Raw genomic sequence first — 57,671 nt, 5'->3', positions numbered from 1 at the left:
GATGATCTCTTCGACGAACCGTTCGCCGTCGGGCGCCCGGCGACAGTGCACGACGAGGTCAACACCCGTCGCGATCGCGGGCTGGACGAACGCGGCATCGATGTTGCGCCCGGCCAGCAGGGGCAGCGTCGCCAGGCGTGCGAGGGCGTCGGCCGCCGAGTTGGCGTGGATCGTCGCGGCTCCGGGCACGCCCGTGTGCAGGGCGAGCAGGAGATCGAGGGCTTCGGCATCGCGGACCTCGCCGACGATGAGGCGATCGGGGCGCATGCGCAGCGCCTCCTTGACCAGCCGCCGCAGGCTCACGGAGCCGGTGCCCTCCAGACTCGGCTGGCGCCCCTGCAACGCGACGATGTCGGGAGCCGTCACGGCGAGCTCGAAGGTCTCCTCCACGGTGATGATCCGCTGCTCAGGCGCGCACGCGCCGATGAGCGCGGCGAGTAGCGTCGTCTTTCCTGCGTGCGTGGCACCGGAGACGAGCACGTTGCGACCGCCGGTCATCGCGTCGCGCAACAGGTCGGCTACGTCGAGCGGAAGCGATCCGGCGCGGACGAGATCGTCGAGGGAGCGCCGAGCCGGCAGGAATTTGCGGATGTTCACGGCGAAATGCGCGCGTGTGATATCCGGAATCACGACGTGCAGTCGACTCCCGTCCGGGAGCGAGGCGTCGACGAACGGCTGGCTGAGATCGACTCGGCGCCCGGTGGCGTGCAGCATCTTCTCGACCACATCGCGCACCGCCTCGTCGGTCAGTCGCATCGCCACGCGCTCGCTTCGCCCCGCTCGGGCCGCGAAGACGGCGCCCGGGCCGTTGATCCAGATCTCCTCGACCTGCGGATCATCCAGGAGCACCTGCAATGGACCGTAGCCGGTGACGCGCGCGAGCACCTCGCGCACCGCCGCGTCCTCGTCGTCGACGAACTCCAGTCCCCGTGCGAGGGCGTAGTCATTGTGGTGTCTCACCTCCGCGGTCGCCAGCTGCGCGGCGCGATCGGGATGCCGCAGCGGGTCGGCCTGCTCATCGCGCAGGCGGTCGCGCACCCGGTCGGCGATCGCGCGCAGCACCATCGTCGACGCCGCCGAGATCGTTCCCTCCGGCGCGACGGACGTGGGGGCGGATGCGGAGGGGGTCATGGCGGCATCCTCACATCGACGAGGGCCGGCGCGCCGAGACTATCCACAGCGCTCCCGCGCCGTCGCGCGGAATGCCGAGGACGGGCGGCAAGAGAAAAGAAACCCCGCCCTTTACCGTTGCAGCAGAAAAGAAACAACCCTGTCGAAAAACAGGAAAAGGTGCGGTAATCTCTCGGCCATGGCACGCAGAGAAATCAAGACGTATATCGTGGTCGACGATCTCACCGGCGAGGAGATTCCCGAAGAGGACTCCGTCAGCATTCAATTCAGCTACGGCGGGCAGGCGTACGAAATCGATCTGTCGAGGCAGAATGCGACGAAGCTGGATGACTTCCTCGCCCCCTACATCGACAAGGCCCGACGGGTGCGCTCGTTCGGCGCGGCGCCGGCGCGGCGTGCCGCTCCCGCAGCGCACACGCGCGATCTGGAGGCCGTCCGCGCCTGGGCGCGCTCCAACGGCCACACCGTGAGCACGCGCGGACGAGTGGCGAAGTCCCTCCTCGAGGCGTACGACGCCGCGCACTGATTCCTCCGCCGGCGGGCGGGCGGATCCTCCGGCGCGGCGCCCTGCTTGTGTTGTGGTCTGACCACAGAGTACGATTTCTTCGTGCTCACGATTCCCGAGACCCTTCAGGCGCAGGCCGACGCGGCCGTCCATAAGGCGGACGGCGTCCTCTCCCCCGGGCGTTTCGCCGTTTCCGGCATGCTGGCCGGCGCCTACATCGGAATCGGCGTCGTCCTCATGGTCGCCACCGCCGGACCCCTCCTGGCAGCGGGCGATGGCCTCGCCAAGCTGGTCGCCGGCGTCGTGTTCGGCGTCGCCCTGACCCTCGTGGTCTTCGCCGGGGCCGACCTGCTCACGAGCGCGATGATGATCCTCCCCCAGGGCGCCCTCATGGGAGCCGTCGGATGGTGGCGTGCGATCGGCACCATGGCGGCCACCTTCCTCGCCAACCTCGTCGGCGCCCTCCTCTTCGCCGCGCTCATCGTCGCCTCGGGCGTGCTGCACGCCAACGCGCCCGCCGGCAAGATGATCGCCGACATGCTCGCCGCCAAGGCGGAGGAAGGCCCCCTGCAGCTGTTCGTCCGCGGCATCCTCTGCAACGTGCTCGTGTGCCTTGCGATCTGGATGTGTGCACGCGTGCGCTCCGACGTCGCAAAGATCCTCCTGATCTTCGCCGCGATCCTCGCTTTCATCAGCTCGGGTTTCGAGCACGTCGTCGCGAACATGACCACGTACGGCATCGGCCTGTTCAGCGGCGACCCGCACTTCACGTGGGGCCTCTTCGCCAACAACATGCTCTGGGTGGGCCTGGGCAACCTCGTCGGCGGCGGGATCGTCGTCGGTCTGGGTTACTGGATCATCGGCGGCCGTCCCCGTCTGGCAGCCGCGTCGACGGTATCCGCTCCGGAGTCGGTCGAGACCACTGGATAGACTGGTCGCCGCGCGGGAGTGGTGAAATCGGCAGACACGCAGGATTTAGGTTCCTGTGCCTTCGGGCGTGTGGGTTCAAGTCCCACCTTCCGCACGGACGACGTCGCCGCAGAGCGGCCGGTGTGATCAGCCGATTCACCGCAATCACTCGGGAACCGCGCCGGTAGACTGACCGCGACCGCTCCCCTGAGCGACCTTCCACCGCCGATCTACCGACGGGAACCCTGTGCACGCTCTCGCCCTCATCCCCTGGCTCGATCCTGCGGCCATCATCCAGAACGCGGGCCCGTGGGCCCTGCTGGTGGTCTGCTTCATCGTCTTCGCCGAGACGGGTCTGCTCGTCGGCTTCCTACTCCCCGGCGACACGCTGCTGGTGATCTCGGGCCTGCTGTCGCACTCCACGCCGACGCTGCCGCACGGGATCTTCGGCATCAGCGTCTGGTGGGTGGCGCTGCTGATCGGCCTCGCGGCCTTCGTCGGCGGCGAGCTCGGCTATTACATCGGGCACAAGGGCGGACCCGCCGTGTTCGAACGCAAGGACTCCGGCCTCTTCAGCCGCAAGAACGTCGAGCGCACCAACGCGTTCTTCGAGCGCTACGGCGGCCTCACCGTCATCCTCGCCCGCTTCGTGCCGATCGTGCGGACGTTCGCCCCGGTGGCGGCGGGCGTCGGCCACATGCCATGGCGCAAGTACTCGCTCTACAACCTCATCGGTGCGGTCCTCTGGGGCTTCGGCCTCACGATGTTCGGCTACCTCATCGGCTTCATCCCGCCGGTGGCCACGTTCGTCGAGAACTACATCGACCTCATCCTGCTCGCCGCCGTCGGCGGCACGGCCCTGGTGACCGTGTGGCACTACTTCTCCGAGCGTCGCAAGGTCAAGAAGGAGCAGGCCGCCGGCCTCGCGCCCGAGACCGTCGAGCCTCTCGAGGACGGCACGCCCGCAGCCTGAGTCACGACGCCTTGGTGGCCTTGCCCTTCTTGGGCGGGGCCACCTTCTCGTTCTCCGCACGGGCGGCCCGGCTGCGCTCCACACTGGCCTTCAGCGCCGCCATCAGGTCGATGACCTCGCCCCCGGCATCCTTTTCGGCCTTCTCGCCGAACGTCTCGGACGTATCGAGCGCGTCGCCCTTCTCGAGCTTGGCGTCGATCAGGGTCCGCAGCTCCTGCTGGTACTCGTCGACGAACTGCGCGGGGTCGAAGTCCGACGAGAAGCTCTCCACGAGGGATGCCGACAGCTCGAGCTCCTTGTCGGAGATCTTGACCGGCTCATCCAGCGCCGGGAACGAGGCTTCCCGCACCTCGTCGGCCCACAGCAGCGTCTGCAGCACGAGGACCTCTCCCCGCACCCGGAGCGCGGCGAGACGCGTCTTCTGGCGCAGGGAGAAGCGCACCACCGCCGTGCGATCGGTCTGCTCGAGGGTCTTGCGCAGGAGCACGTAGGCCTTCGGCGAGGCGGAGTCGGGCTCCAGGTAATAGGGCCGATCGAGCGTGAGCAGATCGATCTGGTCGCTGGGGACGAACTCGACGACCTCGATCTCGCGACTGCGCTCCGCCGGGAGCGAGGCGAGGTCTTCGGCGGTCAGCACCACGGTGCGGTCGCCGTCGTCGTACGCCTTGTCGATGTCGGCGTAGGGCACCACCTCGCCGTCGAGCTCGCAGATGCGCTGATACCGGATGCGTCCGCCGTCGGCCGCGTGCACCTGATGCAGCGGCACGTCGTGGTCTTCGATGGCCGAGTACACCTTCACCGGCACGTTGACGAGCCCGAAGGTGAGCGCGCCCTTCCAGATCGATCTCATGGGCCCATCAAACCGGCTCCTGCACCGGTTCGCCAGGGGCTGGCCGCTACCCTGGCGCCATGGCACAGGCAGCACAGGTCGTCGAGGTCGGCGGACGACGCCTCCGGCTGAGCAACCTCGACAAGGTGCTGTACCCCGCGACCGGCACCACCAAGGCCGAGGTCATCGACTACTACTCGCGTATCGCTCCGCTCCTGCTCCCCCATCTCGCGGGCCGACCCGTCACGCGGCTGCGGTGGCCCGACGGCACCGGCGAGCCCCCCTTCTTCGCGAAAGACCTGGAGGCCGGCGCACCCGACTGGCTCCGGCGCCGCGCGATCGATCACTCCGGCGGAGCCAAGGACTACCCGCTGATCGACGACGTCGCGGGCCTGGTGTACCTCGCGCAGGTCGCGAGCCTCGAGCTGCACACGCCGCAATGGCGCTTCGACGGCGGCGGCCGCGGATCGCCCGACCGGCTCGTGCTCGACCTCGACCCCGGCCCCGGCGTCGGGCTCCCGGAGTGCGCCGAGGTGGCCCGCCGGGCCCGCGGCATCCTGGCGGACATGGGCATGGACCCGCTGCCGGTGACCAGCGGGTCGAAGGGCATCCACCTGTACGCACCCCTGGACGCGACGCGCACGAGCGACGAGATCTCGGCGTTCGCGCGCGAGCTGGCACGCGCGTTGGAAGCCGACGATCCCGATCTCGTCGTGAGCGCGATGAGCAAGAATGCGCGCCCCGGCAAGGTGTTCGTCGACTGGAGCCAGAACAACGCCGCCAAGACCACGATCGCGCCCTACTCGCTCCGCGGACGCGCGGAGCCGACGGTCGCCGCCCCCCGCACCTGGGCCGAGCTCGACGATCCCGACCTGCGGCACCTGCTGTTCGACGAGGTGCTCGCCCGCGCCGCCTCCGACGGCGACCTGCTCGCGCCCCTGGCGCCCGTCGCGCCCGATCCCCTCTCCTCCTACTTCGCGAAGCGCACCCCCTCCGCCACGCCCGAACCCTTTCCCACGCCCGCGAACCGACACGCCCTGGCCGAGCCGCCACACCCCGGCCCGGCGGGGCATAGCGGCTCGCACGAGTCGTGGCGGTTCGTGATCCAGGAGCATCACGCGTCACGTCTGCACTTCGACCTCCGGTTGGAGCACGACGGGGTGCTCGTCAGCTGGGCCGTGCCGCGCGGCATCCCGGCGACCCCCGATCGCAACCACCTCGCGGTCATGACCGAGCCGCACCCCCTCGAGTACCTCACCTTCGCCGGCGAGATCCCCGCCGGCGAGTACGGCGCGGGAACGATGACCGTCTGGGACTCCGGCACGTTCACGGTGGAGAAGTGGCGCGACGACGAGGTGATCGCGACCCTCTCCGGCCGGCCGGACGGCCCGCTCGGACGTGTGCGGATCGCCCTGATCCGCACCGCCGGCTCGGGTGAGAAGTCCCAGTGGCTCCTGCACCGCACGAAGGATGCCGCGACGCCGCCGGTCCGCGCCGCGCGCGCCGGGCATCGTGCGCCCGCGCGAACGGCGAGCGGGCCCGACGCCCCGATGCTCGCGGTGTCGACGACGCCGGCGCTCGCCGCGGCGGCCGCGCGAAGGTGGGGCGACCTCCCCTGGGTCGAGTTCAAGTGGGACGGCATCCGCGCCGTCGGCACGTGGGACGGCAGCCGCCTGCGGTTGCGAGCACGCAGCGGCGCCGACATCACCGACCGCTACCCCGAACTCACCTCCGGAGACGTCGGCTTCGGCCCCCGCCCGGCGGTCGTCGACGGCGAGATCGTCGCCCGGGATGCTGCGGGCCGCCCGAGCTTCACGCGGCTGCAGTCGCGCATGCACGTGACCTCGGCGCCGGAGATCGCGCGGGAGGCGCAGCGCATCCCCGTCGACTACTTCCTCTTCGACGTGCTGCGCGTCGGCGACGAGGACGTCACCGGGCGTCCCCTGCGCGAACGCCGCGAGATCCTCGAGACGATCGCGGCCGACGCCATCGCCGCCGTCGCCGTGCCGCCGGTCGCGGACGACGTGTCCGATGCGCTGACGGCCGCCGCGGAGCTGCACCTGGAGGGTGTGGTCGTCAAGGATCCTCGGTCTCCCTACCGTCGCGGAGCCCGATCCGAGGAGTGGCTCAAGGTCAAGCTGACGGCCATGCAGGAGGTCGTGATCGGCGGCATCCGCCCCGGGAAAGGGGGACGGCGCGGCAGTATCGGATCGCTGCTGCTCGGCATCCCCGACGAGGACGGCCTGCACTACGTCGGACGCGTCGGCACCGGATTCGGCGACCGCGAGCTGAGCCGGCTCGCGGCACTGCTCGAGCCGCTGCGCACCGACTCCTCGCCCCTGCTCGGCGTGCCGGTCGCGGACGCCTCCGATGCGCTGTGGGTGCGGCCGGAGCTCGTCGGCGAAGTGGAGTACGCGGAGTTCACGCCGAGCGGCACCCTGCGCCACGCCCGGTGGCGCGGTCTGCGTCCGGATGTGGATCCCGCAGACGTGCGCCGGGACGACTGAGCTCAGGCCGGCGCGGCGGTCGGACCTTGCGGGTCGGCCGCGAAGACGGCGACGGCGTTCCCGTCCCACACGAACTGCAGCGCGGTACCCACCGGGAAGGCGGCGCGCAGCTCCTCGGGGCTGTCATCGGCGACGAGCAGCGCGACGGTTGGGTGGAACGGCCCCGCGCCGCAGCCGCTGGTCCCGAACCGCGATCCGTCGGCGGCCGGGACCCGCGGCGTCACGATCAGACACTCGCCCGAGGAGTCCAGCACGTCACGCGCGACGGCGACCACCACGAGCCCGGAGAACGCGTAGGCGGAGCTCTCCTCGGATTCGCCGAACCACGGCATCGCCGCCGGCGGACTGGTCAACGGCTCGTCCAGGCTCGCGACCTGCCGCGCTCCCGTGACCGGTGACACCGGACGGAGCGAGGCCAGACCGAAGACGAGCGCACCCACCACGACGGCCACCACCGCGATCGACGCCGCCCATCCGATCGCCAGCGCACGTCCGATGCGGGGCGGCATCGCCGCGGGCGCTTCCGTCGGGCGTGGAGACGGCGCGCCGCCGTCCTCCGGGGCGGTCTCGACGGCCGCACCCGCCGCGGGCGCGGGCCTGGCCGCGGGCGTCACCGCGGCCTGCGTGCGGCGCCGTTCCTCCAGCGCCCGCAGGCGGGCCAGCGCGTCCGGATCGCGCTCGATGTCGGCATCCGGTCCGTACGCGCGCGTGCGCAGCAGGGAGAGTTCGCGGAGATCGGCGTCGTCCATGCCCTGCATCGTCGCACAGTCGCCGGGCGGTCTTCGTCGCTACACGTGCGCGTCGTGCTCGCGGTGCCCGGCCGGCTCGAGCTGGAACGTGGAGTGCTCGACATCGAAGTGACGCGACAGGCAGCTCTGCAGACGCGACAGCAGCGCCCCCGCACCACCGGAGTCACCGGCGAGCACGTCGTCCGCGACGACGACGTGCGCGGTGAAGACGGGGGCGCCGCGCGTCAGCTGCCACACGTGCACGTCGTGCACGTCGACGACGCCCGGCTCGCCGAGGATGTGGTCGCGGATGTCCGCTACGGCGGTGCCGTGCGGCGCCCGCTCGCCGAGCACGGAGAACACCTCGCGCAGGAGTCCGACGGCCCGCGGCAGGATCATCACCGCGATGAGCAGCGAGGCGAGGGCATCGGCCGGCATCCAGCCCGTCGTCCAGATGACGACGGCCGCGACGATCACGAGCGCCGAACCGATGAGGTCACCGAGCACCTCGATGTAGGCGCCGCGCACGTTGATGCTGCGCTTCTGCGCCGCGCTGAGCAGGTACATCGACACGGCGTTGGCGACGAGACCCACCGCGGCCACGAGGAGCATCAGCCCTCCCGCGACCTCGACCTCGGTAGGTCCGATGAGACGCTGGACCGCTTCGACGGCGATCCACACCATGAGGGCGATGAGGATCAGCGCGTTCACGAGGGCGCCGAAGACCTCGGCGCGCTGATAGCCGTAGGTGTTGCGATCGTCGGCCGGTCGCCCGGCGACCGCCGAGGCGATGAGGGCGATCACCAGCGCCGACGAGTCGGTGAACATGTGTGCCGCGTCGGCCAGAAGGGCGAGCGATCCGGTCAGCAGGGCGCCGACGATCTGGACGAGCATCACTCCGGCCGTCAGACACAGCGAGATCGTCAGCAGTCGCCGATTGCTCGAGTCCCGGATGCCGGAGGGTGCGTGATCGTGCATAGAACGAGGCTAAGCCGCGGCGCCGCCCGCGCACCCGCTCGCGCACTAGTCGGGAATGAAAGCGGTTATCGCTCCAGCGCGCTCAGCAGCGGCGCGAGCGCGACGAACGCGCGGGCGCGGTGGGAGGCCGCGTTCTTCTCCTCCGCCGACAGGTCGGCGGCCGTCCGCCCCTGCTGGTCGTCGGGCAGGAAGATCGGGTCGTAGCCGAACCCGCCGTCGCCGGAAGGCGCCGTCGCGAGCCGGCCCGGCCAGACGCCCTCGACCGTCTCCTCGTGCACGATGCGGCCGTCGGGCCCGGGCACCACGAGGGCGATGGTCGAAACGAACTGGGCCGTCCGGTGCGGGTCGGCGATGTCGGAGAGCTGGTCCAGCAGCAGCTCGAGGTTGGCGCGGGCATCCTTGCGGTGCCCGGCCCAGTACGCGGAGAAGACGCCGGGGGCGCCGCCGAGCACGTCGACGCAGACGCCGGAATCGTCGGCCAGCGCGGGAAGCCCGGTGTGGGCCGCGGCGGCTCGCGCCTTGATGAGCGCGTTCGCGGCGAAGGTGACGCCGTCTTCGATGGGTTCCGGGCCGTCGTAGCCGATGACCTCCAGATCTGGGCGCACGCGCGCGACGATCGCGCCGAACTCCTCCACCTTGTGCGGGTTGTGGGTCGCCAAGACGATACGGCGGGGTCCGGCGTCCGCCGTGGAGGAGTTCGGGACGCCGGTCACGAGGCGAGCACCTCGGTCTGGGCGTCGCGGAGGTCGGCGCAGCCGGCGACGCCGAGCTCGAGCAGGGCGTCGAGCTCGCGCTTGTCGAACGGGGCCCCCTCGGCGGTGCCCTGCACCTCGACGAACAGACCGCGGCCGGTGACGACGACGTTCATGTCGGTCTCGGCGCGGACGTCCTCGACGTAGGCCAGGTCGAGCATCGGCTCGCCGTCGATGATGCCCACCGACACGGCGGCGACGGAGTCGAGCAGCACCTTCGCGTTCTTGCCGACGAGACCCTTCGCGCGGCCCCACTCGATCGCATCGGCCAGGGCGACGTAGGCACCGGTGATCGCGGCGGTGCGCGTGCCGCCGTCGGCCTGCAGCACGTCGCAGTCGATGACGATGGTGTTCTCACCGAGCGCCTTGGTGTCGACGACGGCGCGGAGCGCACGACCGATCAGACGCGAGATCTCGTGGGTGCGCCCGCCGATCTTGCCCTTGACGGCCTCCCGGTCGTTGCGCGAGTTGGTGGCGCGCGGCAGCATCGCGTACTCCGCCGTCACCCACCCCTTGCCCTTGCCGGTCAGCCAGCGGGGCACGCCCCCCGTGAAGGATGCCGTGCACAGCACCTTCGTGCCGCCGAACGAGATCAGGGCGGACCCCTCGGCGTGCGCGCTCCAGCCCCGCTCGATCGTGACGGGTCGGAGCTGGTCGGGCGTGCGGCCGTCGGCGCGGGTGGTGGTCTCGGTCATGGGGTTCCCTTCAGGGGGTCCGGCAGGTCGATGGCGCCCGTCTGCACGAGGCGCACGCTGGAGACGCCGCGGCCCATGAGCCGGTCGGCGAGGCGGAGGAAGTCGTCGGCGGAGTCGCCGGTCGCTTCGTAGGTGTGGGTGGCGACCGCATCTGGACCGGCGAGGAGGTCGCGCGAGACGAGCTGCCGGTAGACGTCCTTCGCGGTCTCGGTGTCGCTCGAGACGAGCGACACCTCGGGCCCCATCACATAGCTGATGGCCCCCTCGAGGAACGGGTAGTGGGTGCAGCCGAGCACGAGTGTGTCGACGCCCGCGTGCCGAAGCGGCGCGAGGTAGTCCTCCGCCACCCGCAGCACCTCGGCCGATCCCGTGACACCGGCCTCGACGAACTCGACGAAACGCGGGCAGGCCTGCGTGAACACCGCCAGCTGCTCGTTGACCCCCAGCATGTCCTGGTACACGCCCGAACCGATGGTGCCGACCGTCCCGATGACGCCGATGCGCCGGTTGCGCGTGGTCGAGATCGCCGTGCGCACCGCCGGGCCGATGACCTCGACGACCGGCACGTCGTAACGCTCCCGCGCGTCGCGCAGAACGGCGGCGGATGCCGTGTTGCAGGCGATCACGAGCATCTTGACGCCCTGCTCCACCAACGTGTCGAGGACGTCGAGGCTGTATCGGCGGACGTCCGCGATGGGCTTGGGACCGTACGGCGAGTGCGCCGTGTCGCCCAGGTAGAGCACGGATTCGCGCGGAAGGAGCTGCGAGACCGCCCGGGCCACGGTGAGCCCGCCCACCCCGGAGTCGAAGATCCCGATCGGCGCGTCATTCACGATCCTCCACCCTACCCGCCGGTCCCGGGAGGATCTCCGCACGCGGACCCGGCCCGGCGCCCGACGGCCTCGACGGCGTCGCTAGAGTGACGGAATGACCCGCGCCGATGCCCCGTCGTCCGCCCTGCTGACCGACCGGTACGAGCTCACGATGATCGACGCCGCCCTCCGCGACGGGACCGCGTCGCGACCCTGTGTGTTCGAGTTGTTCGGCAGGCGCCTGCCGGGTGCGCGCCGCTTCGGCGTGGTGGCGGGCACCGGGCGGCTGCTGCAGCAGCTGCGCGCGTTCCGCTTCGGCGACGACGAGCTGCGCTACCTGCGCGACCACCGCGTCGTCGGCACGCAGACGCTGCGCTTCCTGGAGGATTACCGCTTCACGGGCACCATCCGCGGATACCGCGAGGGCGAGCTCTACTTCCCCGGATCGCCCATCCTCACCGTGGAGGGCTCGTTCGCGGAGGCCGTGGTGCTCGAGACGCTGGCCCTCAGCATCCTGAACCACGACTCCGCCGTCGCGAACGCCGCCGCCCGCATGAGCATCGCCGCCGGCGACCGCCCCCTGGCCGAGATGGGGTCGCGTCGGGCCGCCGAGCGATCGGCCGTCGCCGCCGCGCGCGCGGCCTACATCGCGGGCTTCGGCGCCACGAGCAATCTCGAAGCCGGTCGCGAATGGGGCATCCCCACGATGGGGACGGCCGCGCACGCGTGGACCCTCCTGCACGACACCGAGGAGGAGGCCTTCCGCAGCCAGATCGATGCGCTCGGCATCGACACCACGCTGCTCATCGACACCTACGACATCCGCGCCGGCGTCGAGACCGCGGTGCGCGTCGCCGGAACGGGGCTCGGCGGGGTGCGGATCGACTCCGGCGACCTGCCCACCGTCGCCGCGGAGGTGCGCGCGCAGCTGGACGAGCTCGGCGCGACGTCGACGCGGATCACGGTCACGAGCGACCTCGACGAGTTCGCGATCGCGGCACTGGCGGCATCCCCCGTCGACGCCTACGGGGTGGGCACGTCGGTCGTCACCGGATCGGGCGCTCCGACGGCCGGAATGGTCTACAAGCTGGTCGCACGCCAGGATGCGGCGGGCAGCTGGGTCGCCGTGGCGAAGGCGTCCACTGACAAGGGCTCGCGGGGCGGACGCAAGGCCGCGTTCCGCACCCTGTCGCACGGGACGGCCACCAGCGAGCTCATCGCGGTGTCGGACGGGTTCGACGCCGTGCAGACCTCCGACGACCATCCCGACGCCCGGGCGCTGCAGGTGACGCTCGTGGACCACGGTGAGCCGAATGCCGCGTACGAGGGCTCCGGCGGTGTCGCGCAGGCCCGCGCGCACCACGCCCTGGTGCGCGAAGAGCTGCCGGTGACGGCACTCGCGCTGAGCCGGTCCGACCCGGCGCTGCCCACGGTCTACATCGACGCGTGACAGGAGGCCCGGACCGACGGCGAACGGGTCAGCTCATGAGCGACTCGTAGATCTCCTTGCACGTCGGGCACACCGGGAACTTCTCCGGGTCGCGGCCGGGCGTCCACTTCTTGCCGCAGAGGGCGCGCACCGGCTTTCCCGTCAGGGCCGACTCGAGGATCTTGTCCTTCTTGACGTAGTGGGAGAAGCGCTCGTGGTCGCCGGGCTCGATGTTCTCCTCGCGCAGGAGCTCCTCGAGCTCCCGGTCGAGGGTGGCGACGCCGCCGTCGCCGGGGCCGTCGGGGCTGTCGAGAGGGCTGCTCATGGTGTCCGATTCTATCCGCGCGGCGACCCGCCCGGCCGAGTTCGTCCACAGCGGATCAGGTCGACTCCGCGAACTCCATCAACCGCTCGCCCGTGCGATCGAACACGGCGCCGCCGCCGAGGATGCCGGCGAGCAGCACCACCGCGCCGATGCCGATGCCGCCCCACAACGCGGTCCACGACCACTGTTCGTCCACCGTCAGGGCGAGCCAGGCCCACCACAGCGCCGGAGCCCCGCACGCCAGCGCTCCCAGCATCACGACGCCCTGCGAGAGACCGCCGCCGGTGCGCTGCGGCTGCTGGAACGGACTGTCCCCGGGCCGGGAGACGGCGTAGGGGGCGATGACCGAGGCCAGGGAGGACAGGCCGAGTCCGCTGAGGAAGAGGCCGGCGCACACGCCGATCATCGCCGGGAGCATCGCCCACCGGCCGTGTATGGAGACGGTGACGGGGATCGCGACCGCCAGTACCACGACGCCCACGAGGGAGATCGGGGCGAGCCGCCCGGCCCGGTCGGCCGCACCGCGCACCGCCCCGGCGATGTGCATCCACAGCGCCGTCGAGTCGTACGCGAGGTCGTTGTGCGGCAGCCATCCGAGGAAGAGGGCGATGAGGGGCGCGGGGATGAGCACCGCCATCGACAGCGGCACCCCGACGAGCACGAGCGGCACGATCGTCACGGCCGCGGCCACGGGCACGATGATCATGTTCACCAGGTAGCGCGGGTCGCGGAACCAGTAGATAAGACTCCGTGCGGCGACACCGCCCGCCGGCGTGCCTCCGGTCAGGTCGAACCATCCCAGACCGCGCCGCTCGCGCGTCGAGCCCGGGCGCTCCGTCGTCGTCATCAGGCGCCCGACGACCCAGAACCAGCAGACCGCGAGAAGTACGACCGTGAGGGCCGCCACGATCGCGGGCCCGAGCAGTCCGCCGTGGACGGCTCGGTGCGGGAGCGCCCAGGCCGCCCCGAACGGCGTCAGCGCCAGGACGTCGACGGCTTCGGTGAGGGCCGACGGGACGCCCTCGGCCCACTGCAGCGACGCGAGGAACACGACGACGGGCACCACCACCGCGATCACGGCGATGAGGAAGACACCCGTGAGCTCCCGCGACCGTCGCTCATGCAGGAGCCCTCCGATCGCGAGGGCGATCTTGGACAGGAGCAGGCAGGTGAGCACCCCGGCGATCGACGACAGCACGACGACAGCCGCGGGCGCTCCGCGCTCAGACCAGAGGGTGGCCATCGCGATCGCGATCGCGATGAGCGCGATCATCGGCACGCTGATCACGCTCGCCAGCAGCGTCGCGGCGGCCGTCGCACGCGGCGAGGCGCCGAGGACCGAGAACCGGCGCGGATCGAGCTGATCGTCCACGCCGCCGATGAGCGCCGTCACCAGGAAGCCGACGGTCAGAGCGGATGCCGCCACCATCGTGACGGCGAAGGCGGCCTCGTCCGACGACGAGCGCAGCCGCAGGGCGCCCGCCCACACGGCGCCGACGGCCAGCGCCACGAGCACGAACCCCACGACCGTTCGCACCGCCTGTCGGCGCTCGCCCCGCAGCGCACCGATCAGCAGATCGAGCCTCAGTCGGAGAACGTGTGCAACCACTCGAGCCCCTCCGCGTCGCTGATGCCGCCCGAGAGCTCGATGAAACGCTCCTCGAGGGTGAGGTCGCCGCGGACCTCGTCCACCGTCCCCTCGGCCAGGACCCGGCCTCCGACGATGACGGCCAGGCCGGAGCACACCCGCTCCACGAGCTCCATCCCGTGGCTGGAGAGCACGACCGTCCCCCCGTGGGCCACGTACGCGGAGAGGATGTCGAGGACGACCGCGGAGGACACCGGATCGACCGACTCGAACGGCTCGTCGAGCACCAGCACCCGCGGCGAGTGGATCATCGCGCCGGCGAGCATGATCTTCTTCGTCATTCCCGCGGAGTAGTCGGACACGGGCCGCGCCAGGGCGTCGGTCAGGTCGAACGCGCGCGCGAGCTCGGCGCTGCGGCTCTCGACGACCGCGGAGCGCAGTCCCCTCAGCACGCCGTAGTAGTGCAGCAACTGGCGCCCGGTGAGCCGGTCGAACGTGCGGAGCCGGTCGGGGAGGATCCCCATCTGCTGCTTCGCACGGCGCGGGTCCGCGGCGAGGTCGATGCCGGCGATCGCGATGTCGCCGCTGTCGGGGCGCAGCAGGCCCGCGATCATGGAGAGTGTGGTCGTCTTGCCGGCACCGTTGGGACCCACGATCCCGTAGAAGGTCCCCGCCGGGATGCGCAGGTCGATCGCGTCCACCGCGACCGTCGCGCCGAACGACTTCGTGACGCCCCGCACGTGCACGGCCGGCGTCGGCGATGCCGCCGCCTCGGGCACGGCCTCTTCGCTCGCCACGACGAACACCTCGTCGGCCAGGTCTGCGAAGACCTCCGCCACCGACGGCTCGGGCACCTCTGCCGGGTCGTCTTCCCGCTCCGGTTCGGATGCCGGGGCGAGGTCAGGCTCGAGGTCGGCGGCGTCCGCTTCGGACTCCGCCTCCACAGCCTCCGCCTCTGGCTGCGCCAGCGGTTCCGGCTCCACAGCGTCCGGCTCGGGCTCGGGCTCGGGCTCCACGGCCTCCGCCTCGGGCTCCACGGCCTCTGCCTCCGCCTCCACCACCTCGGGCTCCGGCTCCGCGGCATCCGCCTCGGACTCCGCCTCCGGCTCAGGCTCAGGCTCTACGGTCTCAGCAGCGGTCTCGGTCTCTGCCACATCCGCGGATTCCGGCTCCGGCTCGACAGCGGACTCGGCGACCTCGGTTTCGGGCTCGGAATGCGGGCGCGCCGGTTCCTCGACGTCTCCCTCCGGCTCGACCGCGTCCGGCGCCGGGACGTGCTCCTCGGCGTCCGCGGCCGGCTCCTCGACCGTCGGCGTGGTGTCGGACTCGGCGGGCACGACGACCGCGCGATCGGCCGCGGCGGCCTCGAAGCGCGCCGCGGCGATCTCCGGGGCGATCTCGGGGCGCGGCGGCGTCGCGACCTTCGGCTTCCGCGCGCGCGGCGCACGCTTCGCCGGCGGGCGGCGTGGGCGCGGAGCGGCGGACGCCGGAGCGTCGACGGCGGGCGCCTCGTCGGCATCCGAGCGCGTCCGATCGAGCCGAGCGGCGGCCTCCGCAGCGGCGACCGGGGGCAGCGGCGGCAGGGCGTGCACGCCGTCGTCGTCCTGGGGGATCGGCTGGGGGGCGCTCACCCGACAAACCTAGCAAGCACGCCCGACGATTGCCGCGAGTCGTCCACAGAGCGTGACAATGCGTGCGGTTCGCGGGGCGAAAATACGACGGATCAGCCACTTCCCGCACCTTCCCAGGTCGAGCCGCTACCATAGCCGGAGCACAAGGAAGTGGCTGAACGCCGAATACTCCGTGAACACTTCCCCGGGAGCACACTCGTGACACTTCAGACCGTCATCCTCGCAGCGGGCATGGGCTCGCGCCTCGGGCGCTCGCTGCCCAAGCCGCTCACCGCACTCAGCGACGGCCGCACCATCATGCAGCAGCAGCACGACAACATCCGCGCCGCCTTCGGATCGGCCGCCCGCATCACGACCGTCGTGGGCTACCGCGCCGAGGCCATCGTCGATGCGTTCCCCGACTCCGAGTACGTCTACAACGAGCGCTACGACCAGACCAACACGTCCAAGAGCCTTCTGCGGGCCCTCCGCGCGACGGGGCGCGCCGGGGTCCTGTGGCTCAACGGCGACGTCGTCTTCGACCCGCGGGTGCTCGGCCGGACCCGCCCCCTGATCGATGCCGAGCAGTCCTTCGCGACCGTCAACACCTCCTCGGTCAGCGACGAGGAGGTCAAGTACACGGTGTCCTCGGAGGGCTTCATCGCCGAGCTGTCGAAGACCGTCCGCGGCGGCGTCGGTGAAGCCGTCGGCATCAACTACATCTCCGCAGCCGACAAGCGCGCGCTGATCGCACAGCTGAGCCGCGTCGACGACCAGGACTACTTCGAGCGCGGGCTCGAGCTCGCCATCGCCGAGAACGGCCTTCTGCTCGAACCGCTCGACATCTCCGACCTCTATGCCGTCGAGGTCGACTTCGCGGAAGATCTGGAGCGCGCCAACCAGTTCGTCTGACCGGATGATCGACGACACCCCGACCGCTCAGCCGCCGCTCAGGGGCCGTCCATAGGATCGTGCCGACATGGCCAAGATCCATCGCATCCACTCCCTCCCCGACGACGCGCCGTGGGACGGTGGCCTTCCTCCGGAAGGATCGCCCGAGCACCCGCGCACCGTGCGGGCGCTCGATCGGATGCTGCAGGTCCAGCGCCCGGTCGTGATCGCGCACCTGCGCAGCATCCGTCTGCGCCATCCCGAGGCGACGACGGCGCAGATCGTCCGGATGCTGGAGCGGCGCTACCTGGCGGCGGTGACCACCGGCGGCGCCGCCGTCGGCGCGACCGCGGTCGTACCCGGTATCGGGACCGGGGTCACCCTGGCCCTCTCGGGCATCGAGACCGTCGGGTTCCTGGAGGCCACGGCGCTGTTCGCCCAGTCGCTCGCCGAGCTGCACGGCATCCGCGTGGACAATCCCGATCGCGCCCGCGCGCTCGTGCTGACGCTGATGCTCGGCCAGGAGGGTGTCGACCTCGTCGCGCAGCTCGGGCGACAGGTCGCCGGCACCGGTGGCTCGCGCACCTCGTACTGGGGCGAGCTCGTGACGAAGTCGCTGCCCCGCGCGGCCGTCGGCCCGCTCGTCGACCGGCTCAAGTCGTCCTTCATCCGGCAGTTCGCGACCAAGGGCAGCGCCTCGGTCATCGGCAAGGCGCTCCCCTTCGGCATCGGTGCGGCCATCGGTGGAACCGGAAACCACCTGCTCGGCCGCCGCGTGGTGGTGGGATCCCACCGCGCGTTCGGTCTGCCGCCCGTCGCATACCCGGCGGAGCTCGAGCCGCGCCCCGGCACCGAGCGGCTCGAGCGCTCCGCGTTCGGCACGGTCCGGCGCGCCGGCGAGGCGATCGGTGCGGGCGGACGTCGCGCGGCCGGCGCCCTGGGCGCCGCCGCCGGCGCGGTCGGAGCGAAGGCCCGCCGCGGTGGCCGCTCGGCGGCGGACGGCGCTGCCGCGGGAGACTGACGACCGCGTCGCGCGAGACGCGCCCGGCCGGGGCACCCCCGCGACGCCGCCGTCGCGCACAATGGGGCCATGGGTATCTTCCAGAGTCGTCCCGAAGAGCCGACCGAATGGGGCGGTCTGCCCTCCGAGCCGGTCGATGAGCAGCAGCCCGCGGAGGTGCTCCCGCCCCCGGTCGACGACCTCGGTGTCTTCGGCGCCGCCGGCGTCGCATTCTCCGTGCCGGTGGAGGTCCTGGTCCAGGACGAGGAGTCGACGCCAGAGGACTGACGACGCCTCGGCGCGGCTTTCTCGACACCCGACGGCGCGCTGGCTAGCCTCGACCCATGCAGACGACGCTGAGGCATCTGGCCGCATGGATGCCGCAGCAGAGGTGGTACACCCCGACGGGCGGTGAGCCGCGGCTGCGCGTGCTGGCCGAGCGGCGGCTCTCGAGCTCCGCGCCCGACGTCGACGTGCGGCTGCTGATCGTCGGCGACGGAGATGACGCCGACGCGATCGTGTATCAGGTCCCCCTCGTGTGGCGGCCCCGCACCGGCGAGCCGGAACCGTCCCACACCGTCGGCGTCGACGATGATCGGCTCCTCGTCGACGGCCCCCACGATCCCGCCTTCACGGCGGCGCTGCTCGTCGAGCTGGGGCGCCCCGATCTCGCCGGACCGGCGAGCGTGCTCACGGGCGAGCAGTCGAACACGTCCGTGATCTTCCGGCCCTCCCACGCCGCGCCCGTCATCTGCAAGGTGTTCCGTCGGCTTCATCCGGGCATCAATCCGGACATCGAGCTGCAGTCGGCGCTCGCGGCCGCGGGCTCTGCGCACGTCCCGCCCGTGATCGGTCACCTCGACGGCGAGTGGACGTCGACCGCCCCCGGCGAGCCCGCCGTCCGCGGATCGCTCGCGTTCGCCCAGGAGTTCCTCCCCGATGTCGAGGACGCCTGGCGCGTGGCGCTCGCGGCCGCCGCGGTGAGCGCCGACTTCTCGGCCGAAGCGCAATCGCTGGGACGCGCGACCGCCGATGTCCATCGCGATCTCGCCCACCTGTTCCCGACCCCGCCCGCCGACGCCGATGCGCGGCGCTCGATCGTCGCGGCGTGGCGCCGGCGCCTGTCGATCGCGGTCGCGGAGGTGCCCGCGCTCGGCGCGTTCCACGATGCGGTCGCGCGCATCTACGCGCGCGCCGAGGCCGCGCCCTGGCCGCACCTGCAACGCGTGCACGGCGACTACCACCTCGGCCAGGTCCTGCACTCCCCCACCCGCGGCTGGATGCTCCTCGACTTCGAGGGCGAGCCGATGCGCCCGATCTCCGAACGGCGCGCCCCCGACCTGGCGCTGAGGGACATCGCCGGGATGCTGCGCTCGTTCGACTACGTCGCGGGCTCGCTCCGCCTCCAGCGCGGGCCGCACCAGCTCGACGCCACGGCCGACGCCGCCGCCGACGCGTGGGCGCTCGCCGCCCGCACGAGCTTCCTCACCGGGTACGGCTCCACGTTCGCCGACCCGTCGGGTGCTCTCCTCGACGCGCTCGAGCTCGACAAGGCCGTGTACGAAGCGATCTACGAGGCGCGCCACCGTCCGGCGTGGCTCGCGATACCGCTGGCGGCGGTGGCGCGGCTCGTCACGCGCTGAGGGCGCTCAGCCCTCCACACCGGCCGAAGGCCCGGACGCCGCGTCCGCGCGCGTCGCGGCATCCCACGTCTCCCACCGTCGCATGAGCTCGGCGATGGCGGCCTCGAACCGCGCGGATGCCGCACCCGGCGCCGTGTCGCCGAAGTACCGCTGCACCCACCGCGCGAGACGCGCGGCCGCGTCAGGGTCGTCGAGCACCCGCGTGATGCGGTCGTCGACGTCGGCCGCACCGGCGGCATCCAGCCACTCGGCATCCGACAGATACCCGTTCGTATCGACGTCGGCGGCGGGATCGACCGGGCGCGTGATCAGCAGGGGCTTGCTCGTCGCGAGACGGTCGTAGACCATCGCGGAGATGTCGACGACGGCGATGTCGGCGGCGAGGAGCTGCCAGCCCAGCTCTCCCCCGGCGTCGACGACGTGCCGGGCCGTCGGATCGGACGCGTTCGCAGCCGTGATGGCGGCCACGATGCGCGCGTTCGCCGCGCCGTACTCCGGGTCGACGACGCCCGAGCGGGGGTGGGGACGGTAGATGAGACGGTACCGGGGCGACGACAGCAGCGCCGCGACGAGGGCCTCCCCGTGACTGCGGAGAGAGCCGTAACGGGCCGCCGGACGATCGCCCTCCCAGGTCGGCGCGTAGAGCACCACCGTGCGCTCGTCGGGCGCATACGGCGGCTCACCGACGTAGTGATCGGTCTGGGGACGGCCGACGGCGATCGTGCGCCGATCGACGTCGTAGTCCCACAGCGTCCGTGAGAGGCGATCGCGCGCCGCCTCCCCCGCGACCAGGGCGTAGTCGTACGCCTTGAACTGGTTCGTGGTCATGTACATCTTGTCGGACTCGCCGTGGTTGATGAACACGTGCCAGCGGCGACCGTACCGGAACATCTGGAAGTTCCGCGTGTTCTGGTTGACGTAGAGGACCACCCGGATGTCCTGCTGCGCGATGTAGCGCTCGAGGTCGCGCACCTTCGGGACGAACGCGACGGGCAGGGCGTCGTCGGCCAGGAGCGCCCGCGCACCCGTCGCGTGCCGGCTGAGCACCACGACCGGCCACCGCCCGGCGAGGGCGGCCAGCGGCCGATACCACTGACGGATCTGGTACATGTTCACGTCGCCGTCGGCGAAGTACACCGCGATGCGGAAGTGGGCCGGCGGTGCCGGGGGCCGCGCAGCCTGTTCGCGGCGCACCTCCCGCAGTGCCGACCGTCCGTTGGCCACGCGCCGCAGCAGCGAGCGGGCGCGGCGTGCCTCGGAGACGATTCCCATCCCTCCAGCCTACGGCGGCCGCGCCGGTGCGCCCCCGGCATGGGATGATCGTCGGATGCACTCCGTCGCGGCACGTTCCCGGGACGCGCGGGTGCCGTCCCCGGATGCCGGGGTCAGCTTCGTGATGCCCGTGCTCAACGAGCAGGCGTATCTGACCCGCGCCGTCGAGAGCGCGCTCGCCCAGGAGACGGCCGGCCCCAGCGAGGTCATCCTCGCTCTCGGGCCGTCCACCGACGCGACCGACGCGATCGCCGCGGAGCTGGCGGCGCGCGACCCGCGGGTACGCCTCATCCGCAACCCCGCCGCCGACATCCCGGTGGGCCTGAACCTCGCCATCCGAGCGGCCCGCTACCCGACGATCGTGCGCGTGGACGCGCACTCGGAGCTCGAACCCGGATACGCGCAGCGCGCGCTGGACACCCTGGCGCGGGTGCGTGCGGCCAACGTCGGCGGAGTCATGCGCGCGGACGGCCGCACCGGCTTCCAGCGTGCCGTCGCCCGCGCGTACAACGCCCGTGTGGGCCTCGGCGGCGGCGCCTACCATTCGGGCGGCCGTGCGGGTCCGGCCGAGTCGGCCTATCTCGGCGTGATCCGGCGCGACGTGCTCGACGAGGTCGGGCTGTTCGACGAGACCATCCGCCGCGGGGAGGACTGGGAGCTCAATCTGCGCATCCGACGCGCCGGCTACCGCGTGTGGTTCGATCCCGAGCTGGCCGTCACGTACTGGCCGCGCGAGCGTTGGACGCGACTGGCGCGGCAGTTCCGCTCGACGGGAACGTGGCGCGGCGAGCTCGTGCGCCGATACGGTCGCCGCAATTCGCTGCGCTTCTTCGCGCCGCCCGCTCTGGTGCTCACCACCGTCGCCGCCCTCATCGTCGGCGTCCTCCAGGCGACGGGCGTCCTCAGCGGCATCCCGGCGCTCGCGGCCTCCGTCGTGTATGCGCCGCTCGCGGCATACGCGCTGGTGGTGCTCGGCTGGGCGCTGAGCCCGGCCGCGGGCCCCGGCATCCGGGAGCGGCTCTGGGGCCTGGTGGTGCTGCCGACCATGCACGTCGCGTGGGGCGTCGGCTTCCTCATCGGTGCCGCTCGCGGCGCGCGCGAGAACATCGACACGTCGCGTCTGGATCGCAACACGCCGCTGCCCTGACACCGCTGAACCGCTACGCCGCTGCCCCGGAACGCCGCTGCCCTCGCGCGACCCGACCCCGCGGCACGCGCCGGCCCGATCAGTCCCGGTCGACGAACCTCTGGTCGAGGATCCGGGCGACGACCCGTTCGGCCGCACGCCCGTCGTCGCGGGCGTTGACGCGGGCGCGCCAGGTCGCATACCGGCCCGCGAACCGCTCCGGCACCGTCTCATCGGCGACCAGGCGCGTCAGCTCCTCCTGGGTCGTCGCCAGAGGCCCGGGCGCGTGCGCCGCGAGATCGAAGTAGAAGCCGCGCAGCCGCCCGCGGTAATGCTCGAGGTCGGGGGTGAAGAAGAAGATCGGCTTGCCGGTGGCGGTGAAATCGAACATCACGGACGAGTAGTCCGTGATGAGCGCATCGGCGATCATCAGCAGCTCGGACGTGTCGGAGTGACCCGTGACGTCGATGACCCGCGGCCCGGGCGCATCGACGGTGAGGTCCACCCCCGGCAGCAGCGTCCGCGAATGACCGCGCACCAGCACCACCGAACCGGTGGCTTCGGCGAACGCCGGCAGGTCCAGGAAGTCGACGATCTGTTCGCGGTCGTCTCGCCACGTGGGTGCGTAGAGGAGCACGTGTTCCTCGGCGCCGATCCCGAGCAGCGACCGGATCTCCTGCTGCCTGCTCCCGGTGCCTGCCGACAGCTCGTCGTTGCGGGGATACCCCTCCACCCAGATCGGACGACGCAGGAACGCGTAGGCCGCGCGCAGCGTACGCGCGCCGTACTCGTTCTGGGCAAGCAGCACGTCCCAGCGGCGACCCTCGCGCACCACCGCGAGCATCCGCCGCAGGTCGAAGCCCGGTCGGTGCAGGGCGAGGCGCTTGAGGGGCGTGCCGTGCCAGGTCTGCAGCACGCGCTGGCCGGGACGGCGCACATAGCGTCGCCGCAGCCAGTCGTTGACCACGAGCAGACGCGCCGACGCTCGCGCGCGCCACCACTGCGGGCTGCCCTCGACCACGGCCACCGCGCCGTCGGGCACCGCCACCGAGAGGTCGACGACGCTCCAGTAGCGGATCACCCCGGGAGCCGCACGCGCGAGCTCACGGTCGATCGCCCGCGGATTGCACCCGGCGATGCGCCCGTAGAAGCTCTCGAAGAAGACGGCGTTCTCCAGCTCGCCCCCCGGGCGCGTCGCATATCGGCGCTCGAGAGCGGCCTGCGCTTCGGCCGAGTCGTACGCGGCGTCGATCGGCGGACGCACCGTGAGCGTCCCGTCGCGGAGGGCGACACGCATCGTCGAGGTCATGGTGTCGGCGATGGATGCCGCGGCCACCTCGCCGGCGTCGGCGCCGTCGAGGCGAAGGCGGTAGTCGCCGGTCGGCAGCGGCAGCTCGCGCTCGCCGCCGCGCGCCGAACGCAGGGGCAGCGCCGCGGTCCACCCCCGGGTGCCGTCGGCGGCGGGACTCCCGTCCACCCGCGCACGCCGACCGGCGAGCACGGCGGCGTCGGGCAGCTTCCCCTCACCCTGCAGGACGAGCTCGGGGCCGGCCTCGGCGTGGCGGATCGACGCGGTGATCGTCATGATCGCCTCTCCGCGGCGAGCGCCGCCTGAATCGCCCCGAACACGCGGGCGCTGCCGCCACCGTCGGCGACGTCGTGCACGCGCGCGCTCAGCGCGCGGGCCGCCGCCACACGCCGCGCGTGCTCGGCGGGATCGGTGAGGACCGCGCGCGTCTGGGCGATCGCCTCGTCCCAGGTCGTGGCGGGGGCCTCACCCGCCACGTCGCGGAAGGTGCCGTAGAAGCCGCGCGTCCGGGCGTAGGCGGCGAGGTCCGGGGCGAGGAAGACCGCGGGCACGGGGACGAGCGCCGCGTCGAAGACGATGGACGAGTAGTCCGTGATCAGCACGTCGATCGCCGGCAGCAGAGGCGTGACCTCGGCGACGAGGTCGGCTCCGAGAAGACGGATGCGCTCCCCGGCGTGACGCGCGTAGGCGCCGGCGCCGTGCGGGTGCGACCGGATCAGGAGCACGGCGTCCGACTCGGTGAGCAGGGCGCGAAGGCGATCCGCCTCGGCGGGCGTCGGGACGGCGGGATCGGGGGCGCCGTCGCGCCAGGTCGGCGCGTAGAGGATCAGCCTCGCCGTCCCGAGCGCACCGGTCGCCTCCGCGACGGCGGTGCGGGCGCGCGCACGCCGCCCGTCGGTGTCGCCGGCGAAGAGCACATCCGTGCGCGGCTCCCCCGTCACGGGCACACGCGTCGAGGGGAGCCCGAAGGCGGACTCCAGGCGGCCCCGCACGAGCTGGGAGGCGGCGGGCAGCACGCGGATGCGCGACTGCGCGCGGCGGTACGCCGCGGTCACCACCCATGTGAGGATCCGCTGGACGAGCGCCGGGAGACGGCGGGCGGTCACCTGCATCGTCACGGGTGCGTCCAGTCCCAGACGCTTCAACGGGATGCCGTGCCACAGCTGCACGATCACGCCGCCGGTCGCGGCGTAGCGGTTGACATCGCCGAAGCCGTGGGTGATCACGATGACCCCGGCACGCGCCGTCACCCAGAACCCGCGCAACGACCCTTTGCGCGTCCACGGGATGCCGCGTGCCTGCGCCTGCAGATCGTCGCGGACGGAACCGGTCAGCCACACCGCGCGCACGCCCTCGCCGCGCGCGTGCTCCCAGAGCGCCCATGCGCCGTCGCCGACGCCCCACGCGCACCCGAAGACCCACCGGTCGCGCGAGCGCGGGATCAGCAGGGTCGCGAGGCGCCCGCCGACGTACATCGGCACGCGCAGGAGCTTGCGGGCATTGCCGACGCCGAACGAGAAGGACGCCACCCCGCGAGCCTATCGCGGGGTGGCGTCCGAGCCTGAGGGCGTGCTTACGGCTGCAGCTCCCCGAGCGTGACCTCGGCGGAGGCCGTCTTGCCGTTGCGCTCGTACACGATCGTGGCCTTCGAACCCGCCGCGAGCGCGCGCACCTGCGCGGTGAGGTCGGTCGCGTCGGTGATCGGGAACCCGTTGAACGACGTCACCACGTCACCCTTCTGCAGCCCGGCGTTCGCCGCCGCACCGCCCGAGGTGACCTCCGCGATGTAGGCACCCGCGGTGGTCGCGCCCTCCTGCGTGGCCGCGTCGCGGACACCGGCGCCGAGCAGACCGTGCGTAGCCTTGCCATCCTTGATCAGCTCGTCGGTCACGCGCTTGACGATGTTGGACGGGATCGAGAAGCCGACGCCGATCGAGCCCGACTGGCCGCTCGAGCTGGAGCCTCCCGCCGACGCGATGGCGACGTTGATGCCGATGAGCTTGCCCTCACCGTCGACCAGGGCACCGCCGGAGTTGCCGGGGTTGATCGCGGCATCCGTCTGGATCACCGCGATCGAGATCGAGCTCGTCGCCGTGGTCTGCTGGCCCTGGCCGAAGTCGAACTGGAACGGCGAGCCGTTCTCACCCTGCTGCGGCGTCTGCTCCTGCGTGTCGCCCTCCGGAGCCGCCGACGAGGCGATCTGGATCGAGCGGTTCAGCGCGCTCACGATACCCGTGGTCACGGTGTTGGACAGACCGAGCGGCGCGCCGACCGCGACCGTCTGGTCGCCGACGTTGAGGTTCGACGAGTCACCGAAATCGATCGGGGTCAGGCCGGATGCATCGGTCAGCTTGATCACCGCGAGATCGTACGTGGGGTCGGTCCCGACGATCGTCGCGGCGTAGACCTTCCCGTCGGAGGTGGTCACCGAGAGCGTGGCGTCGGCGGTCTGGCCGTCGAGGGTGACGACGTGGGTGTTCGTCACGACGTAGCCGTCGGCGGTCAGCACCACACCCGAGCCGGTTCCGCCCGACGAGCCCGACGTGGCCGAGATCGTCACGACGCTCGGGACCACCTTGGCCGCGATGGCGGTCGTCTGGTTCACCGACGAGGTGTTGTTGACCGTGACGGCCGCGGGCGCGCCGCTGATGACCGTCTGCGACTGCGGGAACAGCGACGCGCCGGCAGCGGCGCCGCCGATTCCGGCCGCTCCGCCCACGAGGGCGGCGGCGACCATGATGCCGACGATCTTGCCGGCACCGATGCGCGCGGCGGGCGCCGCCGGCTCGGCGGGCGCGGTCGCGCCGTACGGCATGGTCGGCTGCGCGCCGAAGGCCGCGCCCGTGTAGGCGGGCGCCCCGTACGGCGACGGCTGCGCCGACGACGGGACGGTCGGCGCGGTGTACGGCGCGTTCGAGGAGTAGCCGGTGGGCGCGACGGCCGGCGCCTGTGCCGCCTGGGTCGCGGGCTGCTCCGGCAGCGGCGGGCGCTGCGGCGCGTCCCCGGTGTTCGCGACGGTCTCGGGGGCGGCCGGGGTCTCCGCGGCGGCGGGGGCCTCGGCGACGGCGGGCGTCTCGGAGCCCTGCGCGGCGGCGTCGTAGCCCTGCGCGGCGGCGTCCTGCGGGTCGGTGTTCGAGGGGGTGTTCTCGCTCATTGGTGCTTCCTTCTTCCCAAGTCCTGATCAGGATGTCGCGCGATTCTGTGTGTTGCTTATGTCCGCACCCCGCTGAGCCTATGCATGTAGCCTGAGCGCGATGCGAGAGATTCCGGGCGCGTGGCGCCGTACCGCACAGGGCGCGGGACTGCTGTCGTCGGACGGTGTCGCGGCGCCGACGATCTTCGCCGAGATGAGCGGCCTCGCCGCACGCACCGGCGCCATCAACCTCGGGCAGGGCTTTCCCGACGAGGACGGTCCTCGTGCCGTCCTCGACGCGGCGCGCGACGCGATCGCGGCCGGGTTCAACCAGTACGCCCCCGGTCGCGGCGTGCCGGCGCTGCTCACCGCGATCGCGGCGCATCAACGGCGTTTCTACGGACGAGAGCTCGATCCCGACCGCGAGATCCTCGTGACGGCCGGGGCGACCGAGGCACTGGCGGCCGCTCTGCTCGCCCTCATCGACTCCCCCGACGACGAGGTCGTCGTCTTCGAGCCCTACTACGACTCCTACGCGGCGTGCGTCGCCCTGGCCGGCGCCCGGCTGGTGACGGTGCCGCTGGCGTGGCCGCGGTTCCAGCCGGACCTCGAGCGGCTCGCAGCCGCCGTCACCGACCGCACCCGGATCATCCTCGTCAACGACCCCCACAATCCCACCGGGGCGGTCTTCGCGCCGGAGGTCCGCGCGGAGATCGTGCGCCTGGCCGAACGTCACGACGCCGTCATCGTCACCGACGAGGTCTACGAGCATCTCGTGTTCGACGCCCGGCACGAGCCGATCGCGACGCTGCCCGGCGCCGCGGAACGCACGCTCACGATCTCGTCGGCGGGCAAGACCTTCTCCACCACGGGGTGGAAGGTCGGATGGGTGTCGGGGCCCGCGGCGCTGATCGACGCCGTCCTCGCGGTCAAGCAGTTCCTCACGTATGTGAACGGCACACCCTTCCAGCACGCGATCGCCACCGGCCTCGCCCTCCCGGACGACTTCTTCACCGGCATCGCATCGACGCTGCGCACCAAGCGCGACCTGCTCGCGGCGGGGCTGGATGCCGCCGGCTTCACGGTGTCCGAACCGGCCGGCTCCTACTTCACCGTCGCCGACGCGGCACCGCTGCTGAGTCCCGGCACCGATGCGGCGCAGTTCTGCCGCGAGCTGCCCGCGCGCGCCGGGGTCGTGGCCATCCCGCTCACGGCCTTCGCGAGCGCGTCGCACCGTGCCGACTACGCCACCCTCGTCCGCTTCGCCGCCTGCAAGCGCACGGAGGTCATCGAGGAGGCGAGCGCCCGGCTCGCGGCGATGGAGCCGTCACCGGGCCGCTGAGCGCGGGCGGTCGAGGCCCTCTCGTGCTCCTCCTGCACGGCGCCGTGTCAGCGTCGTGTCAGCGCGGTGCGACGTCGAAGCGCCGCAGCGCGAGCGCCGGATTGACCCGCCGGATGCGCTCGATCGTGCCGACGTCGGCGAAACCGACCGCCACGTCGCTTGCGGTTCCGACGCCCGCGATCTCCACGCCCTGCGGATCCACGACCACCGATGCCCCCACCCCCAGCGGCGGCGGGTGGTCGGCACCCGCGACGTACAGCGTGTTCTCGATCGCCCGCGCGTGCAGGAGCGTCCGCCAGTGGTGCTCCTTGAGGGGCCCGCGCACCCACTCGGCCGCCACGAGCACCACGTGGGCGCCCGCATCGGCGAGCACACGCGCCACTTCGGGGAAGCGCAGGTCGTAGCAGGTCATCAGCGCCACGGTCAGCCCGCCCACCTCGAAGGTCTCCGGCGCGCCGATGGCCCCCGGTTCGACCCAGTCCGACTCCCGCTGGCCGAACGCGTCGTACAGGTGCAGCTTGTGGGAGACGGCGAGGATGCCGCCGGCATCGACGGCCACGACCGCGTTGCGCACACGCCCGGCGTCGCCCCGTTCGACCAGGCCGGCCGTGACGACGAGGCCGTGTCGGGCGGCGATCGCCGTGAGCTCGGTCACGAAGGGCCCGTCGAGCGACTCCGCGTTCTCGGCGAGCGACGCATCGAACGGATCGACGAAGTAGCTCGCGTACTCCGGGAACGCCACGACCGCCGCGCCCCGCGCGGAGGCGGCGGCGGCGAGCTCATCGATCACGCGCAGGTTGTCGGCCTTGTCGGCGGTGGGCGCGAACTGCGCCACCGCGATGCCCACGGCATCCGCTCTCATTCCCGGCTCCCCTCCGGCGCCGCTGGACACGCAGCGGGGCACGAACGGGAGGGTGCGGTCACGACCCCATCCTCCCCCGCGGCGGCGACCTTCGGCAACGCCCGGTTCGCGTGGCGAGGAGCGCCCCGTGTACACCGGCACTCCGAACCCGTGTTAGGCTATTCCTTGTGCCGCGGGGTGGAGCAGCTCGGTAGCTCGCTGGGCTCATAACCCAGAGGTCGCAGGTTCAAATCCTGTCCCCGCAACCAATATCGCGTGTGTCACGCGGTCACGAAGAAGGCGTCCCCGATCCGGGGGCGCCTTCTTCGCGTGCGCCGACCCGCGGCCGTTCAATCGACGAGCGCGTCATCCATGTCCTCGAGGAAACGCGCGATCGCACGGAGCTCCTCGTCGCTGTAGCCGTCCATGACGTCGCGCATCTTCGCCATGCGCTGCCCGAGGTGGCGCGAGAACTCGCTGCGCGCGCGCTCGGTGAGCACGACGATGCGCGCCCGTCGATCGGCGGGGTGGGGACGCCGCTCGATGTGTCCCCGCTCGCTCAGCCGGTCGAGCAGCTTCGTCGTGGATGCCGTGGAGATCGCGAGGTGCTTCGCGATCTCGTGGGGCGAGACCCATTCGCCGCGCTGCTCGCGCACGATGAGCATGCGCAGGGCCGCGAGATCGGACCCGTTCATGTCCATGTCGGAACGCAGCACGCCGTGCAGCCGATCCATAGAATCGCTGAAGGAGCGCACGGCGACCAACGCGTCGCGGACGAGTTCGTCGCGCTGCGTCGTCGGGATCCACCGGTCTGTCACGCTGGACACCCCCCTCACTCGAAAGGTAGTATCCCTTAAAATCGCTAGCTAAACTAGCAATAAGGAGAAGATCGTGTCCCCGACAGAATACGTGGTCCTGCTCGACGACAACGGGGACGAGATCGGCACGGCGCCGAAGGCCAGCGTGCACGGCACCGACACGGCTCTGCACCTCGCCTTCTCCTGCCACGTCTACAACTCCCGCGGCGAGACGCTCGTGACCCGCCGCGCCCTCGACAAGCTGACCTGGCCCGGAGTGTGGAGCAACTCCTTCTGCGGGCACCCGCGTCCCGCGGAGCCGGTGATGGATGCCGTGCACCGCCGCGCCGAGCACGAGCTGGGTCTGACCCTGCGCGACGTGCGGCTCGCCCTCCCCCTGTTCCGCTACCGCGCGGTCGACGCGAGCGGCATCGTCGAGCACGAGATCTGCCCGGTGTACACGGCACTCGTCGACGACGAGCCGCGGCTCAACCCGCGCGAGGTGGCCGAAGCGCGCTGGGTCGATCCGGCCGATCTCGCCGTGTCGTTGCGTGCCACCCCCTGGGCGTTCAGCCCCTGGCTCGTCCTGCAAGCCGAGCAGCTCGGCGTCTTCGAGCCCGCGACGGTGCGGAGCGCGTCGTGATCGCGTTGCTCGACGATGACGCGCGCATCAGCGTCGACGCCGCGATCGAGCGCGCCCTGAGCCGGCTGCAACGCCGCGCCGCTCCGCTCGGAGACGGCGCGAAGGCCCTCACCGCCGCGACCGCCGCGGCCGCCGCCGACGGCAAGCGGCTGCGCCCGGCTCTCGTCGTCGCCTCCTATCGCGCCTTCGGCGGAGGTCGCGACGACGACACCACGGCACTGTGGGACGTCGCGGCCGCGCTCGAGCTGCTGCACACGGCATTCGTCGTGCACGACGACCTCATCGATCGCGATCTCGAGCGCCGCGGCATCCCCAACGTCGCCGGACGCTTCCGGACCCGAGCCCAGGCGTTCGGTGCCGGGCCCGAGCAGGCCGCCATCGTGGGCGATGCCGCCGCCGTGCTCGCCGGCGACCTGCTGCTGTTCGAGGCCGCCCGCCTCGTCGCCTGCTGCGACGTCGACGAGACCACACGGCACGCCCTGCTGGAGATCATCGACGACGCGATCCTCGTCTCGGCCTCCGGCGAGCTCGCCGATGTCGAGCACGCCGCGCGCGCCGACTACCCCGACACCGATGCCCTTCTCGGCGCGGCGCACGACAAGACCGCCGCCTACTCCTTCGAGGCGCCGCTGCTCGCCGGAGCCATCATGGCGGGCGCACCGGCCGAGGCCCGCTCCCGGCTGTCGCTGGCCGCAGCCGACCTGGGTCTCGCGTTCCAGCTCGTCGACGACCTCATCGGCACGTTCGGCTCCCGCAGCCAGGCCGGGCGCGATCCGGGCGCCGACCTCCGCGAGGCGAAGCGCACGCCCCTCATCGCCCTCGCCCGCGACACGGCGGCCTGGCCCCGGGTCAGCTCCGCGCTGGCCGTCGCGCACACCGGGCCGATCGCCGTGCGGCGCGCCCAGCGCGAGCTCGAGGCCAGCGGGGCACGCGACCACCTGGTCGCCCTCATCGACGACCGGCTGCGCCGAGCGCGGAGCCGCTCGGCCTCCCCGGCGCTGCCCCCGGCCGCGGTGACGCTGCTGGCGGAGGTCGCGAACGCGATCGAAGGGCGCATCCCGTGAGCGGCGCCTCCGCGGCCGGCGGCTCCCTGTACGACCGCTGCGCGCAGGAGGCGGCGGCCACGGTCATCGCCGCGTACTCCACGTCGTTCGCACTCGCCTGCCGCCTGCTCGGCCCCCGCGTGCGCACACACGTGCGCAGCATCTACGCGCTCGTGCGCGTCGCGGATGAGGTGGTCGACGGCGCCGCCGAGCAGACCGGCCTTCCCGCGTCGACCCAGCGGCTCCTGCTCGACGAGCTGGAGGCCGAGACGCTCGCGGCCGTCGCCCGGGGGTTCAGCACCAACCTGATCGTCCACGCGTTCGCCCTCGCCGCCCGGGAGTGCGGCATCGGACACGACCTGGTGCGACCGTTCTTCGCCTCGATGCGGACGGATCTCACGCGCACGCGGCACGACGACGCCTCACACGACGAGTACGTCTACGGCTCGGCCGAGGTCGTCGGCCTCATGTGCCTGCAGGTGTTCGTCAACGCCGGGCGGGCGACACCGCTCGCTCCCGACCCCGGCCTCGTCGACGGCGCCCGGCGCCTGGGCGCCGCCTTCCAGGACGTCAACTTCCTCCGCGACCGCACCGACGACGAGAACCGACTGGGACGGGACTATCTCGGACTGCAGGACGGACGCCGCGATCGCACGGCCGTCCTCGACCGCATCGACGCCGACCTGGATGCGGCGGCCGCCGCGATCGCCGACCTGCCCGCCGACTGCCGGCGGGCCGTGACGACCGCCCACGGCCTGTTCGCCGAGCTCGCGCACCGCTTGCGCGAGGACGACGACACGGCCCGTGTGTCCGTCCCCACACCGGTCAAGGCCACCATCGCGGCCCGGGCGCTCGCCGGCCGCCCCCCGAAACGGAGCACTCCATGACCCGCACGGCCCTCGTCATCGGTGGCGGGATCTCCGGCCTCGCGACCGCCGCCCTCCTCGCCCGCGACGGGTGGCAGGTGGAGCTGCACGAGGCCGGGGACGCGCTGGGCGGGCGGGCCGGCTCCTGGGAGCGCGACGGCTTCCGCTTCGACACCGGCCCCAGCTGGTACCTCATGCCGGAGGTCTTCGACCATTTCTTCCGCCTGTGCGGCACGAGCGCCGCCGCCGAGCTCGACCTGGTGCCGCTGACGCCGGCCTACCGGGTGTACCCCGAGCCGGATGCCGGTGCCGCCAGCGCCGCCGTCGACGTCGTCTCGGGGCGCGAGGCGGCGCGGGAGCTCTTCGAGAGCCGGGAACCCGGCGCGGGAGCCCGCCTCGACGCGTACCTCGACTCGGCCGCCGACGCCTACGACCTCGCCGTGTCGCGATTCCTCTACGACACGTACGCCTCCACGAAGGGACTGCGCGATCCTGCCGTCGCCGGTCAACTGCCACGACTGGCGCCGCTGCTGACACGGTCGCTCGACGACCATGTCGCCCGTCGTTTCCGCGATCCGGTGCTCCGTCAGATCCTCGGCTACCCGGCCGTGTTCCTCGGCTCGTCGCCGTTCGACGCGCCCAGCCTGTACCACCTGATGAGCCACCTCGATCTCGACGACGGGGTGCTGTATCCGCAGGGCGGCTTCACCGTGGTCATCGCCGCGGTCGCGCGGGTCGCCCGTGCACAGGGCGCGGTGCTGCACACCTCCTCGCCCGTCGCCGAGATCCTCACCCAGGATGCCCGTGCGATCGGCATCCGCCTCTCCGACGGCACCGTGCGAGAGGCCGACATCGTCGTCTCCTCCGCCGATCTCCACGAGACCGAGACGACCATGCTCCCGCCGTCGCTCCAGTCCTACCCGCCACGGTGGTGGCGCCGGCGCAACCCGGGGCCCGGGGCGCTGCTGCTCCTGCTCGGTGTCGACGGGGAGCTGCCGCAGCTCGCGCACCACACGCTGTTGTTCGCCCGCGACTGGGAGAAGAACTTCGGCGACGTGTTCGGCGCCGACCCCCGCATCCCCGACCCCGCCTCCCTGTACATCTGCCGCCCCTCCGCGACGGATCCGACCGTCGCGCCGCCGGGCGCCGAGAACCTCTTCGTGCTCGTCCCCATGCCTGCCGACCCCTCGCTCGGCCGTGGCGGCGTGGACGGGGCCGGCGCGCCGGCGATCGAGCAGGCGGCCGACCGGGTGATCGCCCAGATCGCGGCGTGGACCGGCATCCCCGACCTCGCCGCGCGCATCCGGGTGCGACGCACCATCGCGCCCGCCGACTTCGAGGCCGAGCTGGGCGCCTGGCGCGGAGGCGCGCTGGGGCTCGCGCACACCCTCCGCCAGAGCGCGGTCTTCCGTCCGCGCAACGCCTCGCGCAAGGTGCGCGGCCTGTTCTACGCCGGCACGTCGGTGCTCCCGGGCATCGGGCTGCCGATGTGCCTCATCTCGGCCGAGCTCGTCGTCAAGCGGCTGCGCGGCGATCGCGGTGCCGCGCGCCTGCCCGAGCCCTCGGGAGTCGGCGCGCGACGCCGCGCCCCTGAGGACGACAGCTGACATGCCCGGCGCGTACCTGCTCGTGCTCCTGGTGTCGATCGGCGGGGTGATGGCGCTCGACGCCCGCCTGCGCCTGGCGCTCTGGCCCCGCCGCGGCGACGGCGGCGACCGCCTCCGTGCCCGCAATGCGGGCGCGATCGTCGTCGGGACGGCGTTCTTCCTGGTGTGGGATGCCGTGGGCATCGCGACCGGCGTCTTCGTCAAGGGGGACAGCCCCTACCTCCTGGGCGTCGACCTCGCCCCGCACCTGCCGATCGAGGAGCCCCTGTTCCTCGCCTTCCTCTGCTACCTGGCGCTCACCGTCCACGCCGCTGACCGCCGGTTCGCCGACCGCGCGCACAGCGGCCCGCCGGAGGCACGGCGTCCCCCCGGCGCGCGCGATCCCGGGAGGTCGTCGTGACCTACCCGCTCATCGTGCTCCCGTTCGCCGTCGTCGCCGCGGCGGCCGTGCTCGCCACCGCGCGGCGTCCCGCATTCCGGGCGCGTCTGCGTGCGAGCGCGATCACGGCGATCGTCCTGGTGCTGCTCACGGCGGTGTTCGACAACCTGATGATCGCCGCGGGCCTGTTCACCTATCCGGAGGAGCTCATCAGCGGCATCCGCATCGGCCTCGCCCCCATCGAGGACCTGTCGTATCCCCTCGTCGCCGCGTTCGCCGTGCCCGCCGTCGCGGAGCTGCTCCGCCGACCGCGCTCTCCGCGGCCGCAAGACGCGGGAGCGTCCCGATGAGCGCCGGGGCGACGCTGCGCCAACTGCTCGTCGCGTCACGTCCGGTCAGCTGGATCAACACCGCCTACCCGTTCGCGGCCGCCCTGCTGCTCACGACGGGACGGATCGATGCGACGCTCGTGGTGGGCACGATCTTCTTCCTCATCCCGTACAACCTGGCGATGTACGGGATCAACGACGTCTTCGACTACGAGTCCGACCTCCGCAACCCCCGCAAGGGCGGGGCGCACGGCGCCGTGCTCGACCGCCGCTTCCACCGGATCACCCTGTGGGCGGCGGGACTGTCGTGCGCGCCGTTCGTCGCCTACCTGGTGATCGTCGGCTCGATCGCATCGACGCTGGTGCTCGCCGCGAGCCTCTTCTTCGTCGTCTTCTACTCCGCCCCGCCGCTGCGGCTGAAGGAGCGGCCCGTCGCCGATTCGGTGACCAGCAGCATCCACTTCTTCTCCCCCGCCGTGTACGGCCTCGTCCTGGCCGGCGCGACGTGGACCTGGCACCTCGGCGCCGTGATCCTCGCGTTCGCACTGTGGGGCGTCGCCTCGCACGCGTTCGGTGCCGTGCAGGACGTGGTCGCCGACCGCGAGGCCGGCATCGGTTCGATCGCGACGGCTTTCGGCGCGCGCGCCACCGTGCGTCTCGCCCTCACCGGCTACGCGCTGGCGGGGGCGGTCATGCTGGGCGCCGCCTGGCCCGGACCCCTCGCCGCACTCCTGGCCCTGCCCTACCTGGTCACCGTCTGGCCGTACCGCCACGTCTCCGACGCGGATGCCGCGACCGCGACGCGCGGCTGGGACCGCTTCCTCTGGCTCAACCAGTTCACCGGCTTCGCCGTCACGCTGCTGCTGATCTGGTTCGCCCTCATCCGCTGAGCGCCGCGCGCAGCCGCGCACCAGACGGCGGACCCCGGCAGACGAGACGGCGGCACCCCCGACTCCGGGGATGCCGCCGTCAGCGGGACTGCGATCCGCTCAGCCCTGGCCCTCGAGCTGGAGGAGCTTCTGCAGCGCGGCGGTCAGACGCGCGTCGGCCTCGCCGTACTTGGTCCAGTCGCCCTGCGTCAGGGCCGCCTGGCGGTCCATCATCGCCTGCTGCGCATCCTTCAGCGCGGCCTGGAACTCCACGCTCGTGCCGGTTCCGCCGCCCGTGCCCGAGCCGGTGCCGGCATCCGTGCCACCGCTCTCCGACGGTGACGGAGACGGGGAGGGCGTCACGCCGCCGTCACCCGTGCTGGCGCCGGAGTCTCCGCCGAACAGCTTGTCGAGCGCGTCCTGCAGCGTGTTCTCGAAGGCCACCTGGTTGCCGAACGCGACGAGGATCTTCTGGAGCGTGGGGAGCTTGGTCGATCCCGACGACTGCACGAAGACCGGCTGCACGTACAGCAGACCACCGCCGACGGGCAGGGTGAGCAGGTTGCCGTTGAGCACCTGGGACTGGTTCTGGTTCAGCAGGTTCGAGAACGACGACACATCGGGCTCGGAGTTGAACGTGTTCTGCACCTGGCCGGGTCCGGGGACCGGGGTCTCCGCGTTGATCTCCAGCATCCGGAGCTTGCCGTAGTTCGGATCCTTGACCCCCGCCGTGGCCCCGGCGTCCGAGTCGACGGACAGGTAGCCCATGAGGACGTTCCGCGTGTCGTCACCGCCGGGGATGAACGTCGTGAACATCGAGTAGGTCGGGGACTGCTGACCCGGCATCTTCATCGTGAGGTAGTACGGCGGCTGCAGCACCTCCTGCTTGGAGACCGGGTCGTTCGGGGTCTTCCAGGCGTTGTCGCGCTGGTAGAACGATCCGGCGTCGTCGACGTGGTAGGTGCCGAGCATGGCGCGCTGCACCTTGAACAGGTCGGTCGGGTAGCGCACGTGGCTCATCAGGTCGCCGCTCATCTCCGTGAGGGGCTTGAGCGTCGACGGGTAGACCTTCTGCCACGCCTGCAGCAGCGGGTCGGTGTCGTCCCACGCGTACAGCGTCACCTTGCCGTCGTACGCGTCGACGGTCGCCTTCACCGAGTTGCGGATGTAGTTGACGTCGTCGAGCGCGACGCGCGGCGTCGTGTTCGTCGTGTCGCTGATGGCGTCGCGCAGGCTCACGATCGACGAGTACGGGTAGTTCGCGCTCAGCGTGTAGCCGTCCACGATCCACACGATCCGCCCGTCCACCACCGACGGGTACGGGTCGTTGTCGAGCTCGAGGTAGGGGGCGACCTTGTTGACGCGGTCGATCGGGTTGCGGTCGTACAGGATCTGCGAGTCCGCGTTGATGCCGTCCGAGAAGAGGATGTCGGTCGACTGGAACTTCAGCGAGTAGATCAGCCGGTTGAACGGGTTGCCGATGTTCGGTCCGCCGTCACCGGAGAAGGTCGTCTTGGTCTGCGCCGCGTCGCCCGTTCCCCGGGGGTAGTCGAGCTCGATGTCGGGCGTGCCCTCGGGGGCTCCGACGATCGAGTAGGCGGGCGAGTTCTCGCCGAAGTAGACACGCGGCTCGTACTGCTCCCCCGTCGTGAGGGCGCCCGTGGTGGGGATGCCGCGCTCCACGAAGACCGGGTTGCCGTCGGCGGTGCGCTCGTTGCCCTTCGCGGCGACCATGCCGTAGCCGTGCGTGTAGACGAGCGTCGAGTTGTACCACGACGCCGCCTGGCCGAGCTGGCCGATGTTGAGCTCGCGCAGCGAGACGACGGTGTCCTGGCTCTTGCCGTCGATCTGGTAGCGGTCGACGTCCAGCGGGTCGGTGAACTGGTAGTACGACCGGTACTGCTCGAGCTGGCGGACGGTCGGCGAGATGATCGCGGGGTCCATGATGCGGATGGATGCCGTGGTCTCGGCATCCGAGCGCAGCTGCCCGGTCTCGGCGTTCGTGACAGCCTGGAAATCGCTCTTGGTCAGCCCGTCGATGCCGTACGCCTTCTTGGTCGCATCGATGTTGCGCTGGTAGTACGGGCTCTCCAGGGTCTCCTGGTTGGGGCGCACCTGGATGTTGGTCACGACCCACGGGTAGGCGACGCCGACGACCAGCGCCGAGACGATCAGAAGGCCCGTGCCGATGAGCGGGAAGCGCCAGCGGCCCACGATGGCGGTCACGAAGAACAGCACGGCGACGATGACGGCGGCGATGGCGATGATCGTCAGGCCCGGGATGATGGCGTGGTCGTCGACGTAGCTGGCGCCCGTGATGCGATCGCTCTGCTGCGTGAGCGTCTTGTAGCGGTCGAGCCAGATGCTCACGCCCTGCACGAGGAGGTACAGTCCCGCGATCACCGCGAGCTGGATGCGGGCGGCCTTCGAGATGCGCAGCTCACGCTGTCCGACGCGCACGGAGCCGTACAGGTAGGCGACCAGGGCCGTGACGATGAGCGAGACCAGCAGCACCGCCGAGGCGAAGCCGAGGGCGGAGCTGAAGAACGGCAGCGAGAAGAGGTAGAAGCCGGTGTCCAGCTGGAACTGGGGGTCGAGCTCCCCCGTGTCGACCCGGTTGAACCACAGCCACACGGTCTCCCACTGCGCCGACGCCGCGAACCCGGCGAAGAAGCCGAAGAAGACGGGGATGCCCCACATCGCGAGACGACGCAGCGGCTCGACGACCTCCTGGTAGTGGTCCAGCTGCGAGGTGAGCCGGGCGTAGACGGGCCGCAGGCGGTACGCCAGCTGGATCGCGGCGAACACCGGCACCGCCATCGCGAGGAATCCGATCACGAACATGATCACGCGAGCCGACCACTGCGTCCACAGCACGCTCGAGAACCCGAGCTGATCGAACCACAGCCAGTCGGCGTAGAGGCTCGCGAAGACGAAGAAGCCCACCACGATGACGGCGATCACGGCGAGCGTGATGGCGATGGCGCGGCGGAAGGGATTCGGCGTGGCCTGGTTCGGCGCTGAGGTCGTGGTCACCCCACCATCCTAGGTGGGCGCATTCTGGAGGGACGCCGAGGAACCTTCCAGGATGCCGTGAGGTCAGCGGCAGGTGGGGAGCGCGTCCAGGTCGCCGCCGTCGCGGATCGTCGAGAGCACGGAGAGGGCGTCGTCGAGGGTGGCGACCGAGAACACGCGCAGGCCGGAGGGGATGTGGCCGACGACCTCGTCGCAGTTGGACTGCGGTGCGAGGAAGGAGGTGGCGCCCGCGCCGACGGCGCCGTACATCTTCTGCCGGATGCCGCCGATGGCGCCCACCGTGCCCGAGGCGTCGATCGTCCCGGTGCCGGCGACCTGCTGGCCGCCGTTGAGGTTGCCGTCGGTGAGCGTGTCGATGATGCCGAGGGCGAACATCATGCCCGCGCTCGGGCCGCCCACGTTGTTGAGCTGGATGGTCACGTCGATGGGGAAGTCGTAGTCGTGCATCGTCGAGATGCCGACGAGCCACGTGGTCGCGCCGTCGACGGTCGCCTGCTTCGGCGTCACCTCGACGTTCTCGCTGGCGCCGGCCCGATCGATGGTCAGCTCGACCGGGGCACCGCCGCCGGCGTTGATGATGCTGCGCAGCTGGTCGGTCTCGGTGATGGGCTGACCGTTCGCCGCACGGATGATGTCGTCCTTCTGCAGGATGCCCTGCGCGGCGGAGTCGTCGGTCAGCGCGTAGACGCGCACCATCGGCTTGACGTCGTAGCCCAGCCGGGTCAGCGCCGCCGCGGTCGCCTCCTTCTGCGAGTCGACCATCATCACCGCGCTCTGCTCGTTGCGCTGCTCGGTCGTCTGCCCCTGCGGGAACACCTCGTCCACCGGGAGGACGGCTTTGGCCGGATCGAACCATGCCAGGGCCAGCTCGAACCACGACGGGGTCCGCTCACGGTTGCCCACGACCTGCACGGTCAGCAGGTCGAGGGAGCCCGAGGTGGGGTAGGTCGACGCGCCGGAGACCGTGATCAGCGGGACCTCGGCTCCCGAGGAGTCGGTCGTCGTGCCCAGCGTGTTGAACACGGGGCCCGGACGCTGGATCACGAACGACGTCGGGATGAGGGTGAGCACCAGCAGCGCCACGAGGGCGACGGCGAGGGCCCACACCCCCACCCGCGTCGAACGCGACAGCGGGCGGCGGCGCGCGGGCACGATCGTCGTGCCCTCGTCGAACAGTGCCACAGCAGACCTTCCCGGCCGATCGTTCGCGATCGGCGTACACGCGACGTCCTCCGTGGCGGGCCGAGACGGCCGTGCGGGGAAGTCCAGCCATTAGCGTAGAACGCGACGAGATCCGCCTGCTGAAAGGCGCCTGATATGGCTCACGACGACACTCCGGACCGACCCGACGACGACGATTTCCAGGAGATGCTCCGCAATCTTCTCGGCGGTGGGGCGGGGCTCGATCCCGCTCAACTGGAGGGGCTCTCGCGGATGGGCGTCGATCCGGCGATGCTCCAGCAGATGATGGCCCAGCTCCAGCACGCCTTCGCGAACGGCAGCGACGACGGCATCGACTGGAGCTCCGCGAAGACCCAGGCGCTGCACCTGGCCAACAAGGACGGCCTCGGCATCAGCACCGGGCAGAAGCAGGACTTCGACCAGGCGTTCTCCCTCGCGACCCTGTGGCTGAGCGAGGCGACCACGATCTCCGACCTCGCCGGCGCACCGCAGGCGATCACGCGCGGCCAGTGGGTGGAGGAGTCGCTGCCGGTCTGGCAGGAGCTGGCCGAGCCCGTGGCCGACTCGATCGCGGGCGCGCTGACCGCGGCGATCGACGAGCAGACCCCCGAGGAGATGAAGCAGCTGATCGCAGGGGCGGGCACCTTCATGCGCAGGGTCGGCGGCTCCCTGTTCGCCGCGCAGCTGGGCGGGGTCATCGGACGGCTCTCGCAGGAGGTGCTGAGCGGGGGCGACGTCGGCATCCCGGTCATGCCCGACGGCGTGGCGGCCATCCTGCCGCAGAACTTCGCCGACTTCGCGCGCGACCTCGACGTCACCGACGATCAGCTCGCCCTGTACCTGGGCACCCGCGAGCTCGCCCACGCGCGACTGTTCCGCCACGCCCGATGGCTGCGCCTGCACGTCATCTCGCAGGTGACCGAGTTCGCCCGCGGCATCCACGTCGACACGAGCGCCCTCGAGGACCTCGCGTCGCGGTTCGACCCCTCCTCGCCCGAGGAGCTGCGTTCGGCGATCGAGTCGGGCGCCCTCCTCCCGCAGCGCACGCCCGCGCAGGACGCGGCACTCGGTCGGCTCGAGAACCTCCTGGCGACCATCGAGGGCTGGGTGGACGTGGTGACCGCGGATGCCACCTCCCGGCTTCCCGCCGCCGCCAAGATCGCCGAGGCGGTCCGCCGCCGCCGGGCCGTGGGCGGACCCGCGGAGCAGGCCATGGCGTCGCTCGTCGGGCTGGAGCTGCGGCCGCGGCGCCTGCGCGAGGCGGCGGCGATGTGGCGGGCCGTGACGGATGCCGTGGGCATCGAGGCCCGCGACGGCCTCTGGGACTACCCCGATCTCATGCCGACCGCCGAGGACATCGACGACCCGCAGGCGCTCGTGGCCCGTCTGCAGGCGCGCGCTCGTGGCGAAGCGCCCGAACGCGACGCCTTCGACGAGGCGCTCGACGAGCTGCTGGCGCAGGCGGCGGACGAGAAGGACTCCGGCACGTCCGCGGCGGGCACGAACGATCCCGACGCCGACCGCGCGACCGACGGGCCGGAAGACCCCCGCCCCGTCTGAGCCCACGCCTCCTCCTCCCCCACGGCCCGGCCGCCCTCGCGCGCGGTCGGGCTGTGGACAGTCGCCCCGCGGCCCCCGCGAGCCCATCACAATCGGGGGCATGCTCCGACTGGCCGCGTCCCATCCGCCGCTGTGGCGGACACCCTCGAGCCTTCAGCTCGGAACGGAGCCGGGCGTACGCATCGACGGCGTCAGCGACTGGCAGGAGCGGCTCCTCGACGCGCTGACCGACGGGATCCCCGACGCGATGCTGGTGCCGCTCGCCCGCAGCTTCGGGGCGACCGCCGCACAAGCGCAGGAGTTCACGGCCCGGCTCTCGACGGTGCTGACCCGCGAGGATCCTCCCGCGTTGGCCGTGCAGGTCGAGGTCCCCGCCACGCTCGCCCACGCGGAGCTCGTGTCGCTCACGGCGGGGTGGGATGCCGCGGCACTCGCGCACGACGGCGTCTCACGGTGGGACTGCGGTGTGCCGCAGCCCGGCATCCCGCTCATCGTCGTCGCGCACCGGCTGCTCGATCCGCGGCGGGCCTCCCGCCTGATGCGCGGAGACGTCACCCACGTGCCGATCGAGCTCGCCGGCGATCGCGTGAGCGTCGGCCCCGTCGTGGTGCCCGGCCGGACGGCGTGCACCTCCTGCCTGCACGCGCACCGCGCGGACGAGGATCCGCAGTGGCCGCTGCTGGCGGCGCAACTGCTCGGCCGCGAGCCGGTGCGCACCGACCCCGCGCTCCTCGTCGAGGCGGCGCTGCTCGCCGGGCGCCTCCTGCGCGAGGCCGCGGCGCTCCCGGCCGAGCCGGACGGCGAGGTGCGGCCGACGCTCTCCGTGGGGCTCAGCGCCGCCCGCGCGCGCCGCTCGTGGCGCGTCCATCGGCCGCACGAACGCTGCCTGTGCCGATCTCCTGAAGGAATCGCGACCGCTGCCGCTGCCGCGCCCCCGAGCGCTGGGACCAGCTCAGGGAGAGCGACCGCGCGGCCCGCGTGATGCCGACGTAGGCGAGGCGTCTCTCCTCGTCGATCTCCTCGAACCCGGTCGCGTAGGAGATCGGCAGCAGGCCCTCGGCCAGCCCGACGAGGTGGACGTGATCCCACTCCAGTCCCTTCGCCGCGTGGAGCGTGGCGAGGGTGACCGTGCGCAGCGTCGGTTCGTGCTGATCGCGCCCACGCGCCATCAGCTCGTCGGTGAAGGCGCGCAGCGTCATGCCCTCCGGCGCCTGCTCCGCCAGCCGCATCACCGCCGCGCGCGCTTCCCACGCGTCGCGGAGCGCCCCGCCCGCCGGCGGCGGGTCTTCGGTGAGGCCGAGCGAGCGCAGCACATCGCGCACCGCCGCGACGAACCCGGACTCGACGGGGGCCACGGAGGCGCCGCGCAGCGCGAGCACCGCCTGGCGCACCTCGGGGAGGTCGAAGAAGCGCTTGCCGCCGAGGACGGTCGCGGGGATGCCGCGCGCCGCGAGAGCGGCCAGCAGTGGAGCCGACTGGGCGTTGGCGCGGTACAGCACCGCGATGTCCTGGGGCTCGATGCCCGCGTCGCGCTGCGCCGCGATCGCGGCGGCCACGCCCTCGGCCTCCGCCGCGTCGTCGTCGTAGCCGGTGACGGTCGGCGTCACCCCGGCCGTCCGCTCCGAACGCAGCGCCAGCGCTCCGGGCCGACCGCGCATGAGCGCGTTGGCGACCGCGAGGATGGCGGGGTCGGAGCGGTAGTTGTGCTCCAGCCGCACCACGGTGGCGTCCTCGAAGCGGTCGGCGAAGTCGAGGAGGTAGCGCGGGTCGGCGCCGGCGAAGGAGTAGATCGTCTGGCTCGCGTCGCCGACGACGCACAGATCGCGCCGGTCTCCGAGCCAGAGCTCCAGCAGCCGGTACTGCACCGGCGAGACGTCCTGGAACTCGTCCACCGTCAGATGCCGGTACTGCTCGTGCACCGCGGCCGCGACGCGCGGCTCCGACTCGAGCATGCCCGCGCACGCGAGCAGGACGTCTTCGAAGTCCAACTGCCGGCGCTCGTCCTTGACCTTCTCGTACCGATGCTGCAGCTCGGCGAGGGCGTTCGCGTCCAGCGCGGGACCGAGTCCCTCGGGGTGCGCGGCGGCATCCTGATCGATCGTGTGCATCGCGACCTTGCGCCATTCGATGCGACTGGCCACGTCGCGCAGGGTCGTGCCGTCCAGCCGCAGACCGAGGCTGTCGGCGGCCTGCCCCAGCACACGCACCTTGTTGTCGATGATCGACGGGGCGGTGTCGCGGGCCAGCTGCGGCCAGAAGAAGTTCAGCTGTGCGAGGGCCGTCGCGTGGAAGGTCCGTGCGGCGACGCCTTCGACGCCGAGCGCGCGCAGGCGCCCCCGCATCTCCCCCGCCGCCTTCGCCGTGAAGGTCACGGCCATGACCCGCGACGGCGAGTAGGCGCCGGTGTCGACGCCGTGCGCGATGCGGTGGGTGATGACGCGGGTCTTGCCCGTGCCCGCGCCCGCCAGCACGCACACCGGGCCGCGCAGCAGCGCCGCCGCCTCGCGCTGCTGATCGTCGAGGCCCATCAGCGCGCGTGCGCTCACGCGGTCTCCCCCGCCCAGTCGGCGATCAGCCGATGCGCGATGGAGGCCGTCCCGGGCAGCAGCACGTCCCCCTCGCCGCGGAGCGCGGCACGGATCTCGTCGCGGTCGAACCAGCGCACATCGACGATCTCCTCGCCGTCCGGCCGGGCGGCCGCCGGATCGACGGCCACGGCGTGGAAGCCGAGCATGAGCGACCGCGGATACGGCCAGGCCTGCGAGCCGCGGTAGTGCAACGCCTCGACCGCGACACCGGCCTCCTCGTGCACCTCCCGCACGATCGCCGACTCGAGCGACTCGCCCGCCTCGACGAACCCGGCGAAGGTGGAGTACAGGTTGCGATCGCCCCACAGGGCGTTGCGACCCAGCAGCAGGCTCTCGCCCTCGGGAGCGACGACCCCGACGATCACCGCGGGGTCCGTGCGGGGGAAGTGCTCGCGTCCGCACACCGGGCAATGGCGCGCCCACCCGGCGGCACGCTGCACGGTGCGCGCTCCGCAGTGGGAGCAGAACGGGGCGTCGACGAGCCAGCGGGCCAGGGCGACCGCCTCGACGAGCAATCCGGCGTCGACGGCGGAGAGCTCCCCGCCGATCGCGCGGAGCGACGCCCACACGAGCGGTGCGGCGGCGTCCGCCGCACGGTCCTCCCGCACCGGGTCGGCCTCGTCGGCCCCCGCCGCGGCGAGCAGCACGGCGGCGCCGGCTGCTCCCCGGCCGAGGAACGCCCACTGCACGTCTGCCCGGATCGCGTCGACCGGCACGAGCTGCAGGGCTCCGGCGGCATCCACCGGAGCGCGGTCGCCGCGGACGGCGACGACGCGGGAGGACGGGTCGGCGCGCAATCGCTCCAGCAGGTCGGGATCGCTGCGCTCCTCGGCACAGCGATCGATGCCGCCGCGCGCGAGCGCGGGCAGACGCACGGAAACAGGCGGCTCGGCCGATGGCGACATCCGGGACCTTCCTCGACGGGCGTGGCGCACACGGGGACGGGGCGCGGCACACCTACCCTGGGGGCATGGCACGCTCACCACTCACTCTAGCCGCGTCGGTCACGTCGGCTCTGCCTCGCGTCGCGGTGGTCGGTGTGGCGCCGCTGACCGAGGGCGTCTCCGGCCGGTACGACAGCGCCATCGCCACCCTCGACGACGATCGGCGCGTCGTGGTGCGCGTTCCCGTCAACGACGAGGCCCAGGACGACCTGCTGGCCGAGGCGCGCGCCCTGATCTCTCTGACGGCGGGCGTGCGCGGAGTGCTCCCGTTCGGCGCCCCCGACGTGCTCGGGCAGACGAGCGTCGACGGCCGCGCCGCGCTCGTGCAGTCCCTCCTTCCCGGCTACCGCGTGGATGCCGCACACGTGCCGTCGGGACGCGGCATCGCGACCGCGCTCGCGGCGGCCATCGCGGCCGTGCACGACCTGCCCGTCACGGTGATCCGCGACGCGGGCCTGCCGATGCTCACGTCCGGGCAGGTGCGGGACGAGGCCGAACGACTGCTGGACCGCGCCGAGGCGACCGGACTGCTGCCCTTCGGGCTGTTGCGGCGCTGGAGCACGGCGCTCGGCTCCGACCCGCTCTGGCGGTTCGAGACGACGGTCGTGCTGGGCGGGGTCGACCCGGCATCCTTCGTCTTCGAGGACGACGCCGACGGCGCACCGGTCGTGACCGGGTTGCTGTCGTGGGGCGGGCTGGGCGTCGGCGATCCGGCGATCGACCTCCGCTGGACGGCCTCGGCGCCGGCGGCCCAGGCCGACGTCCTCGACGAGTACGCGCGCCGCTCGCATCGGGCGCCGGACTCGCTGCTCTCCGAGCGCGCCCGTCTGCACGCCGAGCTCGAGTTCGCGAAGTGGCTCGTCCACGGTCACGAGAGTGGCGACCGCACCGTCGTCGGCGACGCCGTGGCCCTGCTCGAGTCGCTGGATGCCAGCGTCCGCGACGAGCCGGTGCGCGCGCGCGACGACGTCACCCTCGACGAGGCCCTCGCCGCGACGCAGCGGGTTCCGGCGGGTGCCGGCGACGCCGCCGACACGTCCATGCAGACCGACAGCTTCGACCCCGACACCCTCGCCGCCTTCCTCGCCGACGAGAACGAGGCCGGCTCGGCGGAGACGAGTCATCTGGAGACCATCCCGATCGAGCTGTCGGAGTGGTCCGCCGCGCCGGCGGCCACCGGCCGCGTGCCGGTTCACACCGCCGATGTCCCCGTGACCGCGCCCGCAGCGCGCGAGGACGACCTCGCCCCCGCCGAAGACGGTGCGCCGGTCAGCGCCGACGACATCGACCGCGACACGGCGGCGCGCAACGCGCTTCGCCGCTGGACCGGGACCGCCTGAGCCCGTCCCGCCCGCGCGGCCGTCCCCGTCCCGCCGGCGTTCAGTCGCGCAGGATGAGTCCGTCCGCGACGTAGAAGAGCACGACGTCGATCGACTCCAACGGGACGCCGTGCCGCGCGTGATAGGCGGCGCGGTACAGGCGGAGCTGGACCATACGCTCCTCGCGCTCGGCGGCGGTGCGCGGTGCGCGCCCCGTCTTCCAGTCGACGATCTCGATGCGGTCCCCGCGGCGGTACACGGCGTCGAGCTTGCAGATCACGACGTGCGGGCTGCCGTCGCCCAGCGCGTCCGCCATCGTGACGTCGATCTCGGTCTCGACCTCCAGCGGCTGCAGCCGAGCCCACTCGGAGGCGAGGAAGGCCTCCTGCAGGCGTCGCAGGTCGGCGTCGCTCTCCGATGTCATGCCGACGCCGTCGCCGTGGGCGAGCTCGTCGTCGTCGTGCCAGAGCACGTCGTCCGGCGACGTGCCGTCGCCGACCAGCCCCGAGCGCTGCTCCACCCAGGCATGGAACCTGGTCCCCAGCCGGGACTGACGGTAGGGCCGCTCGGGCAGCGGGCGCGCGAGGGCGGGGGCATCGCCGAGGTAGTCCTTGAAGCGCGACGCCGGGATGCGCACCGGGGCGGGAGGGCGCACGGGATGCTCGCGCGCGTCGCGCTCCGCGAGCAGCAGGGCGAGCTCCCGCGACGGTGCGGCGGGCGGATCGGCCGCGGATGCGGCTCGCACCGCGGCGGCCGCCGCCTCGACGACCTCGCGGCGCGCCCCCAGCGGGTCGAGCGGCCACTGCAGCATCCTGCGCCTGCCCTCGAACGGGTTTTCCCCCGCATCCTCCGGCACCTCCAGCGCCGCGCCCAGGGCATCGGCGATCTCCCGGAGGAACGGGCTGGGCTTGCGCGCCGACCGGGTTCCCGACCAGCTCGACCCCGTCAACAGCAGATGATCGCGGGCGCGGGTGACCGCCACATACGCGAGTCGGCGTTCCTCCTCGAGCTGGCGGGCACGACCGGCGTCGACGAACGAGGCGAGCGCGGCGGCGAGGTCCTGCTGGGTCGGCGCCTGATCCGCCCGCCAGCGCAGCTCGGGGAGCCACTCGGCGTCACCGCGGAACTCGTAGGGCAGCACGCCGAAGCCGAGCCAGCCGCGCGTGTCCTTCGGCCGCGTGGGCAGCTCGTCCTCCACCAGGCGGACGACGGCCACGGCATCCCATTCGAGTCCCTTCGACCCGTGGATCGTGAGCAGCTGCACCACGTCGTCCTCCGGGGGCTCCGTGCGCGGCGCGAACTCGTCGAGCCGCTCGGCGTGGTCGAGCCACGCCAGAAGGCTCGGCAGCGACCCGCGCTCGTCCGTCGCGAGGAAGCCGTGCAGCTCGTCGACGAACGCGCGCAGCTGATCGCTCGCCACCCGCGCGGGACCGCGGGCCTCGTTCGCGGCGAGTTCGATGTCCAGGCGCAGTTCCAGCTCGATCATGCGCACCAGTTCGGGAATCGGCAGGGCGGCCTGCCGCCGCAGCCCGGCGAAGACGGCCGCCGCGTCGCGCAGCCGCTCACGGGCCGGAGGGGTGATGTCGGCGAGCCACCCGTGATCGGGTCCGTGGCGCAGGAAGAAGTCCACCGCGTCGACGAGTGAGCCCTGCTCGTCGCCGGCGGATGCGCGCATCCGCTCGACGACCTCGGGGGCCAGCGGCTGCAGCGCCGCGTCGTGTCGCGCGATGCGGCGCGACAGCTCCGCCAGCGCCCGCAGGTCGGCGACGCCGATCCTCCACCGCGGACCGGCCAGCAGACGGATGAGCGCCGATCCGGCGCGCGGGTCGCTGATCACTCGCAGCGCGGACACGACGTCGACGACCTCCGGAGTCGACAGCAGTCCCCCGAGTCCCAGGATCCGATGCGGGATGCCGCGGCGCCCGAGCGCGTCGGCGAAGTGGACCATGTGCTTCTTGCTGCGGAGCAGCACCGCCCCCGTCGTGGGGCGCCCCTCGCCCTCGCGTTCGCTGCGCACCCGTGTGAACCACTCCGCGACCCGGTCGGCTTCGGCGTCGATGTCGCCGTCGAGATGCACCTCGACATGGCCCCGCTCGGCGCCGGGGCGTGGCCGCAGCGGCGCGACCGGCACCGGAACGCGCTCGGCGAGAGGGGCAAGCACGGCGCCGGCGGCGGTCAGCACGTCGACGCTGTTGCGCCAGCTGGTCATCAGCGCGTACATGCCGGCATCGTCGTCGGTGCTGAAGGCGCTCGCGAACCCGCCCAGGTTGCCGGCGCTCGCACCGCGCCAGCCGTAGATCGACTGATGCGGGTCGCCGACGGCCATCACGGCGGCATCCCGGAAGACCGCCGCCAGCAGCTGCGTCTGCACCACCGACGTGTCCTGGTACTCGTCGAGCAGGATGACGCGGTAGCGCTCGCGCAGTTCGGCCCCCACGACCGGATGCGCGTCGACGATGTCGCACGCGCCCGCCACCTGATCCGAGAAGTCGATGACACCCAGCCGGCGTTTGCGCCGCCCGTATTCGCGGGCCAGGTCGACGAGCACCTCCAGCCCACTCACCGCCGTGGCGGCCTTCGCCACATCGGCGTAGACCGTGACCCGCGCGGACGTGGACGGACGCTGCAGGACGTCCGCGAACCGGGCGGGGAAGAGGGCGAGCTCGTCGAGATCGACCCGATTGTCCGCCGCGTCGCGGGCGATGCGCAGCGCGCCGTCCACGATCGATCGCAGAGCCTCCTCGCGGCCCTCCAGGCGCACGTCGTCGGCGTCGAGGACGACGCGGCGCATCAGCAGCCACGCCGCCGACTCGCTGAGCACGGCGGCCTCGGCGTCGCGCCCGAGCCGCACGGCGTGCTCGCGGACGATCGCGTCGGCGAAGCTGTTGTAGGTGGCGACGGCGGGCCGATCGAGCAGACTGTCCGCCCCCTCGTCCGCCGGGACGGGGACCGCGCCGGATGCCGCGGCGAGCTCCGCCAGCAGATCGTGGCGCCTCCCCTCGGGCGCTCCGGAGCGTTCCAGCTCGCCGAGCGCATCTAGGCGTCCCGCGGCGTGCAGGGCGTCGAGGTGCGGGACCAGTCCCCGCCGCTCGAACTCGGCGAGCCGGTGCAGCCGGCGGTGGATGCGCTCGGCCAGCTCGCCGGCGGCCTTGCGGGTGAAGGTGAGACCCAGGACCGCGTCGCGGGAGACGAGGCCGTTGGCGACCAGCCAGACGACGCGTCCCGCCATCGTCTCGGTCTTGCCGCTGCCCGCTCCCGCGACGACGAGAGCCGGCGCCAGGGGCGCGGCGATCACGCGCGCCTGCTCGGGTGTGGGCGGGAACTGACCGAGGGCGGCGGCGAGAGCGGCGGGGCTGACCGATGTCACGAGGCGCTCACCGCGCCGACCGTGTGGATGCGACACAGGCCGTACGAGTAGTCGTCGCGGCAGTGCTCCTCGTAGGGCGCGGAGAACGCCGTGCCGCTCATGACCTCGACGGCGGCGCGCACGCGACCGAGGAAGGCGTCGCGGGCCTGGTCGTCCATGGGAGGCTGGCGCGGTTCGACGTAGTCCTTCGTCGCGGCGGTGGGCCGGAGCACGAGCAGCTTGGCACCGCCCGCGACGAGGCCCCGCGCCTCGGGGATGGCGCCGGCGTCCAGCGCGAGCTGGTAGGCGGCGAGCTGCGGGTTGTCCACGACCTTCGCGTCGGTCTGCGGCTCGCGCTTGCCGGTCTTGAGGTCCACGATCACGACTTCGTCGGCCGCCGTGCGCTCGACGCGGTCGATGTAGCCGCTGACGACGGCGCCGTGCGGACCCGGCGGGTCGAGGGCGACGGCCACCTCGAAATGCGGCTCGGCGCCGATGAGGGTGCCGCCGGCCGCATCGAAGCGTCGCAGGTAGACCGCCAATCGCCGCACGAGCTCGCGCGCCCTCGCCCGCTCGGCGCGATCGCGCCACGCCGACTCGAACTCCAGCTCGCCCCAGCGCGCGTCGACGACCGCCCACAGGGCCTCCTCGTCGCTGCCCTCGGCGTGCTCCATCGCGGCATGCACGAGCGTGCCCAGACCGGCCACTGCGCCGCCGGTGTCGGCACCGAGATCCGACAGCAGCCAGTTGAGCTGGCACTCCTCGAGCGTCTGCAGGCGCGACGGCGAGACCCGCACGTCCTCCTGTGTCAGATCGCGAAGGGGCGCCGACGACGTCGAGGGGGCGATCCCGTACCACTGGTCCGGTGCCGCTCCGGGAACCCCCGCCGCGGCGAGGGCGGCGAGTTGGGAGGCCGCGTACTCCCGCGACGACGACCGATCGCCGCGGATGCCGTGCCCGCCGGCGGCGCCCTCCGTGAGCGTGCGGCGGTGCTGCGCGACGAGCCCGCGCAGCGTCAGCGGGTGTTCGGCCGACCGTGCCGCCGTCTGCCGCGGCGGCAGGAGCTCGAACAGCGCGCTGGGGCCGGTGTCGTCGTCGTCGACGGCCGTGACGACCAGCCGTCGCCGGGCGCGCGAGCAGGCCCGGGCGAACAGACGGAGCTCGTCGTGGAGGACGGTTCGGCGCCGGTCGAGGGCGCCGACGCCGACCTCGCCACGATCGCTGAGCGTCGCGCCCGCGAGCCGCCAGGTCTGCAGGAGTCCCCCGCGCGCACGCAGATTGGGCCAGATCCCGTCCTGCACCCCCGCGACGACGACGGTGTCGAACTCCGCCCCGAGGGAGCCGGCCGGCGTCAGGATGCTGACGGCATCCACGACGGCGCCGTCGCCGAGACGGTCCTCCGCGACGTCGGAGTCGAGCACACCGCGCAGGAAGGCGGCCGGCGAGGTGCCGTCGGCGCGCTCGCCGTGGCGCTTGGCGGCCTGGAAGAGCGCGACGACGGCGTCGAGCTCGCGCCCGGCCTGGGCCGCGAGGGGTCCGGAGCCGGACGCAACGGCCGCCCACGTCCGCTCGACGCCGAGGCCGTCCCACCCCGACCAGAGCAGTTCGTGCGCCGTCGGACTGTCGGCGCCCCCCGTGCGCACGAGCTCCCACTGCGCGCGCACCGCCGCCAGCGTCGTCGCGATCCGCTCGGCGCGGCGGCCCTCCCGCGTGTCGAGGAGGGCGAACGCGACCGGATGGGCGAGCGCCGACACCAGGAGCTCGCCGCTGGTCGGCTCGGGCGCGTCGCTCGGATCATCGTCGCCCGATCGGGCCGCCAGAGCGCTGTGGCGCAGCGCCGTGCGCAGCCGCCGGATCTCGATGGGATCCATGCCGCCGGCCCGCAGCGCATCGATCGCGTCGTCGAGGCTCCATCCGCTCGGATCGACGTCGGCCAGCAGGACGACGCGCAGCAGGTCCGCGACGGCGCGCGCCTGCGCGAGCGGACGCTGGCCGTTGGTGCGCGTGGGCACCTCACGGGCGGCCAGCTCCGCCTCCAGGGTCGCGACCTGCCGGCTGTCGTGCGCGATGACGGCGCACTGCGCCCAGGGCACGCCGTCGTGCACATGCCGCTCACGGAGCAGGCGGGCGATGACGTCGTGCTCCTCTGCGGTCGACCGCGCCGTCAGGGCACGGACGCTGTCGTCGTCACCCTCCACGGGGGCCCCGGCGGGCGGGCGCCGGTGGGCCACGACGCCCGCGGCGCCGATGCGCCCGGTGATGCCCGCGACGAGTCGGCGCTGGCCGGCGGTGCCGCGGTGGACCTCGGTGAGGACGTGGAGGGGCGAGCGCGCGGCGAGGCGCGCGAAGTTCTCGGGGCTGGCCCCGCGGAACGTGCCCGACCCGACATCGGGATCGCCGAACGCCAGGACCGCGATCCCCCGCGCCCGGCAAGCCTCGAGCAGCTCGACCCCGCCCAGGGTGAGCTCCTGCGCATCGTCGACGACGATCACGCGAAGCCGTTCCACCGCCGCCACGCCCGGCGCGCCCGCGGGCAGGGTGCGGACCAGTCCGAGGGCCTCCCGGACGAGGCCGGCGGCATCGCGATGCGCATGACGCATGCCGTCGCGGGCATCGAGGTACTCCTGCGCGAAGGATGCCGCGGCCCGCCACTCCGCGACGTCGTCGCGCGCGCCCAGGTCGGCGAGTCGGGCCGGCGACACCCCGAGCTGCGCGCACTCGGCCAGCAGCGCGCGGACTTCGGCGCGGAACGCGCGGGTCGCGCGCACCGGTGCGGGCAGCGAGGCGGGCCAGCGGATCAGGCCCTCGCGTTCGTCGGCGGCGTCGCCGTCGAGGAGGTCGGCGATCAGCTGATCCTCGTCGGGCCCGGTGAGGAGCTGCGGGGTCTCGGCGCCAGAATGGACGGCGTGCGCGCGCACGATCTGGTAGGCGAAGGCGACCACCGAGCGGGCGAGCGCACCTCGGGTCGGGATGCCGACGGCGAGAGCGAGCCGGTCGCGCAGAGCGGTCGCCGAGGTGCGCGACGGCGTCAGCACGACGATCTCCTCGGGCACCAGGACCGGCCCGCCGCCGTCGCCGACGCCCTGCCCGGTGACCTCATCACGCTCGCGCAGCAGCGCGGCCACGCGCGCGATCGCCGTGGACGTCTTGCCCGACCCGGGCGCGCCGACGACCACACCGGACGCCGCGGGAGGAAGGTCGATGACGGCGCGCTGCGCGGCATCCCACGTCACACCATCCATGCTCTTCACGGTAGCCGGAAGCGCCGACACAGGCGTTCGCGCACAGCGAGCGCCGCGGGGCCCGAACGGCGATCCGGGCCCCGCGGCGGTGTCGTAGAGTCGACATGCGGCCGGCGCACCGGCCCGCCCCGCATCGCCCTCGGCGGCCGGGTCACGACGAGAAGTGAGGCACAGTCACCGTGGAGATCCGCATCGGCATCGCGAACACCCCCCGAGAGCTCAGCTTCGAGTCGGCCCTGTCGGCGGAGGCCGTGACGACCACCGTCCAGAAGGCGCTCGCCTCGGACGAGTCGTTCGTCACGTTCACGGACGTCAAGGGCAACACGTACATCGTCCCCACCGCGGGCATCACCTTCATCGAGGTCGGGACCGAGGAGTCCCGCCGCGTCGGCTTCGTCGCCTGATCGCGAGTCCCCGCACCGTGGACATCCTCCTCGCCTTCATCTTCGGCGGCGCCTACGGCGGCGTGCTCCACTACCTGATGCCCGGGCGCACCTCGCGGGGTGCGGCGCTGGCGCCGGTGCTGGGCGCGCTGTTGGGCGGCCTCGTCTGGATGGTCCTGACCTGGGCGGGTCTGACGACGCTGAGCCCCTGGCTGTGGATCGTCTCGCTCGCCGTCCCCGTCATCGTCGTCCCGGCCGTGCTGGCCGTGCTGACGCGTCGGCGTGCCACGCACGACGCACGCGAACGTCTGCGCCTCAAGATCTCCTGAGCCCGGCTCCGGGCCGCTACGCGTCGAGGCCCATCGCGGCCATACGACGAGAATGCGCGCCGAGCAGGTCGGTGAACACCGGCTCGACCTTGCGTTCCTCCGCAGCGTCGAGGGTCTGCGGCCGCAGCGCGCCGCGCGCGATGAGCAGCGTGTCGCCGACGAGTCGTCGCCCCCAGAGGGCGAGCAGCGACTTCCACTGCTCGTCGGCGGCGATCGCATCCGCGAGGATGCCCGCCAGCGCCTGCCGGTCGTCGTCGGCACGCAGCACGTCGGCGACGCGGCGTCCCGTCGAGCCGTAGCTCGACGACAGCGCGAGGTAGAAGTCGTCCAGCATCCCCGCGGTGATGTGCACCGACAGCATCGTCTCCAGATGCCGGGCGCCGTGGGTCGCCCGACGGAAGGCGTCGAGGGGCTCGCGGAAGGGCAGCATGAGATCGAGCGGGTCGTCGCCGCGATCGCGGATGATCGTCAAGAGGGCGCGGTGCTTCTGCAGCGCCGCACCGGCCGCCACGGAGATCGACTCCTTCTGGGTGAGCTCCGGTGTGGGGGCGATCAGCTCGCTGAGGGTCTCGAAGTACCCGAGCTGCAGGTAGGCGGCCTGCCCGAGGAACGTGTCGACGTCGGGCGCGAGCTCCTCGAAGTCCACACGTCGGACGTCTCCGAAGTCGCCGCGCGAACGCACGCGGAGCGTGCGCGCCACGGTGCGCTCCCGCTGCCAGGGCCAGGTCACCACGTCCCCAGCCTAGAGGTCGCGGCGCCGCTTCCGAGGGACGCGGCGCCCGCTCCGCTAGGCTGGTCTGGTCCCGGCGACGGATCGGGACCCCCGCGCCTGCGGATGAGTAGAAGGCGTGGACCTCCTCACCGGCGGCTTCTCACCGCCAGACAGGCACGTATCGTGACGACATTCGCTGAGCTCGGAATCGACCCCGACATCGTGGAGGCGCTCGCCTCCAAGGGCATCGTGGACGCCTTCCCCATCCAGGAGCAGACCATCCCCCTGGGGCTGCCCGGCCAGGACATCATCGGCCAGGCCAAGACGGGCACGGGCAAGACCTTCGGCTTCGGCATCCCGGTCGTCCAGCGCCTCGGACTCGACCCGGCTCCGGGCGTGCAGGCGCTCATCGTCGTCCCCACGCGCGAGCTCGCCGTGCAGGTCTACGAGGACATGGACATGCTCACGCAGAACCGTTCCACGAGCGTCGTCGCGATCTACGGCGGCAAGGCCTACGAGGGGCAGATCGACCAGCTGAAGGCCGGCGCGCAGATCGTCGTGGGCACGCCCGGCCGCCTCATCGACCTCAACAACCAGCGACTGCTCGACCTGTCGGGCGCGGTGGAGGTCGTGCTCGACGAGGCGGACAAGATGCTCGACCTCGGCTTCCTGGCCGACATCGAGAAGATCTTCCAGAAGGTGGCGCCGGTGCGCCACACCCAGCTGTTCTCGGCCACCATGCCGGGACCGATCGTGGCCCTCGCCCGTCGGTTCATGAGCAACCCGATCCACATCCGCGCCACCGACCCCGACGAGGGTCTGACGCAGGCGAACATCAAGCACCTCGTCTACCGGGCGCACTCGCTCGACAAGGACGAGGTCATCGCGCGCATCCTGCAGGCCGAGGGTCGCGGCAAGACCGTCGTGTTCACGCGCACCAAGCGCGCCGCCCAGAAGCTCGTCGACGAGCTGAACGACCGCGGCTTCAACGCCGGAGCCGTCCACGGCGACATGAGCCAGGAGGCGCGCGAGCGCTCGATGGCCGCCTTCAAGGCGGGCAAGAAGGACGTGCTCATCGCGACCGACGTCGCCGCGCGCGGCATCGACGTCGACGACGTGACCCACGTCATCAACCACACCATCCCGGACGACGAGAAGACCTACCTGCACCGCGCCGGACGCACCGGCCGCGCGGGCAAGACCGGCATCGCCGTCACGTTCGTCGACTGGGACGACCTCCACAAGTGGGCGCTGATCAACCGCGCGCTCGAGTTCGGTCAGCCCGAGCCGGTCGAGACCTACTCGTCGAGTCCCCACCTCTACACCGACCTCGACATCCCCGCCGGGACCAAGGGCCGCCTCGCGAAGGCGCCGAAGACCGAGACGGTGCGCACGCAGCGCCCCGCCCCGGAGCGCGCCACGGATGCCGCGGCGGAAGGATCCGCCGAGGCCGGCACCCGCCGTCGCCGTCGGCGCCGTTCGGGATCGTCCGTGGTCGGCGCGACGTTCGCGGAGGGCGCGTCGGAGAGCACGGATGCCGCCGCCGTCTCGACCGTGGACGCCCCCCGCTCGGCCGACGGTGCCGGCACGCACGACGGCGCCGGCACGGAGCACCACGACGGCAAGCCCGCGCCCGCGCGCCGCCGCCGCCGTCGGCGTGGTTCCGGGGGTGGCGCTCCCGCTACGCCCCCCGTCGCCGGAGCCTGATGCGGCCCCGCCCGGCCGCCTCCGACACCGGGTTGGATGTCGGAGGTCGCCGATAGCGTCGGGTCATGAAGGTCGTCGACGGTCACTCCTCTCCGGGTTCACCCGGCGGGGCGGATGCGCCCGACGACGATCCGTTCCCGTGTGATCCGGGGTGGACTCCTCCCGATGCCGTGGCATTGATCTGCGATGCCGACGCCATGGTCGCGGTGTTCGCCGCGGAGCGTTACCGACGGGTCGCGGCATACCGGCGGGAGGCTCTCGCGGATGCCGCCGGGCGGGGGCTCGTCGACGTGGCGGAGCGGGCGATCCGCCTGGAGCTTGCGGCAGCGTTGCGGATCACCGAGCAGGGCGCGGGGCAGCTGATCGCGCACGCGCACGTGCTCGAGACCCGCTACCCGGCGGCTCTGGACGCGCTCGCCGCGGCGCGGGTGACGCAACGGCACGTGCAGGTGCTGATCGACCTGCTCGACCCGTTGACCCCGGCCGAAAGCGACACGGTGTTGCCACGCGCGATCGAGCTGGCGGAAGCCGAGCCGGTCGGCACGTTCCGACGACGGTTACGGGCGCTGATCGATCAGGTCCGCGTGCAGACCCTCCCCGACCGTCACGAGCGCGCCCTGCAAGAGCGGCGGGTGTTCATCGAGCCCGCCGACGACGGGATGGCCTGGCTGACCGCCTACCTGCCCGCGGTCGAGGCCCACGCGATCCACGCTCGCCTCACCGCGATCGCGAAGACCGTCGTCGCCGGCGACCCCGATGCCCGCGACGATCGCACGCGGGACCAGGCACGTGCCGATGTCCTCGGCGACCTGCTGATCGACGGCACCTGCGCCGCGCACCCCGACGCTGCCCGCGGGATCCGCGCCACCGTGGTCGTCACCGTTCCCGCTCTCGCGTTGCTCGACGCCGCCCTTCCCGACTGCGGGGCCGCGGTCGTCGACGGGGTCGGACCGATCCCGATTCAGCGGGCACGGGAGCTGTGCGGCGGCACGGACGGGTGGATGCGGGTGCTCACCCATCCCGACACCGGCGCCGTCCTCTCCGTCGGACGCGAACGTTACCGACCCCCACCGGCCCTCCAGCGGCTCGCCCGCTGGCGGGCAGCACGTTGCATGGCCCCCGGCTGCGGCGTCCCCGCCGAGCGGTGCGACCTCGACCACACCGTCGCGTGGGACGACGGCGGTCACACGGCACTCACCAACCTCGCGCCCCTGTGCCGCGGGCACCACACCGTGAAGCACCACGGCGGCTGGCGCGTGCGCCCGCTCACCGATACGGCCCACTCCGGCGCGCTCGAATGGACCTCGCCCACGGGCCGTCACTACACCATCGTCCCCGAACGCAGCCTCCCCGCCTTCACACCGGGCTCTTCCGCGACTTCCGCGACCCCGGCGTCGCCGACGGTGGTCGGGGCGGGTACACCCACGTGACCATCACGACCGACACGATCATCAGCAGGAACCACGACACGAGCTTGGTGAGCGACACCGGGTGCCATCCGTCGAGCTGGTCGGGGTAGAGCCACGCCCCGGCCCAGGTCGCGATGTTCTCGGCGAGGTAGATGAACAGCGCGACCCCGGCGTAGGCCGCGAGCAGCGGCAGCCGGAGCGTCCGCCGCCAGATGCGCGCGTGCATCACCGTCGGCAGCCACCGCGCGGCGACGGCCAGCAGGAGCAGCCAGCGCAGGTCCCAGACGTAGTGGTGCGAGAAGAAGTTGACGTAGATCAGCGCCGCGACGATCGTGGTCACCCACCGACGCGGGTAGCGCACGAAGCTGAGGTCGAAGAGGCGGTAGACCCGCACCATGTACGAGCCGACGGCCGCGTACATGAAGCCGCTGAACAGGGGCACGCCCCCGAGGCGCAGCACGCCCTCGGCGGCGTACGACCACGAGCCGACGTCCGTCTTGAACAGCTCCATCCCGGTGCCGGTGATGTGGAACAGCACGATCACCCACAGCTCGCGCCCCGTCTCGAGGCGCCCCACCAGCATCCCGATCTGGATGAGCACCGCGGCGATCGTCAGCGCATCGTTGCGGGCGAGCGCCGCATCGTCGGGCCACCACAGCCGGGCCGCGACGATGACCGCGAGAAGCGCGGCGCCGAAGACGCACGCCCACGCCTGCTTGACCACGAACACCGCCGCCTCGACGAGAAAGGCACGGATGCCGCTCTCCGGAGCACCGCGCAGCAGCCGGTGGGCCGCGGCGTCGATCCGCCGTTCGAGGGGGGTGGGTTGCTGCATCCGGAGTACGCGACGTCAGGGGAAGACGGGGTCGCTCCCGCTGGCGGCGGCGATGATGCGCGCGACCACGTTGTCGTCTGTGGTGAACTCCCCCGGCTGGTTGGGCTTTCCCAGCCCGTGGTAGTCACTCGATCCCGTCACGAGCAGATTTCGGCGCTGCGCGAGCTCCCGCAGTGCGCCGAGCGCCGGTTCCCGGTTCTCGCGGTGACCGAGCTCGA

General features: G+C 72.3%; 49 protein-coding genes and 2 tRNA genes (2 of these 51 cut by a window edge). 26 read left to right on the top strand and 25 right to left on the bottom strand.

Annotation, left to right across the window (positions count from 1 at the left end; genetic code table 11):
- A protein-coding gene (locus L0965_RS11490) for a CpaF family protein (RefSeq protein WP_374198335.1) crosses the window boundary here: on the bottom strand, positions 1-1,131 show its 5' portion. The gene continues 69 nt to the left of window position 1, outside the view; 1,131 of the gene's 1,200 nt are visible here — the first part of the coding sequence; it begins with the start codon at positions 1,129-1,131; its stop codon lies beyond the left edge, outside the window.
- 178 nt (positions 1,132-1,309) lie between these two features.
- Between L0965_RS11490 and L0965_RS11485 the strand changes: the two genes are divergently transcribed.
- The 4 genes from L0965_RS11485 (at position 1,310) to L0965_RS11470 (ending at position 3,518) form a co-directional block, all read left to right on the top strand.
- Positions 1,310-1,657 (top strand): Lsr2 family protein, encoded by a 348-nt coding sequence (locus L0965_RS11485; RefSeq protein ID WP_101306104.1) that lies wholly within the window; start codon positions 1,310-1,312, stop codon positions 1,655-1,657.
- An 81-nt stretch (positions 1,658-1,738) separates the two neighbouring features.
- Positions 1,739-2,566, top strand: coding sequence for a formate/nitrite transporter family protein (locus L0965_RS11480; protein WP_060959152.1), 828 nt, complete (start codon positions 1,739-1,741; stop codon positions 2,564-2,566).
- Positions 2,567-2,578: 12 nt separating this feature from the next.
- A tRNA-Leu gene (locus L0965_RS11475) sits at positions 2,579-2,660 on the top strand.
- A gap of 132 nt (positions 2,661-2,792) precedes the next feature.
- Positions 2,793-3,518: a DedA family protein gene (locus L0965_RS11470; RefSeq protein ID WP_060959151.1), complete on the top strand. Its 726-nt coding sequence runs from the start codon at positions 2,793-2,795 to the stop codon at positions 3,516-3,518.
- Position 3,519: 1 nt separating this feature from the next.
- Here L0965_RS11470 and L0965_RS11465 read toward each other — a convergent pair whose 3' ends face one another.
- On the bottom strand, positions 3,520-4,368 hold the full coding sequence (locus tag L0965_RS11465; protein ID WP_101306103.1) for a Ku protein: 849 nt from the start codon (positions 4,366-4,368) through the stop codon (positions 3,520-3,522).
- Positions 4,369-4,427: 59 nt separating this feature from the next.
- Between L0965_RS11465 and L0965_RS11460 the strand changes: the two genes are divergently transcribed.
- Entirely contained in the window at positions 4,428-6,854 is a 2,427-nt protein-coding gene (locus L0965_RS11460; RefSeq protein WP_101306102.1) for an ATP-dependent DNA ligase, read from the top strand.
- A 2-nt stretch (positions 6,855-6,856) separates the two neighbouring features.
- Here the strand turns inward: L0965_RS11460 and L0965_RS11455 are convergent, their stop codons facing one another.
- From L0965_RS11455 to murI, 5 genes are all read right to left on the bottom strand, one after another.
- Positions 6,857-7,603, bottom strand: a complete 747-nt coding sequence (locus L0965_RS11455) for a spermidine/putrescine ABC transporter permease (RefSeq protein WP_232784032.1) — start codon at positions 7,601-7,603, stop codon at positions 6,857-6,859.
- A 39-nt stretch (positions 7,604-7,642) separates the two neighbouring features.
- The gene (locus tag L0965_RS11450) at positions 7,643-8,560 is read right to left on the bottom strand and encodes a cation diffusion facilitator family transporter (RefSeq protein ID WP_101306100.1); all 918 of its coding nucleotides are present in this window, start codon (positions 8,558-8,560) and stop codon (positions 7,643-7,645) included.
- A 65-nt stretch (positions 8,561-8,625) separates the two neighbouring features.
- Positions 8,626-9,273, bottom strand: a complete 648-nt coding sequence (rdgB, locus tag L0965_RS11445; RefSeq protein ID WP_101306099.1) for an RdgB/HAM1 family non-canonical purine NTP pyrophosphatase — start codon at positions 9,271-9,273, stop codon at positions 8,626-8,628.
- The gene (rph, locus tag L0965_RS11440; protein WP_101306098.1) at positions 9,270-10,007 is read right to left on the bottom strand and encodes a ribonuclease PH; all 738 of its coding nucleotides are present in this window, start codon (positions 10,005-10,007) and stop codon (positions 9,270-9,272) included. Before rph ends, rdgB begins: the two co-directional genes overlap by 4 nt.
- A complete protein-coding gene (murI, locus tag L0965_RS11435; RefSeq protein WP_060959145.1) occupies positions 10,004-10,840 on the bottom strand; it encodes a glutamate racemase in 837 nt (278 codons plus the stop codon). The genes rph and murI overlap by 4 nt, the downstream gene beginning before the upstream one ends.
- 94 nt (positions 10,841-10,934) lie before the next feature.
- Here murI and L0965_RS11430 point away from each other — a divergent pair, with 94 nt between their 5' ends.
- Positions 10,935-12,269, top strand: a complete 1,335-nt coding sequence (locus L0965_RS11430; RefSeq protein WP_101306097.1) for a nicotinate phosphoribosyltransferase — start codon at positions 10,935-10,937, stop codon at positions 12,267-12,269.
- Between the two features lie 28 nt (positions 12,270-12,297).
- Here the strand turns inward: L0965_RS11430 and L0965_RS11425 are convergent, their stop codons facing one another.
- From L0965_RS11425 to L0965_RS11415, 3 genes are read right to left on the bottom strand one after another with little or no spacing between them, the layout of a single operon-like run.
- Complete coding sequence (locus tag L0965_RS11425) at positions 12,298-12,573, bottom strand: DUF3039 domain-containing protein (protein WP_060959143.1); 276 nt, start codon at positions 12,571-12,573, stop codon at positions 12,298-12,300.
- A gap of 55 nt (positions 12,574-12,628) precedes the next feature.
- Positions 12,629-14,182: a hypothetical protein gene (locus L0965_RS11420; protein ID WP_101306096.1), complete on the bottom strand. Its 1,554-nt coding sequence runs from the start codon at positions 14,180-14,182 to the stop codon at positions 12,629-12,631.
- Entirely contained in the window at positions 14,158-15,792 is a 1,635-nt protein-coding gene (locus L0965_RS11415) for an ABC transporter ATP-binding protein (protein ID WP_101306095.1), read from the bottom strand. Before L0965_RS11415 ends, L0965_RS11420 begins: the two co-directional genes overlap by 25 nt.
- Positions 15,793-15,990: 198 nt before the next feature.
- On the opposite strand from L0965_RS11415, the gene L0965_RS11410 reads away from it, so the two are divergent.
- The 4 genes from L0965_RS11410 to L0965_RS11395 all read left to right on the top strand — a co-directional run bounded on the left by L0965_RS11410 (position 15,991) and on the right by L0965_RS11395 (position 19,305).
- Complete coding sequence (locus L0965_RS11410) at positions 15,991-16,683, top strand: NTP transferase domain-containing protein (RefSeq protein ID WP_101306094.1); 693 nt, start codon at positions 15,991-15,993, stop codon at positions 16,681-16,683.
- Between the two features lie 67 nt (positions 16,684-16,750).
- Positions 16,751-17,683 carry a hypothetical protein gene (locus L0965_RS11405; RefSeq protein WP_061782226.1) on the top strand — a complete coding sequence of 311 codons (933 nt, stop codon included), beginning with the start codon at positions 16,751-16,753 and terminating at the stop codon, positions 17,681-17,683.
- Positions 17,684-17,752: 69 nt separating this feature from the next.
- Positions 17,753-17,950 (top strand): hypothetical protein, encoded by a 198-nt coding sequence (locus L0965_RS11400; RefSeq protein WP_101306093.1) that lies wholly within the window; start codon positions 17,753-17,755, stop codon positions 17,948-17,950.
- Between the two features lie 56 nt (positions 17,951-18,006).
- Positions 18,007-19,305, top strand: a complete 1,299-nt coding sequence (locus tag L0965_RS11395) for an aminoglycoside phosphotransferase (RefSeq protein ID WP_101306092.1) — start codon at positions 18,007-18,009, stop codon at positions 19,303-19,305.
- A 6-nt stretch (positions 19,306-19,311) separates the two neighbouring features.
- Here L0965_RS11395 and L0965_RS11390 read toward each other — a convergent pair whose 3' ends face one another.
- Complete coding sequence (locus L0965_RS11390; protein ID WP_060960194.1) at positions 19,312-20,577, bottom strand: CDP-glycerol glycerophosphotransferase family protein; 1,266 nt, start codon at positions 20,575-20,577, stop codon at positions 19,312-19,314.
- 55 nt (positions 20,578-20,632) lie between these two features.
- Between L0965_RS11390 and L0965_RS11385 the strand changes: the two genes are divergently transcribed.
- A complete protein-coding gene (locus L0965_RS11385; RefSeq protein ID WP_101306091.1) occupies positions 20,633-21,724 on the top strand; it encodes a glycosyltransferase family 2 protein in 1,092 nt (363 codons plus the stop codon).
- Between the two features lie 79 nt (positions 21,725-21,803).
- On the opposite strand, the gene L0965_RS11380 is transcribed toward L0965_RS11385, so the two are convergent.
- The 3 genes from L0965_RS11380 to L0965_RS11370 are packed head-to-tail and all read right to left on the bottom strand — an operon-like array spanning position 21,804 to position 26,166.
- Complete coding sequence (locus tag L0965_RS11380; protein ID WP_101306090.1) at positions 21,804-23,288, bottom strand: CDP-glycerol glycerophosphotransferase family protein; 1,485 nt, start codon at positions 23,286-23,288, stop codon at positions 21,804-21,806.
- A complete protein-coding gene (locus tag L0965_RS11375) occupies positions 23,285-24,541 on the bottom strand; it encodes a CDP-glycerol glycerophosphotransferase family protein (RefSeq protein WP_101306089.1) in 1,257 nt (418 codons plus the stop codon). The genes L0965_RS11380 and L0965_RS11375 overlap by 4 nt, the downstream gene beginning before the upstream one ends.
- A 44-nt stretch (positions 24,542-24,585) precedes the next feature.
- On the bottom strand, positions 24,586-26,166 hold the full coding sequence (locus L0965_RS11370) for a S1C family serine protease (protein WP_101306088.1): 1,581 nt from the start codon (positions 26,164-26,166) through the stop codon (positions 24,586-24,588).
- A gap of 100 nt (positions 26,167-26,266) precedes the next feature.
- Here L0965_RS11370 and L0965_RS11365 point away from each other — a divergent pair, with 100 nt between their 5' ends.
- Positions 26,267-27,487, top strand: coding sequence for an aminotransferase class I/II-fold pyridoxal phosphate-dependent enzyme (locus tag L0965_RS11365; RefSeq protein ID WP_101306087.1), 1,221 nt, complete (start codon positions 26,267-26,269; stop codon positions 27,485-27,487).
- Between the two features lie 58 nt (positions 27,488-27,545).
- On the opposite strand, the gene L0965_RS11360 is transcribed toward L0965_RS11365, so the two are convergent.
- On the bottom strand, positions 27,546-28,349 hold the full coding sequence (locus tag L0965_RS11360; RefSeq protein WP_101306086.1) for a carbon-nitrogen hydrolase family protein: 804 nt from the start codon (positions 28,347-28,349) through the stop codon (positions 27,546-27,548).
- 171 nt (positions 28,350-28,520) lie between these two features.
- Here L0965_RS11360 and L0965_RS11355 point away from each other — a divergent pair.
- A tRNA-Met gene (locus L0965_RS11355) sits at positions 28,521-28,597 on the top strand.
- A gap of 81 nt (positions 28,598-28,678) precedes the next feature.
- Here the strand turns inward: L0965_RS11355 and L0965_RS11350 are convergent.
- Positions 28,679-29,155, bottom strand: coding sequence for a MarR family winged helix-turn-helix transcriptional regulator (locus tag L0965_RS11350; RefSeq protein ID WP_232784031.1), 477 nt, complete (start codon positions 29,153-29,155; stop codon positions 28,679-28,681).
- A 64-nt stretch (positions 29,156-29,219) separates the two neighbouring features.
- On the opposite strand from L0965_RS11350, the gene idi reads away from it, so the two are divergent.
- The 7 genes from idi to L0965_RS11315 are packed head-to-tail and all read left to right on the top strand — an operon-like array spanning position 29,220 to position 34,882.
- Complete coding sequence (gene idi / locus L0965_RS11345; protein WP_060960188.1) at positions 29,220-29,768, top strand: isopentenyl-diphosphate Delta-isomerase; 549 nt, start codon at positions 29,220-29,222, stop codon at positions 29,766-29,768.
- Positions 29,765-30,832: a polyprenyl synthetase family protein gene (locus L0965_RS11340; protein ID WP_061782232.1), complete on the top strand. Its 1,068-nt coding sequence runs from the start codon at positions 29,765-29,767 to the stop codon at positions 30,830-30,832. Before idi ends, L0965_RS11340 begins: the two co-directional genes overlap by 4 nt.
- Positions 30,829-31,698, top strand: coding sequence for a squalene/phytoene synthase family protein (locus tag L0965_RS11335; RefSeq protein ID WP_101306085.1), 870 nt, complete (start codon positions 30,829-30,831; stop codon positions 31,696-31,698). Before L0965_RS11340 ends, L0965_RS11335 begins: the two co-directional genes overlap by 4 nt.
- Positions 31,695-33,284 carry a phytoene desaturase family protein gene (gene crtI, locus L0965_RS11330; RefSeq protein WP_101306084.1) on the top strand — a complete coding sequence of 530 codons (1,590 nt, stop codon included), beginning with the start codon at positions 31,695-31,697 and terminating at the stop codon, positions 33,282-33,284. Before L0965_RS11335 ends, crtI begins: the two co-directional genes overlap by 4 nt.
- A gap of 1 nt (position 33,285) precedes the next feature.
- On the top strand, positions 33,286-33,684 hold the full coding sequence (locus tag L0965_RS11325; RefSeq protein ID WP_101306083.1) for a lycopene cyclase domain-containing protein: 399 nt from the start codon (positions 33,286-33,288) through the stop codon (positions 33,682-33,684).
- Entirely contained in the window at positions 33,681-34,013 is a 333-nt protein-coding gene (locus L0965_RS11320; RefSeq protein WP_101306082.1) for a lycopene cyclase domain-containing protein, read from the top strand. The genes L0965_RS11325 and L0965_RS11320 overlap by 4 nt, the downstream gene beginning before the upstream one ends.
- Entirely contained in the window at positions 34,010-34,882 is an 873-nt protein-coding gene (locus tag L0965_RS11315) for a prenyltransferase (RefSeq protein ID WP_101306081.1), read from the top strand. The genes L0965_RS11320 and L0965_RS11315 overlap by 4 nt, the downstream gene beginning before the upstream one ends.
- Before the next feature lie 99 nt (positions 34,883-34,981).
- Here L0965_RS11315 and L0965_RS11310 read toward each other — a convergent pair whose 3' ends face one another.
- A complete protein-coding gene (locus tag L0965_RS11310; protein WP_060960181.1) occupies positions 34,982-37,897 on the bottom strand; it encodes a UPF0182 family protein in 2,916 nt (971 codons plus the stop codon).
- Between the two features lie 63 nt (positions 37,898-37,960).
- Positions 37,961-39,079 (bottom strand): PDZ domain-containing protein, encoded by a 1,119-nt coding sequence (locus L0965_RS11305; RefSeq protein WP_060960180.1) that lies wholly within the window; start codon positions 39,077-39,079, stop codon positions 37,961-37,963.
- A gap of 135 nt (positions 39,080-39,214) precedes the next feature.
- On the opposite strand from L0965_RS11305, the gene L0965_RS11300 reads away from it, so the two are divergent.
- Positions 39,215-40,639: a zinc-dependent metalloprotease gene (locus L0965_RS11300; RefSeq protein ID WP_101306080.1), complete on the top strand. Its 1,425-nt coding sequence runs from the start codon at positions 39,215-39,217 to the stop codon at positions 40,637-40,639.
- An 830-nt stretch (positions 40,640-41,469) separates the two neighbouring features.
- Here L0965_RS11300 and L0965_RS11295 read toward each other — a convergent pair.
- Together L0965_RS11295 and nudC are read right to left on the bottom strand one after the other, a co-directional pair.
- Entirely contained in the window at positions 41,470-43,185 is a 1,716-nt protein-coding gene (locus L0965_RS11295) for an ATP-dependent helicase (RefSeq protein ID WP_101306078.1), read from the bottom strand.
- Complete coding sequence (nudC, locus tag L0965_RS11290; protein WP_101306077.1) at positions 43,182-44,132, bottom strand: NAD(+) diphosphatase; 951 nt, start codon at positions 44,130-44,132, stop codon at positions 43,182-43,184. The genes L0965_RS11295 and nudC overlap by 4 nt, the downstream gene beginning before the upstream one ends.
- A 65-nt stretch (positions 44,133-44,197) precedes the next feature.
- Here nudC and L0965_RS11285 point away from each other — a divergent pair, with 65 nt between their 5' ends.
- Positions 44,198-45,511: a phosphotransferase gene (locus L0965_RS11285; protein WP_101306076.1), complete on the top strand. Its 1,314-nt coding sequence runs from the start codon at positions 44,198-44,200 to the stop codon at positions 45,509-45,511.
- Positions 45,512-45,551: 40 nt separating this feature from the next.
- On the opposite strand, the gene L0965_RS11280 is transcribed toward L0965_RS11285, so the two are convergent.
- Together L0965_RS11280 and L0965_RS11275 are read right to left on the bottom strand one after the other, a co-directional pair.
- Entirely contained in the window at positions 45,552-48,857 is a 3,306-nt protein-coding gene (locus L0965_RS11280; RefSeq protein ID WP_101307212.1) for an ATP-dependent DNA helicase, read from the bottom strand.
- Positions 48,854-52,078 carry an ATP-dependent DNA helicase gene (locus L0965_RS11275; protein ID WP_232784029.1) on the bottom strand — a complete coding sequence of 1,075 codons (3,225 nt, stop codon included), beginning with the start codon at positions 52,076-52,078 and terminating at the stop codon, positions 48,854-48,856. Before L0965_RS11275 ends, L0965_RS11280 begins: the two co-directional genes overlap by 4 nt.
- A 179-nt stretch (positions 52,079-52,257) precedes the next feature.
- Between L0965_RS11275 and L0965_RS11270 the strand changes: the two genes are divergently transcribed.
- Together L0965_RS11270 and L0965_RS11265 are read left to right on the top strand one after the other, a co-directional pair.
- The gene (locus L0965_RS11270; RefSeq protein WP_060960173.1) at positions 52,258-52,482 is read left to right on the top strand and encodes a DUF3107 domain-containing protein; all 225 of its coding nucleotides are present in this window, start codon (positions 52,258-52,260) and stop codon (positions 52,480-52,482) included.
- Positions 52,483-52,499: 17 nt separating this feature from the next.
- The gene (locus L0965_RS11265) at positions 52,500-52,790 is read left to right on the top strand and encodes a hypothetical protein (protein WP_101306074.1); all 291 of its coding nucleotides are present in this window, start codon (positions 52,500-52,502) and stop codon (positions 52,788-52,790) included.
- Between the two features lie 16 nt (positions 52,791-52,806).
- Here the strand turns inward: L0965_RS11265 and L0965_RS11260 are convergent, their stop codons facing one another.
- Entirely contained in the window at positions 52,807-53,523 is a 717-nt protein-coding gene (locus L0965_RS11260; protein ID WP_101306073.1) for a ferritin-like fold-containing protein, read from the bottom strand.
- A gap of 162 nt (positions 53,524-53,685) precedes the next feature.
- Between L0965_RS11260 and L0965_RS11255 the strand changes: the two genes are divergently transcribed.
- Together L0965_RS11255 and L0965_RS11250 are read left to right on the top strand one after the other, a co-directional pair.
- Positions 53,686-55,209: a DEAD/DEAH box helicase gene (locus L0965_RS11255; protein ID WP_061782242.1), complete on the top strand. Its 1,524-nt coding sequence runs from the start codon at positions 53,686-53,688 to the stop codon at positions 55,207-55,209.
- 65 nt (positions 55,210-55,274) lie between these two features.
- The gene (locus L0965_RS11250) at positions 55,275-56,639 is read left to right on the top strand and encodes an HNH endonuclease signature motif containing protein (protein WP_232784028.1); all 1,365 of its coding nucleotides are present in this window, start codon (positions 55,275-55,277) and stop codon (positions 56,637-56,639) included.
- On the opposite strand, the gene L0965_RS11245 is transcribed toward L0965_RS11250, so the two are convergent.
- Positions 56,566-57,453 carry a DUF817 domain-containing protein gene (locus L0965_RS11245; protein WP_234057987.1) on the bottom strand — a complete coding sequence of 296 codons (888 nt, stop codon included), beginning with the start codon at positions 57,451-57,453 and terminating at the stop codon, positions 56,566-56,568. The genes L0965_RS11250 and L0965_RS11245 overlap by 74 nt on opposite strands.
- Before the next feature lie 15 nt (positions 57,454-57,468).
- Positions 57,469-57,671: the end of a PHP domain-containing protein gene (locus L0965_RS11240; RefSeq protein WP_101306071.1), read on the bottom strand. Its footprint extends 679 nt past the window's final position; the window shows 203 of its 882 coding nt (coding positions 680-882); the start codon falls outside the window, past its right edge; its stop codon occupies positions 57,469-57,471.

It is taken from the genome of Microbacterium sp. NFH-22A-Y (genome assembly GCF_021401375.1).
In the GTDB taxonomy this organism is placed as follows: domain Bacteria; phylum Actinomycetota; class Actinomycetes; order Actinomycetales; family Microbacteriaceae; genus Microbacterium; species Microbacterium hominis.
This window is presented reverse-complemented; position numbering and strand designations above follow the sequence as displayed.

Excerpts from the sequence above, each read along its gene's own strand:
- L0965_RS11400 (WP_101306093.1), top strand. The coding sequence starts at position 17,753 with ATGGGTATCTTCCAGAGTCGTCCCGAAGAGCCGACCGAATGGGGCGGT.
- L0965_RS11365 (WP_101306087.1), top strand. The coding sequence starts at position 26,267 with ATGCGAGAGATTCCGGGCGCGTGGCGCCGTACCGCACAGGGCGCGGGA.
- nudC (WP_101306077.1), bottom strand. The coding sequence starts at position 44,132 with ATGTCGCCATCGGCCGAGCCGCCTGTTTCCGTGCGTCTGCCCGCGCTC.
- L0965_RS11405 (WP_061782226.1), top strand. The coding sequence starts at position 16,751 with ATGGCCAAGATCCATCGCATCCACTCCCTCCCCGACGACGCGCCGTGG.
- L0965_RS11450 (WP_101306100.1), bottom strand. The coding sequence starts at position 8,560 with ATGCACGATCACGCACCCTCCGGCATCCGGGACTCGAGCAATCGGCGA.
- L0965_RS11430 (WP_101306097.1), top strand. The coding sequence starts at position 10,935 with ATGACCCGCGCCGATGCCCCGTCGTCCGCCCTGCTGACCGACCGGTAC.
- L0965_RS11285 (WP_101306076.1), top strand. The coding sequence starts at position 44,198 with ATGGCACGCTCACCACTCACTCTAGCCGCGTCGGTCACGTCGGCTCTG.
- L0965_RS11360 (WP_101306086.1), bottom strand. The coding sequence starts at position 28,349 with ATGAGAGCGGATGCCGTGGGCATCGCGGTGGCGCAGTTCGCGCCCACC.
- L0965_RS11245 (WP_234057987.1), bottom strand. The coding sequence starts at position 57,453 with ATGCAGCAACCCACCCCCCTCGAACGGCGGATCGACGCCGCGGCCCAC.
- L0965_RS11325 (WP_101306083.1), top strand. The coding sequence starts at position 33,286 with ATGCCCGGCGCGTACCTGCTCGTGCTCCTGGTGTCGATCGGCGGGGTG.
- L0965_RS11385 (WP_101306091.1), top strand. The coding sequence starts at position 20,633 with ATGCACTCCGTCGCGGCACGTTCCCGGGACGCGCGGGTGCCGTCCCCG.
- L0965_RS11250 (WP_232784028.1), top strand. The coding sequence starts at position 55,275 with ATGAAGGTCGTCGACGGTCACTCCTCTCCGGGTTCACCCGGCGGGGCG.
- L0965_RS11485 (WP_101306104.1), top strand. The coding sequence starts at position 1,310 with ATGGCACGCAGAGAAATCAAGACGTATATCGTGGTCGACGATCTCACC.
- L0965_RS11425 (WP_060959143.1), bottom strand. The coding sequence starts at position 12,573 with ATGAGCAGCCCTCTCGACAGCCCCGACGGCCCCGGCGACGGCGGCGTC.
- L0965_RS11315 (WP_101306081.1), top strand. The coding sequence starts at position 34,010 with ATGAGCGCCGGGGCGACGCTGCGCCAACTGCTCGTCGCGTCACGTCCG.
- L0965_RS11380 (WP_101306090.1), bottom strand. The coding sequence starts at position 23,288 with ATGACGATCACCGCGTCGATCCGCCACGCCGAGGCCGGCCCCGAGCTC.
- L0965_RS11275 (WP_232784029.1), bottom strand. The coding sequence starts at position 52,078 with ATGGATGGTGTGACGTGGGATGCCGCGCAGCGCGCCGTCATCGACCTT.
- crtI (WP_101306084.1), top strand. The coding sequence starts at position 31,695 with ATGACCCGCACGGCCCTCGTCATCGGTGGCGGGATCTCCGGCCTCGCG.
- L0965_RS11465 (WP_101306103.1), bottom strand. The coding sequence starts at position 4,368 with ATGAGATCGATCTGGAAGGGCGCGCTCACCTTCGGGCTCGTCAACGTG.
- L0965_RS11460 (WP_101306102.1), top strand. The coding sequence starts at position 4,428 with ATGGCACAGGCAGCACAGGTCGTCGAGGTCGGCGGACGACGCCTCCGG.
- rph (WP_101306098.1), bottom strand. The coding sequence starts at position 10,007 with ATGACCGAGACCACCACCCGCGCCGACGGCCGCACGCCCGACCAGCTC.
- L0965_RS11390 (WP_060960194.1), bottom strand. The coding sequence starts at position 20,577 with ATGGGAATCGTCTCCGAGGCACGCCGCGCCCGCTCGCTGCTGCGGCGC.
- L0965_RS11370 (WP_101306088.1), bottom strand. The coding sequence starts at position 26,166 with ATGAGCGAGAACACCCCCTCGAACACCGACCCGCAGGACGCCGCCGCG.
- L0965_RS11300 (WP_101306080.1), top strand. The coding sequence starts at position 39,215 with ATGGCTCACGACGACACTCCGGACCGACCCGACGACGACGATTTCCAG.
- L0965_RS11455 (WP_232784032.1), bottom strand. The coding sequence starts at position 7,603 with ATGGACGACGCCGATCTCCGCGAACTCTCCCTGCTGCGCACGCGCGCG.
- L0965_RS11395 (WP_101306092.1), top strand. The coding sequence starts at position 18,007 with ATGCAGACGACGCTGAGGCATCTGGCCGCATGGATGCCGCAGCAGAGG.